The following is a 42,248-nucleotide window of genomic DNA, read 5'->3' as shown; positions in this document are numbered from 1 at the left end:
CCTTTTGGGGGGCGTTGCAGACGTGCCCCTTCAGGGGCGCGGGGAACTGCGCGAGCAACCACGACGCACCCGCAGCCGAACACATCGGCCCGAACACATCGGCGGCCCTACTGCAACGACTCCCCCGCCGGCCCGCTCGCCCCCGTCGGCTCCACGACCGCGCCCTGCCAGGACAGCGCCTTCCAGCCGTCGGCCGGAGAGCCCTCCAGGATCACCACACCGGTGTTGTCGAGGGGGCGGGAGGCCGCGTAGGGGACGTCCACGTTGTCGGCGCGGGCCGCCGTCCACAGGCGGATCACGGCGCCGTGGCTGACCATGGCGACCGTCCCGGCGCCGCTCGCGGCGGCCTCGGCGATCACGGCGTCGTAGCGGCCCAGGGCCTCGTCCCCGGTCTCCCCGCCGGGCATGCGCAGCGCGGTGTTCCCGGCCGCCCACGCGAACACGGTCCGCATGTACTCCTCGCCCCGCTCGGAGTGGCCGGGCAGCAGCTCCAGATCGCCGGCGGAGACCTCCCGGATGCCGTCGCGGACGAGCGGGTCGAGACCGCGGGCCGCGGCCAGCGGGGCGGCGGTGAGCTGGGTGCGGGTGAGGGTGGAGACGTAGAGGGCCTCGATGTCCTCGTCGGCCAGAGCCCCGGGGAGGGCCGCCGCCTGCCGCTCGCCGAGGGCGGTCAGACCGGGACCCGGCACCGCGGTGTCGAGCAGGAAGTCGACGTTGGTCGGGGTCTGCCCGTGACGTATGAGGAGCAGGCGCATTCAGGGTTCCTCTCACTCGGCTCACTCGACCGCACCGCGGGCCGGCAGGAAAGTGCCACTTCAGGGTAACCGCACCCGCATGAGCCCAGACGTCGACCTCACCGTCCCGAAGCCCGGCCGGCACGCGCTGCGCGACCGGCTGCTCGCCCTCGACAGCCGGCTGTTCGAGATCGCCGCCGAGCGGAACTGGCCGCTCGCCGAGCCGGCGCTGCCCCGGCTGAGCCGGAGCGCCGACCACGGGGTCCTGTGGTGCGCGGTAGCGGCCGCGGTGGCCGCGTCCCGCACGCCCCGGGCCCGCCGGGCCGCCGCCCGCGGCCTGGCCTCGCTCGGCCTCGCCTCCCTGACCATCAACACGCTCGGCAAGCGTTCGGTGCGCCGCCCCCGTCCGCTGCTGGACCCGGTGCCCGTGGTGCGGCACCTGAAGCGGCAGCCGATCACCACCTCGTTCCCCTCCGGGCACGCCGCGTCGGCGGCCGCCTTCACGGCCGGGGTCGCCCTGGAGTCACCGGCGTGGGGCGCCGTGGTGGCGCCGGTGGCGTTCTCCGTCGCCGTGTCCCGGGTGTACACGGGCGTGCACTTCCCGAGCGACGTGCTCGCGGGTGCGGTGCTGGGCGCCGGCGCCGCGTTCGCCGTACGCGCGCTGGTGCCGACCCGGGCGCAGACCGGCCCGCCGCCCCGGCCGCGTGCCCAGGCCCCGGCGCTGCCCGGCGGGGCCGGTCTGGTGGTGGTGGCCAACCGGGCCTCTGGCAGCGCCGACCGGACGGGGGTGCTGCGCCACGAGTTGCCGGAGGCGGAGCTGGTGGAGTGCGAACCGGAGGAGGTGCAGGCCGAGTTGGCGAGGGCGGCGGTGCGGGCGCGGGCGCTCGGGGTGTGCGGCGGCGACGGCACCGTGAACGCGGCGGCCCGCATCGCCCTGCGCCACGGGCTGCCGCTCGCCGTGCTGCCCGGCGGCACCCTCAACCACTTCGCCCACGACCTGAGCGTGGAGGACGGCCGGGACCTCGGCCGGGCGGTGCGCGCGGGTGAGGCGGTCCGGGTGGACGTCGGCCGCTTCACCTCCGGCGACCGGGAGGGCGTCTTCCTCAACACGCTGAGTCTGGGCGTCTATCCGGAGCTGGTCCGGGAGCGGGAACGCTGGGCACGCCGCATGGGCGCCTGGCCGGCCGAGGTGCTGGCCGTGCTGCGGGTGCTGCGCACGGACCGGCATCCGCTGCGGGTCGAACTGCGGGGCGAGACCCACCCGTTGTGGCTGCTGTTCGTCGGCAACTGCCTCTACCACCGGCTGGCCCTGACCCCGGGCCGCCGCACCGACCTGGCGGACGGGCAGCTCGACGTACGGGTGGTGCACGGCGGCCGCCATCCCGCTCTGCGGCTGCTCTCGGCCGCCCTCGCGGGTCCTCTCACCCGGTCCCCCGCCCACACCGGGGCGCGGCTGAGCCGACTGCGCCTGACCGGCATCGCGGCCGGTACGCCCGTCGCGTACGACGGCGAAGTCATCGAGGTGGCGGGCGAGATGACGGTGGAGAAGCTGCCGGAGGCACTGACCGCGTACCGGCCGCTGCCCTGACAGCCCGACCCTTCACTGACGGCCCATCAGTCCATATCGTAAAACGCGGGTCTCATCATTCGGCACGCGAGCGTAGCGTTGCGGATACCGCGAGACGGGGTCGTCCGGCCCTGTCCGCCGGTGTGACGCGAAGGGGTCGAGCCATGTCGAAGCCGCAGGAGACAGCCGTCTACACGCACGGGCACCACGAGTCGGTGCTGCGTTCCCACACCTCGCGGACCGCCGCCAACTCGGCCGCCTACCTGCTGGGTTCACTCAAACCCCACATGAAGATCCTGGACATCGGCTGCGGTCCGGGCACCATCACCGCCGACCTGGCCGCGCTGGTGCCCGACGGCCACGTCACCGGCGTGGACCACGCGCCGGGCATCCTGGACCAGGCCCGGGCGACCGCCGCCGGACGCGGACTGACGAACGTGGACTTCGCGGTCGCCGACGTCCACGCGCTGGACTACCCGGACGACACGTTCTGCGTGGTCCACGCCCACCAGGTGCTCCAGCACGTGGGCGACCCGGTGCAGGCGCTGCGCGAGATGCACCGGGTCACCAAGCCCGGCGGCATCATCGCCGCTCGGGACGGGGACTACGCGGCGATGACCTGGTATCCGGCGACGCCGGGGCTGGACGACTGGCTGGAGCTGTACCGGCGGGTGGCCCGCGCCAACGGGGGCGAGCCGGACGCCGGGCGGCGGCTGAGGTCATGGGCGCTGGCGGCGGGGCTCACCGACATCACGGCCACCTCCGGCACCTGGACGTACAGCACGGCCGAGGAGCGGGCCTGGTGGGGCGGGCTGTGGGCGGACCGGACGGTCGCCTCGTCCTACGCCGGGCTGGCCACCGAGGGTGGCCACGCGACCACGGAGCAGCTGGAGGCGATCGCGGCGGCCTGGCGGGCGTGGGCGGGGCAGGAGGACGGCTGGTTCGCCGTACTGCACGGAGAGATTCTCTGCCGAAAGTGAGCCTGATCCGCGGATTTCGGGACACCCGCCGTGCAGGAGGTTCACACCATGGTTCCCATCCTGCTTGTACTGCTTCTGGTCCTGATTCTCTTCGGTGCCGGATTCGCGGTGAAACTGCTCTGGTGGATCGCGCTTGTCGTGCTCGTGCTGTGGCTCCTCGGATTCCTGGTCCGCGGCACGACCGGCGCCGGCGGCAGGGGCCGCTGGTACCGGTGGTGACGCCACCGGCAGCACCGGCCGACGGGGCCGGAATCAGCCGCGCACTGTCGGCCCCGTCGACTCGGTGGTCGGTTCCGTGAAGGAATAGGCCGCCCAGGGCCCGGTGAGTTCCACCCGTATTCCGGGTGCCGTTTCCTTCGTTCGGTCGACCAGTTCCACGAATTCCTCGGAATCCGCGCGCGGCACCAGATAGGCGGCGTCGAGCGGTTTCTGTACGGACGTTCCGAAAAGCCGGGAATCCTCGGCGCGCCCGGAAAGCCGCTCGTGCAGAGCACGGGCCAGCTCCTCGGCGGCTCGCCACTGCTCGGGCGGGTCGGCGTGCACCTGCACACCCCACTCGACGCGCCCTTCCAGCCGGTCGAGGGTCTGCAGGAAGTAGGCCTCGCGGGCCTCCATCATGATCCGTACGCCGCTGTCGTCCGGGAAGACCATGGCCGGCCGGAGCGGCAGCGGCGTGGTGACCGTGGTGAGCGCGTCGATCACGCCCTGGTGGGCACGGGCGGTCGCGGCCAGCCACTCCCGGTCCTCCAGATGGTCCCGCAGCGGCTCGTCGGCGAAGTCCCCCTCCGGGACCGTACTGACGACGGCGACCAGGCCGTGGTGCCTGAGCAGCCCCGGCGGGGCACCGGCCACGCCGGTGAGCTGGGCCTGCAGGGCCGCCGTGAACGGACGGCAGACGGCGTACACGTACCGGAGTCCGCCCCGTGCTGTCATCTGTCCTCCTCCTGGCCCCGGCCCTGCTTCCGGCCGGCCGTGCGTGTCAGCGTACGAGCGCCTCCCCGACCAGCAGCCGCCCGGCCGACGCGATCGCGTCCGCGTCGATCCCGGCGGCGTGCAGCTGCTGGTCGGGCGCGGCCGAACCCGGCATGGTGCGTACGGCGAGCCGGACCAGCCGCGGTACGGGCCTGCCGTCGGTGAAGGCCTCCGTGACCGCGTCGCCGAGCCCGCCCTCCTCGTGGTGGTCCTCGACGGAGAGCAGACAGCCGGTCTCCTCGGCGGCGCTGCGCAGCGTCCGCAGGTCGACGGGCTTGACGGAGTACAGGTCGACGACCCGGATCCGGATGCCCTCCTCGGCGAGCAGGTCGGCGGCCTTCAGTGCCTCGTGCACGGTGACCCCGGCGGCGACCACGGTCAGCCGGTCCTCCTCGGAGGAGCGCAGCACCTTGCTGCCGCCCACCGGGAACTCCTCGTCCGGGCCGTAGATCACCGGGCTCGCGCCGCGCGAGGTGCGCAGATAGCGGATGCCGTCGAGCCCGGCCATCGCCGCGACGAGCTTGGCCGTCTGGTTGGCGTCGCACGGATAGAGCACGGTCGAGCCGTACACCGCGCGGAACATCGCCAGGTCCTCCAGGCCCATCTGGGACGGCCCGTCCTGCCCGATGGCGACGCCCGCGTGCGAGCCGACCAGGTTGATCCCGCTGCCGCTGACGGCGGCCATGCGGACGAAGTCGCAGGCCCGGGTGAGGAAGGCGGCGAAGGTGGCGGCGTACGGCACCCAGCCCCGGGTGGCCATGCCGACGGCGGCGGCCACGAGTTGCTGTTCGGCGATGTAGAACTCGAAGTAGCGGTCGGGGTGTTCCTTGCCGAACAGCTCGGTGCGGGTGGAGTCGCCGACCTCGCCGTCCAGCGCGACGACGTCGTCGCGGGCGTGGCCGAGCGCGACGAGCGCCTTCCCGAAGGCATCGCGGGTGGGGACCTCGTCTCCCTTGTCGTAGCGCGGGAGTTCGATCGGGCCCGTGGGCACGGAGTGCAGCGCGCGGGCCGCCGGCGGCTCCTGCACGTGGACGTACAGGTCCCGCACGCCGCCGAGTTCGGCGATGGCCTCCTCGGGGTGCGGCAGCGGCTTGCCGTGCATCCCCTCGCGGTCCTCGACGGCGGCGACGCCCCGGCCCTTGCGGGTGCGGGCGAGGATCACGGTGGGCTGTCCCGCGGTGGCCTGGGCCTGGTCGCAGGCGCGGTCGACGGCGTCCACGTCGTGCCCGTCGATCTCCACGGTGTGCCAGCCGAAGGCCTGGAAGCGGCGGGCGTAGGCATCGAGGTCGTGGCCGTGCCGGGTGGGTCCGCGCTGGCCGAGCCGGTTGACGTCCACGATCGCGGTGAGGTTGTCGAGGTGCTCGTACCCGGCGTGCTCGACGGCCTCCCACACGGAGCCCTCCGCCAGTTCGCTGTCCCCGCACAGCACCCAGACCCGGTAGCGGCCGTGCTCCAGCCGCTTCCCGGACAGCGCGATGCCGACACCGATCGGCAGGCCCTGGCCGAGGGAACCGGTGGCGGTCTCCACCCACGGCAGCCGGCGCGGGGTGGGGTGGCCCTCCAGATGGCTGCCGAGCTGCCGGAAGGTGAGCAGCTCGGCGTCGTCGATGGCGCCTGCCGCCTTGTACGCGGCGTACAGCAGCGGCGAGGCGTGGCCCTTGGAGAGGACGAAACGGTCGTTGCCGGGGTGGTCGGGCCGCTCGAAGTCGTAGCGCAGATGGCGGGCGAGCAGCACCGCCATCAGATCGGCGGCGGACATCGACGAGGTGGGATGCCCGGACTCGGCCGCGGCGGCCGCCCGCACGCTGTCCACGCGCAACTGCTGGGCGAGTTCGACGAGTTCGGCGGTGTTCATGGGGCTCCTTCCGGGGGACGGCCCGTGCTGGCTCGGGGGGGCACTGGAGTGGCCGGCAGGGTCGGCGCCGCGATCTCGACGCGGTCACGTTCCGGGCTCGACGTGTCACGGTGCGTCTCCGGGGGCACGCCGGGATCCAGGGCCTCCCAGGCAACCGTAGGCTCGACCTCGAAACACCGCGCGTCGAAACACCGCCCACGTAAGCGCGCCCCACAGGGGCGCGGGGCCATATCCGTCTGCGGCTGCCGCCGCGTGGGCGCGACCAGCCTCCCCCACCGGACCCGCGGCACATCGCAGGCCGGAGGAACATGCGGCCTGCAACCAGAGATCGCCGGAGGTGACACCAACCCAGCCCGCGGCAACTAGGCTCGTGGGCATGGAGATTCTGGGCGCCTCCCTGCGCATCTGTGTCGACGACATCGAGACCGCGGTCCCGTTCTACGAACGCCTCTCCGGCGGCAGAGCCCAGCGTTTCGAACGCGGCGGTGTCCAGGTCGCCGCGGTCGGCTCCTTCCTCCTGATGAGCGGGCCGGAGTCGGAGCTGGAGGTGCTGCGCAAGGTGGTCGCCACCATCGCGGTCAAGGACGTCGACGCGGCCCACCGGCTGCTGGACGACCTCGGCGCCCGTATCCTCGCGGGGCCGGTGGCCACGCCCGCCGGCCGCAATCTGCTCGCGATGCACCCGGACGGCTCGCTGTTCGAGTACGTCGACCAGCTCCGGGGCTGATCAGAGGCCCTGCGGCCGCATCCGGAAGTCGTACCGGGCGGGCAGCGGCCCGTCACCGAGCCGCGCCCACAGCCGGCCGATCGCCTCCGACCCTTCCCGCAGGTCGGCGACCTCGAAATCGGTGTCGAACACGGCCCGGGCCGCCGTCCGCCGCCCCCCCGCGAGGAGCAGCTCCGCCTCCAGGAGCCGGAAGCGGCCGCGCTCCCGGGTCGCGGGCAGCAGGGCCTCCCACACGGCGCGGGCGTCCGCGACCCGCCGTACCCGCAGCAGCGCCTCGACGGCCTCGCGGCCGAGCGCCGCGCAGGCCGCGGTCCACGCCTCGCCGTCGTCGCGGCGCTCCCGGCACAGGTCGTCGAAGGCGTCCGCGTACCGCTCGGCGGCCCGCTCGTGGTCCCCGTACTCCTGGTCGGCGACGGCGAGACAGCGCAGCAGCGGCCAGAGGGACGGGGCGAGCGGCAGGGCCCGCTCCCAGCTGCGCACGGCCTGGGCGCGGTCCCCGGCGTGCCACTGGGCGACGCCGAGGTGGTACTCGGTGTGCGGGGTGGCGGGGGCCGTCTCCAGCATGTCCCGCCAGTGCGGGGCGACCAGGGTCGGTCCGGGCGGCCGTACCCGGCGGGGTTCGGGCAGCGTGCCGGTGCGCAGCAGTTCCCGCCAGGGAGCCTGTTCCTCGGTCAGCGTCGGCTCGGCGAACGGCGTACCGGGCAACTTCCAGTCGGCGCGCAGCACTTCGAGGGCGCCCCAGCCGGAGCCGGTGGCGAGGAGTTCGCCGGGTTCGGTGTCGGCGTACGGCTTCCAGGCGGCGTAAGCGGTCTCCAACTCGGCGCGCGGCAGGGCTAGTTCGAGCTGCTCCTCGACGTACTGCGGCGCTGCCCGCAGCGGGCCGAGCGGGCCGTACGCCTCCAGCCAGGAGATCTCGCTCTCCGCGTCGAGGCGGACGTGCTCCAGCTGGGTGCGGGCCAGTCCGGCCTGGATCTCGCGATAGCCGCCCGTGCCGGGGCCGCCGAGCCACTCCTGCCAGCGCCGGCCGCCCGGGCCCGAGCCCCACACGAACTGTTTCCGGCCGCGCAGTTCGTCGGTGGAGGTCTGCACCAGGCCGTGGCCGTCGGCACCGAACGCGGCCATCCAGCGGCGCCGGCCGTCCGGGATGTCGTAGAACCAGTCGACCGGGTAGGGGGGTTGGGCGTCGTACGCCGGAACGGGCACCCGGTGCAGTCGGCGCTCGGGCCCGAACTCCCAGGCCTCCTCGGCCGGGACGACGATCCGGCGGTCCTCCGGTACGGCCGTGTTGGACCACCAGTAGACCGGCGCCGGGTGTTCGTGCGGGTTGCGGACGCGGACGCCGGCGTACAGGAAGTCCGAGCCGTCCGGCAGCCAGAGGTCGACCTGGAAGGGCAGGTCGCGCACCCGTTCCCACTCCCACAGCCGGAGCATCCGGCCGCCGTCGGGGGCGGGGACCCGGGCCGCGTGCAGCGGGGCGCAGGCGAGGGTGGTGTGGCCGGTGGCGCCGATGTTCCACTCGATGCCGCCGGCGTACCAGGCGCCGTTGAGTGCGAGGTTGGCGGGCTGGAACACCGGGTTGCGGTGGAGGAGTTCACGGCCGGTGGGCAGGTGCACGAGGGAGGCGACGCGGCCGCCGAGCCCGGGCAGGACGGTGGCGCGCAGCCGGTCGTTCTCGATCACGAGGGCGTCGAGATCGCGGGGTGTGCGCGTTCTGCCGTAGCCGTCGCGGACCCGTACCGGGAGGAGGCTGCGCAGCGGTTCGTAGCCGAGTTGCCGGGCCATGTCCCGCGGCAGGTCCTCCCGGTCACGTTCGTCGACGCGGTGCAGCTCTTCGAGGGGGCGGAGCGGCGGGAGCGGGTTGTCCGGGCCCAACTCCGCCGCGGGCAGGGTCAGTACCTCACGTCGGATCCTCGTCACGATCACCATGGAACCCGGCACCGGGTGAGCTGACCAGGGGAGCCGCCGGTCAGGATTGCGCAAAGGCCGGGCGGTGCCATGGTCGTGCGGTGCCATGGTCGTGCGGTGCAGAGGCCGAGCGGTGCAAAGGGCGGGCGGTGCAAAGGGCGGGCGGTGCAGGGGTCAGCCGGTGGTCCGCATCTCCGCGGTGATCGCCCAGCGTTCGTGGTCCCGCCAGGCCCCGTCGATGTAGATCATGTTCGGTGAGAAGCCCTCCAGCCGGAACCCTGCACCGCGCGCGAGCGCGATGGACGCGGCGTTGCCGGGCTGCACGTTGATCTCCAGCCGGTGCAGCCGCATCGGCCCGAAGGCGTGGTCCACGACGAGCCCCATCGCCTCCCGCATCAGCCCGCGCCCGGCCGCGTGGGCGAACGCGCCGTAGCCGAGCGCACCGCACTGGAAGCCGCCCTCGACGATGTTGTTGATGTTGATGAACCCGGCGATCGCCCCGTCGCGCTGCCCGTCGCGCCCCCCGGCACGCTCCCCGGTGTCCTTCTCGCAGACCAGGAACCCGGCCTTGCTGCGGTCCTCGATCAGCCGTCCCGCGTAGCCGGCGTAGGCCGCGTCCGTGGTGGGCGGGAACAGCCAGGGCTGGTGGAGGTCCTTGCTCTCCCGGGCCCGGGCGATGAACTCGGCGCCGTCCTCGTAGGTGTAGTGACGGATGCCCACGCGGGGGCCCTCGACGAGGTAGCGGGAAGCGGTGTGCGGCATCCCGTCACCCTACGCGGAGCTACCTCCGGCGTTTCATGAAATACGCCCCGCACAGCGCGCCGATCACCCCGGTGACGAGCAGGGCGATCCACAGGGGCGTGGTGACCACGGGGACCAGGAAGCGGATCTCGGTGGCGTGGGTGTTCTCGAAGACGAAGACCAGGCCGAGGACGCCGAGCAGCAGCACGGCGATCCTGCCGGGGGTCAGCAGCAGGCCGCGCCGGCCTTCGGTCCGGTCCCGCTTCGCCGAGCTCTTCGGGCTCATGCCACCAGGTTGGTCCGGGGGCCGCCGCCCCGCCCGCCGGGCGCGGCCCTCCGGGTGACGGGTGAGCTCAGCGCAGCGCCGGCTCCAGCAGCGTCAGCGTGCCCGCGTCCGCGTCCAGCTCCGCGGCCACCCCGAGCGGGACGGTCAGGGCCGCCTCGCAGTGCCCGAACCCGAACTCCTCCATCACCGGCACGCCGAGCCCGCCGAGCCGGTCGACGAGCATCGCCCGTACCTCCGCGTACGGTCCGCACCGGTCCCAGGAGCCGAGCAGGATCCCGGCGACACCGTCGAGCCAGCCGGACCGCAGCAGCTGGGTGATGCTCCGGTCGAGGCTGTACGGCCGCTCGCCGACGTCCTCCAGGACGAGCAGTCCGCCGCGGGCGCCGGTGTGGGTGAGCGGGGTGCCGAGGCCGGCCGCGAGCAGCCGCAGGCAGCCGCCGACGGTGACGCCCCTGGCCCGGCCGCCCACCAGCGCGGCGCCCCGGGAGGGGATGGTGCGGACCGTCTCCGGGGCGAAGAGGGTGGCCCGCAGGTGGTCCTGCGCCTCGGTGCTCTTGACGAAGTCGGCGCCCGCGGCCACCGGCCCGTACAGGGTGGCGAGCCCGAGCCGGGTCGCGAACGCCTCGTGCAGCACGGTGGCGTCGCTGAAGCCGACGAACACCTTCGGGCCGGCCGCCCGCATCGCCTCCCAGTCGAGCAGGTCGACGAGGCGCTGTGCGCCGTAGCCGCCGCGCGCGCAGAGCACGGCGGAGACGGACGGGTCGCACCAGGCCCGCTGGAGGTCGGCCGCGCGGTCCGCGTCGGAGCCCGCGAGGTAGCCCAGCTCGCCGTCCGTGGCGAGCACATGGGGTGCCACCACCGGGTCGAGGTCCCAGCCGCGCAGGATGTCGAGGCCCGCCTGGAGCCGCTCCTCCACCACCGGCCCGCTCGGCGCCACGACGGCGACCCGCGCTCCGGCCGAGAGCCTCGACGGCCGGGTCAGTTCCGCCACTTCGGTCACTTGCGCCACTTCGGTCACTTCACCAGTTCCAGCTCGGGGATGCCGGGCACGTCCAGCCCGAACACCTGAGCGTAGAGGGCGAGCTCGGACTCCAGCGCGCGGACCAGGGTGTCGGCGCGCCGGAAGCCGTGGCCCTCGCCCGCGAAGGTGAGGTACGCGTGCGGCACCGGGCGGCCGTCGAGCCGGGCGAGGAAGCGCTCGCACTGCGTGGGCGGGCAGATCACGTCGTCCAGGCCCTGGAGCAGCAGGAAGGGCGCGGTGAGCCGGTCCACGTGCTCGCTGGGCGACCGCTCGGCGTACCGTTCGGGGACCTCGGCCAGCGGGCCGATCAGGGACTCCAGGTACTGGGACTCGAAGTCGTGGGTCTCCCCCGCGCCCCAGCTGGTGAGGTCGAGGACGGGGTAGGAGATGGTGCCGCAGGCGTAGACGTCGGTGCCGGTCAGGGAGGCGGCGGCGGTCCAGCCGCCGGCGCTGCCGCCGCGGATCGCGAGCCTGGCGCGGTCGGCGGTGCCCTCCTCGGCGAGGGCGAGCGCGACGGCCGCGCAGTCCTCGACGTCGACCACGCCCCACTGCTCGCGCAGCCGATTCCGGTACTCCCGCCCGTATCCGGTGGAGCCGCCGTAGTTGACCTCGGCGACGCCGATGCCCCGGGAGGTGAAGTAGGCGATCGCAAGATCGAGGACGAGCGGGGTCCTGCCGGTGGGGCCGCCGTGCGCCCAGACGACGAACGGCGGCAGCTCGTCCTCGGGCGCGGTGTGGCCGGGGTGGTGGGGCGGGTGGACGTGGGCGTGCACCTCGCGGCCGCCGGGACCGGCGAAGGTGCGGACCTGCGGCTCGGGGTAGTAGGCGGGGTCCACCGGGTCCCGGTGCGGGGTGCCGACGACCCGGGTGCGGCCGGAGGCGGTGTCGAGTTCCACGACCTCGTGGGCGGTGCGCGGGCCGGCGCCGACCGCGAGCACGCGGGTGCCGTGCACGGCGAGGGTGGCGGAGTACTCGGTCCACGGTCCGGCGGCGTCGGCGATCTCGCCGGTCTCCGGATCGAGTATCCCGAGTGCCAGCGGCCCGCGGCCGTGCAGGACGGCGATCAGCCCGTTGTCCAGCGGCGCGAACCACCTCTGGCCGAGTCGCCACAGCGGCCCCGCGAACTCCTCCTCGCGCGGGCACAGGGGTACGTCGTCGCGGTACAGGTTCCACCAGCCGCTGCGGTCGCTGGTGTACAGCAGCCGGTCGTCCGCGGACCAGTCCACCTGCGCGACGGCCTCCGTGGCACCGCCGGCCACGGTGCGGACCGCGTGCAGGGTTCCGTCGGCGGCGACCTCGCCGACCAGCAGTTCCGTGCCGTCCCACGGCATCCGGGGATGGTCCCAGGCGAGCCAGGCGGCCCGGCGCCCGTCGTGCGTCAGGCGCGGTCCGGTGACGAACCGGTGTCGGCCGTCGGTGAGTTCGCGTACGGCGGCCCGGTCGTCGGCCGCCGACCCGTCCAGCGGCACGGCGGCGAGCACCCGCCGTACGTCGGTGGGCGCGGCCCCGGTGAACTCCTCCAGGACGCACCAGACTTCACCCCGGTCCAGCAGCAACTGCGGGTCGGCCCAGCGGGGTCCGGGCGGGGTCAGCGGCCGGGGTGCCTCACCGGGCCGGTACAGGTACAGCCGCTGGTCGTCGAAGTGGACGAAGACGAGCAGCGGACGACCGTCGCCGTCGGGCACGGCACCGGCCCAGGGTTGTCCGCCGTACTCGATGACCCGGCTGCGCACGTTCCACGGCGCGGGCAGCACGGACTCCCCGGTGCTGCCGCGTACCAGGGTCCGGCGGCCGCCCTCCGCGGGCCGGGGCTCGGTCCACCAGGGCTCGTCGCCGACGAAGCCCACCCACTCGGCGAAGCCGTCGTGCGCCGCGGCCAGGGCCGCGTCGACGGGTGAGGGCCACGAGCCGTACGCCTTTGTCTCCACGTTCTCTCCTCCTCGCCTGAGCCGTGCTACTCGGTGCTGTTCCGTGCTACTCCGTGCTAGGCCGTGCTATGCCGTGCGCAGGAAGTGGTCCAGGACCTGGACGCCGAAGTGCAGGGCCTCGACGGGGACGCGTTCGTCGACGCCGTGGAACAGGGCCTGGTAGTCCAGGTCCTCGGGGAGCTTGAGCGGGGCGAAGCCGTAGCCGGTGATGCCGAGCCGGGAGAACTGCTTGGCGTCGGTGCCGCCCGACATGCAGTACGGCACCACGTGCCCCTCGGGCGCGAACTCCTCGACGGCGGCGCGCATCCGGGCGTACGTCGGTGAGTCCAGCGGTGCCTGGAGGGCGACCTCGCGGTGGTGGAACTCCCAGTCGACGTCGGGGCCGGTGAGGCGGTCGAGGGTGGCGCGGAACTCGTCCTCGGTGCCGTACAGATAGCGTCCGTCGACGAAGGCGACGGCCTCGCCCGGGATGACGTTGACCTTGTAACCGGCGTTCAGCATGGTCGGGTTGGCGCTGTTGCGGACGGTGGCCTCGACCAGCCTGGCGGCCGGGCCGAGCTTGTCGAGGAGCAGGTCGACCTCGGTGAGGTCGGGCTCGACGCCGTAGAGGACGGCGAGTTCGGTGAGGGCGGCGGAGACCGTCGGGGTGAGCCGGAGCGGCCACCCGTGCTCGCCGATGCGGGTGACGGCGGCGGCGAGGCGGGTGACCGCGTTCTCCTTGTTGACCTTGGAGCCGTGTCCGGCCCGGCCGCGCGCGGTGAGCTTGAGCCAGGCGGTGCCGCGCTCCCCGGCGGCGACGGGGTAGAGGTGCCGTCCGGTGCCGTCGTGGAAGGTGAAGGCGCCGGACTCGCCGACGCCCTCGGTGCAGCCCTCGAACAGCTCGGGGTGGTGGTCGGCGAGGAACCCGGAGCCGTCGACCGCGCTGGCCTCCTCGTCGGCGGTGAACGCGACGACGATGTCCCGCCGCGGCCGTACCCCCTCCCGGGCCCAGGCCCGCACCACCGCCAGGATCATCGCGTCCATGTTCTTCATGTCGACGGCGCCCCGCCCCCACACGACCCCGTCGCGGACCTCCCCGGAGAACGGGTCGACGCTCCAGTCGGCGGCCTGTGCGGGGACGACGTCGAGGTGGCCGTGGACGAGGAGCGCGTCGGCGGCGGGGTCGGTGCCCTCGATGCGGGCGACGACGTTGGTGCGCCCCGCGGTGCGCTCGAGGAGGATCGGCTCCAGGTCCGCCTCCGCGAGCCGCTCGGCCGCGTACTCGGCGGCGGGCCGCTCCCGGCAGTCACCGCCGCCGAAGTTGCTGGTGTCGATCCGGATCAGCTCGGAGGTGAACCGGACGACCTCGTCGAGTCCCTGCTGGTCAGCCATACTGCTCCTCCACCGCGGCCGAGACGATCGTGGTGACCGCCTTGAAGGTGCGGATGCCGTCGTACATGGTCCCCTCGGTGTACGCCACCTTCCGCTCGCCGATCTGGTCCACGCCGGGGACGACGGTGGCGGCCAGGGCGAGGTGCTCGGCGTCCATCTCCAAGGCGATGGTGAACGGTCCGCCGGCCACGGGTTCGTGGCGCACCGCGAGCCCGGCGGCGTCCTTGGCGGCGGCGCGGATGTCGGCGGCGGTCCGGGCGGGTGTCCGGCACACGGCCGCGTACCTCGACACATGGTCCTTGACGGCGACCTTGCGGGCCTCGGGGGCGTAGCCGAGGGCGTCCTCGCAGGCCAGGTCGTCGCCGGTGACGAGGACGACCGGGACGCCGTACTCGGCGACGACGTGCGCGTTGAGCAGCCCCTCGCTGGCGCGCACGTCGTTCAGCCAGACGCCGGTGACGGAGTTGGGGAGGTAGGTGTGGGCGAGGACGCCCTCCATGCCGGCGCCGGTGTGGTAGCCGATGAAGGCGACGCCGTCGACGTCGCCGTGCTGGACGCCCTCGACCATGGACAGCGTCTTGTGCCGGCCGGTGATCATCTGGGCGCGGTCGTCGAGCTGCTCCAGGAGCAGGTTGCGCATGCTCCAGTGGGCCTCGTTGATGAGGACCTCGTCGGCGCCGCCGTCGTAGAAGCCGAGGACGGCGGCGTTGACGTCGGAGGTGAACATCGGCCGGCACCGCTCCCACTGCGGCGCACCGGGCAGCACGTCGCCCGGCCAGGTCACCCCGGTGGCGCCCTCCATGTCGGCGCTGATGAGGATCTTCATGCCGCTTCACGTTACGCGTCGGCGAGACAACTTCCTACACGGCAGCGAGGAGGTTGAGCCCTCTGCCGGACCTCGGCACTCAAGCGGCCGTGTCGACCGGTGCATCTCCGGACGGGTGCCGGGCACCCACTCCCCGAGGCCGTGCCGCTTTTGGGTGTCTATATCAAGACATATACCTTGCATTGCTGTTTCGATAAATGGTGGCCAGCGGACGCTCGCAGCGACACCGCACCCGCTCTGACTGGTCCGCGGTGCATCGCGCGAGCCGTTCTCCATCCTCCGCGAAGGGACGTCTCCCTTTCATGCCCACCAACAACAAGACCCGCACTGCGTCGGCGCCGAGGAAATCGGCGTCCTCCCAGGACAAACTGATCGAGTCCTTGAAGCAGTACATCCGCACGCGCGGTCCGGACCTGCTCGCAGACCCCAACGTGTCCTCCGTCGGGATCGGTCACAAGCTCAAGAACGGCACCCGAGGGAAACAGATCGCGCTGCAGTTCACGGTCGACAGGAAGGCCGAGCCGGAGGCCCTCGAGGCGCTGGGCACGACCCGGATCCCGGAGAGCATCACGGTGGACGGGGTGGAGGTGCCGACCGACGTCATCGAACGCAGCTACCAGGCCCACTTCCGCGTGGTCGCGGAGGCGGAGAAGCCTCCGCGGAAGACCCGCCTGAACCCCGTCGTCCCGGGGGCCAGTGTCGGCGGTGTGACGGTCACGGCCGGCACCATCGGCTGCATCGTGTTCGACCGGACCGACGGCACCCCGTACGTGCTCAGCAACTGGCATGTACTGCAGGGCCCGGACGGTCAGCCGGGCGAGGAAGTCGTCCAGCCCGGCCGGTTCGACGACAACCAGATCTCCCGCAACCGCCTCGGCGTCCTGAAGCGGTCCCACCTCGGCCCGGCCGGCGACTGCGCCGTGACCACCATCGAAGAGGGCCGGACCTTCGATCCCAGGATCCTGGGACTTGACGTGGCACCCCAGGAGCTGGGTGAGGCGGCTCTGGGGGACAAGGTCGTCAAGAGCGGACGGACCACGGGTGTCACCCACGGGATCGTCCGCCGCATCCAGACGATGGCCAAGATCGACTACGGTGGCGACATCGGTGAGAAGACCATCGGCTGCTTCGAGATCGGTCCCGACAACGAGCACCCGGCGGCGGACCGGCAGATCAGCAGCGGGGGCGACTCGGGTGCGGTCTGGCTGTTCAAGCAGAACGGCCGGCCGGGCAAGGTCGTCGCCGGACTGCACTTCGGCGGCGAAAGCGCCGGCGACCCCGACGACCACGCACTGGCCTGCCTCTCCAGCTCCGTCTTCGAGAAGCTCGACATCACCCTGCGGCAGCCCTCTCCCGAGGAGGTACAGCCCCTGCAGGGCTACGACCCGGACTTCCTCGGCGTGCAGATCGACATACCGCAGCTGACCGCGGAGATCAGCGGGGACGCCGTACGCCTCAGCGGCTCCGAGGTCATCCCGTACACGCACTACTCGCTGGCCCTCAGCAAGAAGCGGCGTTTCCCCTTCTGGGTGGGCTGGAACATCGACGGCGGGAGCCTCAAGAAGCTCAGCCGGTCGGGCATACCCTTCATCAAGGACCCGCGGCTTCCCGCGAACACGCAGGTCGGGAACGAGCTGTACGAGGCCAACCGGCTCGACCGCGGCCACATCGCCCGCCGTGCGGACCTGATCTGGGGCAGCATGCCCGAGGCTCAGAAGGCGAACACCGATTCGTTCTTCTACACCAACATCACTCCGCAGCTGGACGACTTCAACCAGAGCGCCAAGAACGGTCTGTGGGGCGAGCTGGAGGACGCCGTCTTCGCCGACGTCGACGTCGACGACCTCAAGGTGAGCGTCTTCGGCGGACCGGTCCTCCGGGACGACGACCGCGTCTACCGGGACGAGAAGATCCCCCGTCAGTTCTGGAAGGTCATCGCCTTCGTCGAGCGAGGTGAGTTGAAGGCCAAGGCGTTCTTGCTCACGCAGAACCTGGACCAGCTCGAAGCCCTGGACCTCGACGAGTTCCGCGTCTTTCAGGTCACCCTCGACGAGATCGAGGAACGAGTCCACATCCGCTTCCCCACCGCCCTTCACAAGGGCGACCACCTGCTCGTGCCCGAGGCGGTGGCCGAGCGAAGGCCATTGGACGACCTGGCCGACATCCACTGGGACTGACCGGGCGGCCCGCCGGCGTGTCTCGTCAAGCCACAGCGCTTGAGACACGCCGGCTCCGCACGGTTTTGGTTCGCCACCGACCGTCGAGCCCGGCGATCGACCTCGACACCGGGGCCTGTGAAGCCCCGGTACTCGAGGTGCAGGGGAGCCAAGATGCCCATAATGTGGTAATTGGAGCGTTCCGGAGTGTCTTCCTCTTCGTCGGGGGGTTCGGCGGTGGTTCCCGTCACCGCAAGAATCGCAGCACCGTCAGGAGACATGATGGCCACCCAAAAAGCCGGGCCGCGCGCTGTCTCGGTCTACGCACTCGCCGGCATCCGGCTCTTCAACGGAGTCACCGGACTGCTCGCGCCCGGCCTGCTCATCCGGCGCCTCGACCCCGATCGTGAGCCGCCCAGTCCGGCAGCCGTGTACGCCTTCCGGCTCTTCGGGATCCGTACGATCCTGCTCGGCCTCGATCTGCTGACCAACCGCGACGAGCGACTGCAGGAGGACCTGCGCGACGGCGTCCTGATCCACGGCAGTGACACCGCGACGGCGGCCACGCTGGGCCTGAGCGGCCGGCTTCCCCCGCGTACCGCGGCGCTGACCACCCTCATCTCGGCCGCCAACACGGTGCTGGCCGCCACTTCGCTCGCCAACTCGGTGAAGGGGAAGGGGAAGTGACGGGAGGACCAGGTGCCGATCCCCCGGCCGAGACGGGTTTCGACTACATCGTCGTCGGCGCCGGGGCGGGCGGCGGACCGCTGGCGGCCAACCTCGCCGCCGAGGGCATGCGTACCCTGCTGCTCGACGCGGGCGGCTCCCCGGAGAACGACAACTACCTGGTGCCCGCCTTCCACGCGGACGCCTCCGAGGACCCCGTCCAGTGCTGGAACTACTTCGTCCGGCACTATGCCGACGAGCAGCAGCAACAGCGCGACAGCAAACTGGTCCCGGACCGGGGCATCCTCTACCCGCGTGCCGGAACGGTCGGCGGCTGTACCGCGCATCACGCGCTGATCACCGTCTATCCGTACAACCGCGACTGGGACGCGATAGCGGAGGAGACCGGCGACGCCTCCTGGCAGAGCACGGCCATGCGCCGGTACTTCGAGCGGCTGGAACGCTGCACCTACCGGCCGAGGCCCAAGGAACCGCCCGCCAATCCGCTGCTGGCCGCGCTGCTGAAGGTCCTGCCCTTCACGGGCGCCCGCTACCGCAACGAAGCACGCCACGGATTCGACGGCTGGCTGCCGACCGCCCTCGCCGACCCTGAACTGGCCGTTCAGGACAAGCAGTTGCTGAAGGTCATCCTCGCGGCCGCGGAGGACGCGCTGGCCGACTTCCTCGACCGGCCGCTGTCCCCGCTGGAAGGGTTCGGCTCGTTCGTCGACCCCAACGACTGGCGGGCGCAGACACACGCCCTGCAAGGGCTGTGGCAGATCCCGCTCTCCACGGCGAACGGACGGCGCAGCGCCGTTCGCGAGCGGGTCCAGGCCGTACAGCGAAGCCGTCCGGACGACCTGGTGGTCCGTACGAACGCGCTGGCGGCCCGGGTCGTACTGGACGGGAACGGAGCCGCGGCCGGAGTCGACTATCTGGACGGCGCGCACACCTACCGGGCCGACCCCTTGAGCCGGCCAGGCGCCGGGCCGCCGGGCCCGCGCCGGGTCCTCGCCTCCCGTGAGGTGATCCTGGCCGCGGGTGCCTTCAACACACCCCAGCTGCTGATGCTTTCGGGCATCGGACCGCGTGAGGAGCTGCGGCGGCACGGCATCCCCGTACGGGTCGACCTCCAGGGTGTGGGCGCGAATCTCCAGGACCGGTACGAGGTCGGCGTGGTCAGCCGGATGGACCGCGAGTTCCCGGTCCTCAAGGACTGCGACTTCCGCGCGCCGCGACCCGGGACCGAACCGGATCACTGCTACCGGGCCTGGCAGCACGGCGAAGGTCTTTACACGACCAACGGCGCCGTCGTCGGCGTCACCCGCAAGTCCCGTCCCGAGCTGGACGCACCCGACCTGTTCATCTTCGGCGGCCCCTTCGACTTCCGGGGCTACCGGCCCGGCTACTCGCTCGATCTGACACTCCACAAGGACCGTTTCACCTGGGCCATCCTCAAGAGCCGCACCCACAACACCGGGGGCCGGGTGCGGCTGCGTTCCACCGACCCCCGGGACACCCCGCTGGTGAACTTCCACTACTTCGGCGAGGGCACGGACAAGGACGCCGTGGATCTCGAAGCCATGGCCGGCGCCGTCGAGTTCGTGCGCCAGATGAACCGCAGGGCCGGCTCCGTGATTCTGGAGGAGTTGTGGCCCGGCAAGGACATCGACGGCGACGACGGCGTCCGCCGTTTCGTGCAGGACGAAGCCTGGGGCCACCACGCCTCCTGCACCTGCCGGATGGGACGGGCGGACGACCCTTCGGCGGTCGTCGACAGCGAGTTCCGGGTGCGCGGAGTGGACCGCCTGCGGATCGTCGACGCCTCGGTCTTCCCCCGCATTCCCGGATTCTTCGTCGCCGCCCCCATCTACATGATCAGTGAGAAGGCGAGCGACGTCATCCTCGCGACCGCCCAAAGAGCCACCGCCCAAGGAGTATCGCGATGAGCAGACAACGACACGCCGCGGAAGGTTCCGCAGCCGGATACCGTACGTCACTGCCCTGGCGGATCATCACCGCCGGCGCCGAATACGTGGACCGGCGCATCGGCTGGGACAGACTGCCCGTCATTCCCGGCCTGTTGACGCTCCTCGGACTGCGGGTCAGGCTTCGGCAGAAGAACCTCCACGACACCGGCCTCCTGCCCTCGGTCAATCTGCCCGATCCCGCGCCTCCCTCCGAGACCCACAAGGTGAACCGGACCGCCGACGGCAGCCACAACGACCTCGCCGAGCCTCGCATGGGCATGGCGGGCACCCGCTTCGGCCGGAACATCCCGCTGGACCGGATCGCACCGGCCACACCCGAGGACGTCCTGTCCACGCCGAACCCGCGCGAGGTCAGTCGCGCCGTACTCACCCGCGACGCGCTCATCCCCGCCGAATCGGTCAACTCGCTGGTCGCCGCCTGGCTTCAGTTCATGGTCCGCGACTGGTTCAGCCACGGGACCAGCCCCACGGACCGGCCCTGGGAAGTGCCCCTCATGGACGACGACCCGTGGCCGGAGCACCCCATGCGGATCATGCGGACACCGGACGACCCGACCCGCGACCCGCAGGCGCCGGCCGGAACGCCCGACACCCGCGTCAACGTGTCCTCCCACTGGTGGGACGCGTCGCAGATCTACGGGACGAACGAGACCGAGCAGCGCCTGCTGCGCGCCGGCAAGCTGGGCAAGCTGCATCTGTGGGACGACGAGCAGTCCCCGGTCCCCTCGGACCCCTCCAAGGACCCCTCGCACATCCCCGGCTTCTGGCTGGGCCTCGCCATGATGCACGACCTGTTCGCCCGTGAGCACAACGCGATCTGCGATCACCTGCACGGCGCGTACCCGTCCTGGAACGACGAGGAACTCTTCCAGCGCGCCCGGCTCGTCAACGCCGCGCTCCTCGCCAAGATCCACACCGTGGAGTGGACACCGGCCGTGATCAGCCACCCCACCACCGTCAAGGCACTGCGCGCCAACTGGTGGGGCATCGCGGGCGAGCGCGTCCACGATCTCTTCGGCCGGATCAGCGACAGCGAGGTCGTCAGCGGCATCCCCGGCGGCGAGACGGACCACTACGGCATCCCGTACTCCCTCACCGAGGAGTTCGTGGCCGTCTACCGCATGCACCCGCTCGTCCGCGACGAGTGGCATCTGCGCTCCGCCGCCGACGACACGAGCCTGCGCCACTGCACCCTCCGCGACATCGCGGGCCCCGGGGCGCTGAAGGTCATGGAGACCACCGAGATGGCCGATCTGCTCTACAGCTTCGGCACGCTCCACCCCGGACTGGTCACCCTGCACAACTTCCCCAGGTTCCTGCAGGAGTTCGAGCGCCCCGACGGGCAGCTGCAGGACCTCGCCGCCACCGACATCCTGCGCTCCCGGGAATTCGGTGTCCCCCGGTACAACGAGTTCCGGCGGCTGCTGCGGCTGAAGCCCGCGGCGAACTTCCTGGAGCTGACGGAGAACCGGGCGTGGGCCGAGCAGATCCAGTGGCTCTACGACGGCGACATCGAGAAGGTCGACCTCTCGGTCGGGCTGTACGCCGAGAAGTTGCCGGCCGGATTCGCCTTCAGCGACACGGCGTTCCGCATCTTCATCCTGATGGCCTCACGCCGGCTGAACAGCGACCGCTTCTTCACCGAGTACTACACCCCGGAGGTGTACTCCAAGGCCGGCATGGCCTGGATCGACGACAACAGCATGATCACGGTGCTGCTGCGCCACCACCCGGAGCTGCGTACGGCTCTTTCGGGGCTGACGAACGCCTTCGTGCCGTGGCACACCGCGGGAAGGACGGTGACCTGACATGGCAGCGACGGACAGGTTCCGCGAGGAACGGGAGCGCCAGGTCGCGGCGGCCGCCGCGCGGTACGACGAGACCGGCGACGAGCGGCGGGCGGTCGAGGAGAAGCAGGACGCCGGGGTCGCCTTCCCGGATTCGGAGGAGGCACTCGCGGCGCGCGCCGCCCGGCTGCTCGACCGGCAGGCGGTGCCCGCCGCCATGGTGGTGGAGGCCGTCCGGGCGGAACCGCTGGCCCCGACCGCCGCGTACGAACGCATCCTCGGGGTGTCCAAGGACCTGCAGGCATGGAGTTTCCTGCCGCGCGGTGCCCGCGCGGCACGTACCGTCGCCCGGATCTCGGTGCGGGAGAACGGCCGTGAGCTGCCTCTCGGCACCGGCTTCCTGGTGTCGCCGAGCCTGCTGATGACCAACCATCACGTGCTCAACGACGCGGAAGCCGCCCGGCAGTGCTTCGTGGAGTTCGACGCCCAGGTCACCGTCGACAACACGGCCCAGCCGCCGACGCGGCTGGAACTCGACCCGGACGGGTTCTTCGTCACGGACGAACGCCTCGACTTCGCCCTGGTGCTGGTCGCCCCCGGCCCGGACCTGCGGCCCGCCGGGGACACGTTCGGCTGGAACCGGCTCAGCGCCCAACCGGGAAAGCTCGTGATCGGCGAGCCGGTCAACGTCGTCGGCCATCCGATGGGACGCCTCAAGGAGATCGCCGTACGCGACAACATGCTCCAGGTACGCCTCGACGACTTCCTCCATTACAAGACGGACACCGAGCCGGGCAATTCCGGCTCTCCCGTCTTCAACGACCAGTGGGAGGTCGTCGCGCTCCACCACAGCGGGGTGCCCAGGACCGACGGACAGGGCCGTACCCTGCGCGGTGACGGACAGGTCTGGCAGCCCGGCGACGGCGACGACGCCATCGACTGGGTGTCCAACGAGGGCGTACGCGTCAGCTCCATCCTGAAACACCTCGCCGCCCTGCCCCTCGCCTCACGGCAGCGGGAGCTGCTGGCCGAGATGGGCCCGGAGTCGGGACTGCGCCTCGCGGAGGCCGCCGGTCCGGTTGCGGCTCCGGCTCCCGCCGCCGGCCCGGTGCGGGTCCCGGCGCCCGCGGTCGCGGTGGCGGGCCCGGCCGTCGAGAAGGCCACCGCACGTGCGGGCCTGCGCGCCCGGGACGGAGCGTTCGGCGGCACACGGCATCTGGTCTTCCTGCACGGTCGCTCCCAGGAAGGCAAGGAGCCCGAGAATCTGCGCCGCGAATGGGCGGCCGGACTCAACCAGGGGCTCGTCCGCGCCGGGCTCCCTCCGGTCGACCCGGCGGACGCCTGGTTCCCCTACTACGGGGACCGGTTGGTGCAGGCCCTGACCGCGCACGAGGCCGTCCCCCACCTCACCGAGGCACCGGCCGCCAGGGCGGCGGAGGCGGTCGCACCCGTCACTCCCACCGCCCGCGCGGTGTACGAGGAGATCATCGGCGAGGCGGCCACCAAGTGGGACATGCCGAAGGAGGGCCAGCTGGCCACCGAAAGCATCGGCCTGGACGACCTGGTCGGGACCCTGCACAAGCGGCTGGGCTGGCTGGCCGCCAGGAGCGACCTCGATGCCTGGGCCATCGCCCTGGTCTTCCGTGACGTGGCCGCCTATCTCGACGACCGGCGCATCCGGGACGAGGTCCTGGACTGCGTCCTGGAGACGATGCCTGACGCAGGGGAACTCGTGCTCGTCAGCCACAGCCTCGGCACGGTCGTCGGCCTGGATCTCGTCACCCGGCTGTCCCCCGGAGTGAACTGCGTCCATCTGACCACTGCGGGCAGTCCCCTCGGCCTGGACAGCGTGTACAGCAGGCTGCTCGTCGGCGGGCCGAAGCGTCCGGACATCGTGACGGACTGGCTCAACGCCTGGTGCCCGACCGACGCGGTGGCCATCGGATGCCCGCTGGGTGACGACTGGGCGGACGGACTGTCCGACCTCGCCGTCGTCAACGCCCGCGACCGGGCGCACAGCATCGTCGAGTACCTCGCCCACCCCGAGGTCGCCCGGTCGATCGGCGGCCGCCTCGGCGCCTGAGCCTGCCGGCGCCGGCTTCACGGCTGCCGGTTTCACGGCTTCGAGCCGTCCGGTTCCGGGTCGGAGGGCGGGCGTCCCACGTCCGACAGCGTCTCGCGGGCCCGTTCGTCGACGAAGCGGGTCACGAGATGCTGGGCGGCGCCGAAAATGACGGCCCAGGCCATGATCTGCGGGCTGGAATCCAGATCACTCAGACCCGGAATGAACGCACCCCTGATGAGCAGCACTCCTACGAACGCGGTCAGAGCCCCGGTGGGGAATTTCAACAGGGCTGCCGAAAGCGGCAGCATATAAGGACTGCTCGTCCCCTTGATCCGGCGTAGCGACGCAATGACCGTGAGAGCCGCACCAGCCAGCCCTGCCGCCTCGGTGACGAGCACGTCGACCCGCTGCGCGTAGTCGCTCGGAACGTTTCCCGGCTTCAGGGGAACCTCCCCGGAAGGACATGCGGCGAACGTCTTCCCCCCGGGGAGGAAGCACATGTTCAGCGAATCCGGGCAGTACCAGCCCCAGACTGCGAGCCCGGCCGCGCCGAGGAGAACGAAGAAGGTCGCAACCCGCAGAATGATGCTGAGGCTGCGGACTCTACTGAATTCGGCGTCCAGCGCGTCGTACGAAGCGCTCAACGCGAGGGCGAGGAGCCCGCGGTCGCCCGGCAGCGGTCCTTTCGTCTCCATGCGTTCCGCGACCGCACCCACCTGTATCCGAAGCGGGTCGACCGGGCGAAGATGCTGTTCGACGTGGCTCAGTACGTCGACGCTTCGGCCCGGCAGGTCTTCATCCGCACACAGCGTGATCAGCATCACATCGGTCGCGCGGACATTGGCCCAGGTCCGCTCGAGGGCTGCGGCCCCGGAGAAGAGGCGGCGCGGCGCGGAGATGGCGTACCCAGCCTCCTTCAGTTGCCGCGCGATCCCCTCCAGCGTCTCTTCTCGCCGACATTGCTCAGCCCGGTCCGCTGCCTCCCGGCACCTCTCACGGTCTGCCTGCTGTTCCAGAAAGAGAACGCGCGCGGCAGCTCGCTCGCGCCAGGCTGTTCTATGAGTCCTGAACACCCCCTTGGGCGATTTCGGGAGCTGAGCCACGTTCTTTCGCCGGGTCGGCCCGCAGGGGTGATCGCACTTCGATTTCTCTGGCGTCGGCGTGTGCCTGACCATGAGTGAAGCGATCCACAGGAGTATGAAAACAGCGACGCTCCCTCTGGGCCTTTTCGTGCTTTCTGAACCCGTGAAGGCTTTCCCGTTGGTCATCCCGACCTCCAGTAAAGACTCCCCTCATCAGCGTAGGACTGCTGGCCAACAGGTGCACGTCAAGAAGGGCGAGGTCATGCCTGGGCCACCGTGCGCCCGGCGGGTCGGTCGCCGTCCGGTGCCGCCCCTCAGCTCTCCCGTCCTGCCAGCACCCACTTCGACGGCAGGACGATCGGCTCACCGTCCGGTCCGGACTCGGTCGTGGTCAGGGGCAGGTCGCCGCTCGCGAGGACGGTGAGGCCGGCGTTGCGCAGGTACTCAAGGACCGCGGCGTCCGGGACCTCGCCGGGGGCGATGCCGTGCCGGAAGACCGGGGCGAGTTTGGGCGGCGGTCCCGACGGGCTCTGGGCGAGGCCGCCGAGGACGGGGCGGGCGGCCTCGGAGAGCTCGACGAGGAAGGCCCGGCCGCGGCGGCCGACGAGGGTGGCGACGGCGTCGATCACCGGCTGCCGGTCGTCGGGTTCGCACTGGTGCAGGACGCCCCGCATGTAGACGTTGGCGTCGCCGAGCTCCGCGTGCAGGGCCTCGGCCTCGCTCTTCTCAGCCGCGTCGAGGAGCCGGTAGCCGGCCAGTCCGGCGGGGTCGGCGTGCCGGGCGTGGTCCAGGGCGGCCTCGGCGACGTCGGTGCCGAGGACCCGGGGGAAGCGGCCGGCGAGGAAGCGGGTCTGGGTGCCGTTGCCGCAGCCGAGGTCGACCAGCGGCAGGCCCGGGTCGGCGAGGTGGGGTTCGAAGAGGGCGACGTGGACGGCGGCGGTCACGGCCGGCTCGGCGTCCCAGAACACCGCGCCCGGCTCGTCGGACGCCTCGCGCCAGAAGCCCTCCCAGGCATTGCGGTACCGACTCGTCACGCTCATGGCCCAACTCCCCAGGATGCAGCCGCATATGACCCGTCGTAAGTGACGGGCCAGTACGGTCTACCCTGCGCGGGTTTCGGCCACAAGCACCTGGCGCCTTCCTTCACCACCCGTTCGACGGGCGTGCGCCCCCTGGGCCGACGGCGACCGGATCAGCGGCGCGGTGCGGTGAGTTCGAACCAGACGGTCTTCCCGGCGGCCGTATGGCTGGTGCCCCACTCCCGGGCGAGGGTGGAGACCACCCGCAGTCCGCGTCCCGTCTCGGCGCCGGGGTCGGCACCGAGCAGGGTCGGCAGGGTGTGGTCGTCGTCGTCGACCTCGCAGAGCAGGGTCTCGCCGCGGATCAGCCGGAGCTGGACCGGGCGGCTGTGCGAGTGCCGGATGGCGTTGGTGACGAGCTCGCTGACCATGAGTTCGGCGGGGTCGGCGAGCCGGGCCAGGCCCCAGTCGTGCAGTTGCTCGCGGACGACGGCGCGGGCCCGGCGGACCTCGGCCGGGTCGAGGGCGAGCCGCCACTCGGCGACGTCCTCCGGCTCGATGCCGTTGAGGCGGGCCATCAGCAGGGCGACGTCGTCCTTGCGGCCGCCGCGGGTGTTGAGGGCGCGGATGATGGTGTCGCAGGCGTCGTCCATGGAGGCGGCCGGGTGGGCGGCGGACTCGCAGAGGGTGGCGAGGCCGACGCCGATGTCCTCGCCGCGCATCTCGACCAGTCCGTCGGTGCACATGACCAGCCGGTCGCCGGGGTCGACGCGCACCCGAAGGGACTCGAAGGCGATCCCGCCGACGCCTATGGGCGCGCCGGTGGGCAGGTCGAGGAGTTCGCTGCGCCCGTCGACCGCCCGCACCAGTACCGGCGGGATGTGGCCGGCGTTGGCGAGGTGCAGTTCGCCCTCGATCGGGTCGTAGACGGCGTAGAGGCAGGTGGCGAGGTAGCTGTCGCCGAGGCGCTGTGCCAGGTCGTCGAGGTTGCGCAGGAGTTGGGCGGGCGGCAGGTCCATGGCCGCCATCGTCTGCACGGCGGTCCGCAACTGACCCATCATCGCTGCCGAGTTGAGGCCGTGGCCCATCACGTCGCCGACGACCAGGGCGGTGCGGGCGCCGGGGAGTTTCACGGAGTCGAACCAGTCGCCGCCGACACGGCCGAGCAGGGTGCCCGGCAGGTACCGGGTGGCGATGTCGCAGCCCGCCATGCGCGGCGGGATGTGCGGCAGCATGCTGTCCTGGAGGGTCTCGGCGACGCTCTCCTGGAAGGTGTACATGCGGGCGTTGTCGAGCACCAGCCCGGCGCGGGCGGCGAGTTCGGCGCCGGTGACCCGGTCCATGTCGTTGAACAGCTCGCGCTCGGGGTGGCGCAGCAGGATCATGAAGCCGAGCACGACGTTGCGTGCCTTCAGCGGGACGACCAGCATCGAGCGGCCGGTGATCAGCGGCCGGATGTCGCGCTTCTCGAACTGGGAGGCGATGGCGTGGCCCATCTCCACGCTGATCCGCGGCACCAGCACCGGTTCGCCGGTGGTCATGCACTGGAAGAACGGGGTGTGCGCCGGGAACGGCATGGCCTCGCCGACGGGGATGACGTCGTCCCAGCGGCCGGGTTCGTCGGTGTGCTCGACGGCGACCCGGTGCCACATGGTGGTGGTGTCCGGGACGCCGTCCGGGAACTCCTCGCCGGCGACCACCTGTTCGCGCAGATAGGTGCCGGCGACATCGGTGAAGCGGGGTACGACGGCTCTGCTGACCTCGATGATGGTGCGGGACAGGTCGAGCGAGGTGCCGATCTTCCCGCTGACCTCGTTGAGGAACTCCAGGCGCTCGCGGACGGCCGCGTACTCCAGGTCCTCGCCGTCGTCGTCGGCGAGTTCGGCGGGCACCGGCAGGCCCTGGGCGGCCACCCGGGCGGCCCGCTCGCGGCGGGCCATCCGCTCGGTGCGCCGGGCGACACCCCAGTCGGGGGTCACGGGCACCCGGTCGTTCTGGCTGAACTCCAGGATGGGGTAGCCGAGTTCGAGGACCTGGGCGACGATCCGGGCGCTCTCGTCGACGCTCATGCTGGGCAGGATCTCGGGGAGCCTGCGGGCCAGCTCCTCGGCGCCGGGGAAGTCGGTGTGCAGGGCGAAGCCGGGCGCGATGCGCTCGAAGGCGATGCCCTCGTCGTGTTCGGTCCGGCGCAGGCGCTCGGCGTCGGCGGCGAGCACCAGCAGCCGCTCGTCCCCCGGCCCGACCAGCGGGTAGGACCACCAGAGCACATCGGCGCGGTCGCGGTCGGGCACGGTGAGCCGGGCGCGGCCGGCGGCCGGGAAGTTCAGCCGTCCGTCGAGGGAGGACTCCAGGTCGGGGCCGAGTCCGTCGTACGCCGCGTAGGCGCCGTACGGCGTGATCTCGTCGTCGTCGGGGAGCGCGCCGGAGACGGGCAGCAGGTCGAGGACGGAGCGGCCGATGGCCTCTTCCTTGGCGGCGCCGAAGAGCCGTCGGGCGCCGCTGCTCCAGTGGGAGACCCGGCCGTCACGGTCGACGACGACCACGGCCAGGGGGATGCGGCCCGGAGCGCCCTCCCCAGCACCGAGGCTGGGATGTGCGTCCCGCTCGCTGCCATGGTCCATGGCCCAGGCCCTCTCTCCCCACGGCTCCGCAAAAGATCTGTGCCGCCCGTCACTACCGTACGGTGGCCGCCGGTTGCGATGTGTGGCAATCCTGGAATTGGTTTCACCGGATCACACCGGCGCGCAGGTCCGCGCCCCTGTGCGGCGCGCGAACCGCGTGCACCGCGCCGGAGCCGGCCCCCGCACTCGGTCCGCACTCGGTCCCCGCACTCGGTCCGCCCCCCGCCCTCGCTCAGTCCTCGTGGCCGAGCTGGAGATCGCGTTCGGTGCGGCCGCCGCCCGCGACCTGGAGGACCGTGGCGACCGGCGGGTAACCGGCGGCGATGACCGTGTACTCGCCGGAGGACAGGTCCACGAACCGGAACGTTCCGTCGGCGCCGGTGGTGAGGGTGTCCACGACGTTCCCGGCGGCGTCGAGCAGCGTCACCCGCGCGTCCTCCACGGGGCGGCCTCCCCCGGCCCGGACCGTGCCCTTCAGCACGGCGCCGCCCGCGAGTTCGACGTTCTGCCGGGTCTCCCGGGAGGCCTGGACCGTGACCGGGAGGGCGGCGGGGCGGAAGGCGGGGGCGCTGGCGGCGAGGGTGTACTCGCCGGCCACCAGTTCGCTGATGACATAGCCGCCCTCGCGGCCGCTGCGCACACTGGCGACGACCTCGCCGTGCACGTTGGTGAGGGTGACGGTGGCGTCCCGTACGGGTGTGCCGTCGGCGGTGAGCACGCTGCCCGCGAGCCGTCCGGCGCCGCCGAGGACGACGTCCAGCTCGACGGGCCGCTCGCCGACCGTCACGGTGACGGCCTGCGGCTGGTGGCCGCCGGCAGCGGCGATCAGGACGTACGACCCGGAACCGGGCGTGGCCAGGGCGTACCGGCCGTCCTCGGCACTGGCGCCCCGGCCGACCTGCCGGCCGACGGCGTCGATGAGGGTGAGCGCGGCGCGCGGCACCACGGTCCCGTCGGGATGCTGAACCGTGCCGCAGACGGGGATCCCGGCGCCGGCGTACGGCGACCGGGCCTGCGGGATCGGGGCGTTCACGGCTTCGGACTGCGATTCGGCGGTGGGGTGGGACACCAGCGGTTTCTCCTTGAGGAAGCAGGCGACGAGCAGGCCGAGGAGGAGGACCGGGACCAGGTAGAGGAAGATCCGGGGCATCGCGTCGGCGTAGGCGCGGATGTAGGCGTCGCGCAGCGCCGGGGGCAGCGCGTGCACGAGCTGCGGGGTGAGGGACTCGGGGTCGGGCAGGCGGGCGCCGGCGCGGGCGGGGAGACGCTGGTGCAGGGCGTCGGTGAGCCGGTCGGCGAAGAGGGTGCCGAAGACGGCGGCGCCGACGCTGCCGCCGATCTGCCGGAAGTAGTTGTTGGCGCTGGTGGCGGTGCCGAGGTCGGCGGGCCGTACGGAGTTCTGCACGGCGAGGACGAGCACCGGCATCACCATGCCGATCCCGGCGCCGAGCACGGCCATCCAGATGCTGTACTGCCAGTGCGGGGTGTCGACTTCGAGGCGGGACAGCAGCCACATCCCCACGACGGACAGCCCGCCGCCGAGCACCGGGTGGATGCGGTAGCGACCGGTGTGGCTGATGAGCTGTCCCGAGACGATCGAGGCGCCGACGATCCCGCCCATCATGGGGAGCATCAGCAGCCCGGACTCGGTCGCCGAGGCGCCGTCGACCATCTGCAGGAAGGTCGGCAGATAACTGGCCGCGCCGAACAGGGCGACGCCGACGACCAGTCCGACGAGTCCGCTCACGTTGAAGACGGAGTCCCGGAACAGCCGCAGCGGGATGAGGGGTTCGACCGCGTGGTGCTCGACGACGAGGAACAGCACGGTGGCGGCCACCGCGCCGGCCCCCAGCCCGATGATGGTGCGCGAGCCCCACGCGTACTCCGTGCCGCCCCAACTGGTCAGCAGGACAAGGCAGGTGGAGGTGGTGGCGAGCAACAGCGCGCCCAGCACGTCGAAACGGGCGCGGGCCCGGGGCTTCGGCAGCTTCAGCACGAGGGTGATGACGGCCAGGGTGACCAGCCCGAAGGGCACGTTGACGTAGAAGCACCAGCGCCAGGAGAGGTGGTCGGTGAAGTAGCCGCCGAGCAGCGGCCCGGCGACGGAGGCGAGGCCGAAGGCGGCGCCGATCAGGCCCATGAAGCGGCCGCGCTGCCGGGGCGGCACGATGTCGGCGATGATCGCCTGCACCCCGATCATCAACCCGCCCGCGCCGACACCCTGGACGGCGCGGAAGGCGATCAGCTGGTCCATGCTCTGCGCCCGTCCGGCCAGCGCGGAGCCGACGGCGAAGACCAGGATCGCGAACTGGAAGACGCCCTTGCGGCCGATGAGGTCGCCGAGCTTGCCGTAGACGGGGAGGCCGACGGTGGCGGTGAGCAGGTAGCCGGTGATCGCCCAGGACATCCTGTCGAGGCCGTGCAGCTCGCCGACGATCTTCGGCAGCGCGGTGGCCACGATCATCTGGTCCAGCGCGGCGAGGAGCAGCGCGAGCATCAGCCCGCAGAACACCAACCGGGTACGGCGCGGCCCGAGTCCGGAGGCCGGGGCGGGTTCCGGCACGGGGGCGTCCGCGGGCGCCGCGGCCGGTTCCTCGTACTGCACCAGCGTCGTTCCGCCCACGTACCGCTCCCCTCGTCGCGCCTGCGCACAATTCCCGCCTTATTTCCCGTAGGGCGACAACTGCGAGCAAGCACGACGAGTTACGGCACGCGACCGGCCGGACCGTAGATCCACTCGAACCGGTGAGGGGCCAACAGGCCCGGATCCCCGGGAGGTTACTTCCCGACCTCGGCTTCGAGCTTGTCGAGCACCAGGTCGTAGATCCGGCCGAGGCCCTTGGGCGCGAAGGTCTTCTCGAAGAAGCCGCCGATACCGCCGGCGCCCTGCCAGGTGGTGTGCACGACGACCTTGGACCGGCCCTCGCCGGCCGGGGTGACGCGCCAGGTGGTGACCATGGAGGAGTTGCGGTCCTTCTCGACCAGCTCGCCGTCCGTGGGCTCGCTGACCTCCAGGAGGCAGTCGCGGACGCGCTTGCTGGTGGCCTGGAGCCTCCAGTGGACCAGGGTGCCCTCGCCGTCGCCGCCCTCGCGCACCTCGTACTCGCTGAAGTGCTCGGGCAGCAGCTTCGCGCGCGTGCCGCTGTAGTCGGCGATCGCGTCGAACACCGTCTCCGCGTCCGCGGCGACGACCCGCTCCGTAGTGGCCTCGACCTGCGCCATCGCTTTCCTCCAGCACCTGGGTTCTCGGGATTGCGCCAAGCCAATCACCCCGGCACCCGGCCGCCCAAATCGGGGTGCCGCAAGCGATCGGAAACGCGACCGGAATCGGTGTCCGCGCGGTCTCCACAGATCGTTCGCACGATCATGGGAACAGATGTTCTATTCTCTGGGCAGTGCTACCGAGGAGGTGTCATGCGCTGGGAGAACCTCACCGAGGAGACCGGGCCCGCCCGGGCCGGCACCGCGCTGTTCGGCGCGGACGTGGTCACGACCCGGACCTTCGACACGCCTGAATTCCGGGGGATCACCTTCCACGAGGTGCGGGCGCGGTCGATCATCAACCGCGTGCCCGGCGCCTCGCGGATGCCGTTCGAGTGGACGGTGAACCCGTACCGGGGCTGCACGCACGCGTGCGTGTACTGCTTCGCCCGCAAGACCCACAGCTACCTGGACCTGGACACCGGGCTCGGCTTCGACAGCCAGATCGTGGTCAAGGTGAACGCGCCGGAACTGCTCCGCCGCCAGCTGGGCTCGCGCCGCTGGCTCGGCGACCACATCGCGATGGGCACCAACGTCGACTGCTACCAGCGCGCCGAGGGCCGCTACCGGCTGATGCCGGGGATCCTCTCCGCCCTCACCGAGCACGCGAACCCGTTCTCGATCCTGACCAAGGGCACCCTGATCCTGCGCGACCTCGACCTGCTGCGCCGGGCGGCGGACGTCACGGACGTCGGCATCTCGGTCTCGGTCGGCTTCGTCGACCCCGAGCTGTGGCGCACGGTGGAGCCGGGCACCCCGGCCCCCGAGCGCCGGCTGGACGTCGTACGCGCCCTCGCCGAGGCCGGCATCGGCTGCGGGGTCCTCATGGCGCCGGTGATCCCCTTCCTCGGCGACCACCCGGCCCAGCTCCGGGCCACCGTACGGGCGATCGCGGCGGCCGGGGCCACCTCGGTGACGCCCCTGGTGCTGCATCTGCGGCCCGGCGCCCGCGAGTGGTTCATGAGCTGGCTCGCGGCGCATCACCCGCATCTGGTGCGGCGCTACGAGCGGCTGTACGCGGAGGGCGCCTACGCGCCCAAGTGGTACCAGCGCCGGATCACCCGTCAGGTGCACGAGCTGGCCCAGGAGTACGGCATCGGGCCGAACCGCGCGGACACCCCCCGCCGGATCCCGGTGCCGGCGACGGTCGAGGAGCCCGCACTGCCGGAGCCGACGCAGCTCACGCTGCTCTGAGGGCGTTGGCGACCGGAGGGGGCGTTCGGGCGCACACCTAGGCGCAATTGGGTCATTAATCGTCAGAATGGGTTCTTCCGGGGGCCGTTGCCGGGACGATGCGGCGAGGACCGTGACACGTGCGGTCCGCGACCCTCCGTCCTGGGAGGACCCCATGCGAACACGCGCAGCCGTGCTGTGCGCCGCCGCCGCTGTCGTGGCCGGTTCGGTCACCGCCCTGCCCGCGAGCGCCACCACCCGAGCCCCCGTCCAGGTGTCCCCGGTGACCTGGAAGAAGTGCGGCACCACCGACTACCCGACGCTCCAGTGCGGCTCGGTCAGGGTGCCCCTCGACCACCGGAACCCCCGCGGCAGGCAGATCACCCTCGCCCTCTCCCGCGTCCCGCACACCGCGTCGGCCTCTCAGGGGCCGCTGCTGGTCAACCCGGGCGGCCCCGGCGGCAGCGGGCTGGCCCTCGCGGGCTTCGTGGCGTCCACGCTGCCCAAGAAGGTGGCGGCCCAGTACGACGTCATCGGCTTCGACCCGCGCGGGGTCGGCAGGAGCGGTCCGGCGATCGACTGCGCGCCCGGCTACTTCAAGCCGGTGCGCCCCGACTCGGTCCCGGCCACCCCCGCTCTCGAACAGGCGAACCTCAAGCGGGTGCAGTCGTTCGCGGCGGCCTGCGGCAAGAAGTACGCGAGCGTGCTGCCGTACCTCGACACGGTCAGCGCCGCACAGGACATGGACTCGGTCCGCGAGGCCCTCGGGGCCCGGCAGATCAGCTACTTCGGCTACTCCTACGGCACCTACCTGGGCGCGGTGTACGCGAAGCTGCACCCGGACCGGGTCCGCCGCCTGGTCCTGGACTCGATCGTCGACCCCACGGGCGTCTGGTACGAGGACAACCTGAGCCAGGACCACGCGTTCGACGACCGCCAGCGCGCCCTGATGGCGTGGATCGCCAAGTACGACTCGACGTACAAGCTCGGCACCGACCCGGCGAAGGTGGAGGCCGCGTGGTACGCCATGCGGGCCGCGCTGGCGAAGAAGCCGGCGGGCGGCAAGGTGGGCGCCTCCGAGCTGGAGGACACCTTCATCCCGGGCGGCTACTACAACGGCTACTGGCCCTACCTGGCCGACGCGTTCTCCGCCTACGTCAACGGCAGGAAGACGGCGGCGCTGGTCGAGGCGTACGAGAACTTCGCGGCCGTCGACGCGTCCGGCGACAACGGCTACAGCGTCTACGCGGCCGTCCAGTGCCGGGACTCCTCCTGGCCGCGGGACTGGGACCAGTGGCGCAAGGACAACTGGGCGGCGTACGAGAAGGCACCGTTCATGGTCTGGAACAACGCCTGGTACAACGCGGCGTGCGCGTACTGGCCGACGAAGACGCTGCAGCCGCCGAACATCGCCAACGGCAAGCTGCCGGCGGCCCTCCTCTTCCAGGCGACGGACGACGCGGCCACGCCCTACCAGGGCGGCGTCACGGTCCACCGGCTGCTGGCCGGCTCCGGCCTGGTCGTGGAACAGGGCGGCGGCAACCACGGCATCACCCTCAGCGGCAACACCTGTCTGGACAAGTACCTCGCCACGTACCTGACCGACGGCACGGTCCCGCACGGCGACGGCACCGCCGACGCGGTCTGCCGGAAGACCCCGGACCCGAAGCCCCTCACCGCCAAGGCGGCCTCGACGTCGTCCCGCGGCTCGACCCTGCACGGCCTGCTGGGCTTCCGCGGCTGAACCGGTCCTGCAGGCCCCGGCGGTGGTGACCGGCCGCCGCCGGATCCCGGGCGGGCGGGGCCGTCCCTTCCCCTAGGGTGCCGTCATGAACGACGAGAACCCGCTCCGCGGCCCCGCCCCCGACGCCCCCTCTCTCCAGGTCCGCCCGATGACACTCGACGACTGCGACCGGGTCTCGGAGATACGGGTCCGGGGCTGGCAGTACGCCTACCGGGGCCTCATGCCGCAGCCGTTCCTGGACGGGCTCAGTGTCGAACGGGACGCGGAGCGGCGGCGGGCCCGGTTCCTGGACGGCGGGGACGGGGTGACGGAGCTGGTCGTCGAGCGGGACGGCGCGATCGTGGGGTGGGCCGCGCACGGGCCGTACCGGGAGGGTGAAGTGCGCACCGGGGACGCCGAGTTGTACGCCATCTACGTGGACGCCGCGCACCTGGGCACGGGCGCCGGGCGGGCGCTGCTCACGACGGCCCTCGGCCAGTGCGCCGGGTACGCGCGCGTGTACCTGTGGGTACTGAAGGGCAACGCGCGCGCCCGGCGGTTCTACGAGATCGCGGGCTTCGCGGCGGACGGCGCCGAGGAGCCGTACGTGGTCGACGGGGTGCCGGTGCCCGAGGTGCGCTACGTCATCGAGCCCGGCGTCACCTCGGCCTAGGGATGCGGGCCAGGGCCTGGACCGCCGCTTCGGCGAGGGTGGGGTGGGCCAGGGCCTCGTTCAGGACGCGGCGGGCGCGGGTGTCGCCGAGGCAGCCGAGGCCGTCCACGCAGGCGAGGGCGACCTTGCGATAGGGATCGTGCGGGCGCAGCCGGCGTTCCAGGGTGGTGATCAGGGCGGGGACGGACTCCGGGGCCCGGAGTTCGACCAGGAGGCGGACGGGGTGCAGGGCGTAGGCGACGCGGAGCTCGTTGGTGGCGAGGGCGGCGGCCGCGCGGGCGGTGCGCGGGTCCTGGAGCCGGGAGAGGGCGTAGGCGGCGGAGGCGCAGCGGGGTGGGTCACGGTGGTTGAGCAGGAGGACCAGGGTCTCGAAGGCCCGCCGGTCACCGGCCGTCCCCAGCCGGAACGCCGCCAGCTCCCTGGCCCACAGGGGCTGTCCGGCCGCGGTGAGCACCTCCGCCAGTTCGTCGTGGTCCTCGGTGGTCAGGAGCCGGTCGAAGGCGGCCGTCCCCTGCGACTCCTGCCGCAAACGCTCCGTGAGTGATCGCAACTCTTCGTCCACGAAGCCCAGCGTAGAGGGGTCGCGAGGACAGGGGGACGTACATCACAAAGTCCGGGGGCTGGCGCGCTCGTTACCCGCCGGTTAAGCTCAATCGAGCGAGTCACCCACTCGCAGTAACGCTCACGCCGGTTTGGTGACGCAGCCGCGTGAGTATCAGGTCGGTTCGGTACCTCGGTACCGCAGTACGACTCGGCTTTGGGACAGGGCCGGTCGGAATCCGCCGCTCCCGGGCGTGTGCACGCCCGCGGCAGCAGCACCGGGCGTGTGCGCTCGCAGCCCGGCGACACCCGCATTCACGCAGCTCTCTCCGCACCCGGTGCGCCCCCTCGGCGCACCCGGGCGCGTTTCCAGTCGTCACCCTCATTCCTGGAGTCCCGCGATGGCCACTCCCCAGTCCGACTCTTCTCTGTCCCCGCTCAAGACGATCGCCGTCGTCGGCCTCGGCACGATGGGCACCGGTATCACCGAGGTCCTCGCGAAGGCCGGCCGCGAGGTGATCGGCATCGACGTCAGCGAGGCACAGGCCGCCCGGTCCGTCGCCGCGCTGGAGACCTCCACGGCCCGCGCCGTGGCCCGCGGCAGGCTGACCGAGCAGGAGCGCGCCGACGTCCTCGGCCGGATCCGCACCGGCACCGACCTGACGGCGGCGGCCGACGCCGACCTCGTCATCGAGGTGGTCCCGGAGTCGTACGACATCAAGCACCAGATCTTCCGCGAGCTGGACGCCGTCGTCCGCCCCGGGACGATCCTCGCGACCGGCACCAACGCGCTCTCCGTGACCCGCCTCGCCGCCGACTCGGCCCACCCCGAGCGCGTCCTCGGCCTGCACTTCTTCAACCCGGCCCCGGCGATGAAGCTGGTCGAGGTGGTCTCCTCGGTGCTCACCGCGCCGGGCGCCGTCACCGCCGTCACCGACCTGGCGATCGAGCTGGGCAAGGAGCCGGTCGCGGTCGGCGACCGCCCCGGCTTCGTCGCGGACGGTCTGCTGTTCGGCTACCTCAACCAGGCCGCCGCGATGTACGAGGCGAAGTACGCCTCCCGCGAGGACATCGACGCGGCCATGCGGCTCGGCTGCGGCCTGCCGATGGGCCCCCTCGCCCTGCTCGACCTGATCGGCATCGACACCGCGCGTACGGTCCTGGAGGCCATGTACGCCGAGTCCCGCGACCGCCTGCACGCCCCGGCGCCCATCCTCAAGCAGCTCAGCGAGGCGGGCCTGACCGGCCGCAAGTCCGGGCGTGGCTTCTACACCTACGAGGCCCCCGGCAGCGCCACCGTCGTCCGCGACGCCCTCACCCCGCTGGACGGCGCCGCGCCCACCCCGGGCCGTACGGTCCGCTCGGTCGGTGTCGCCGGCTCCGGCACCATGGCCTCCGGCATCGCCGAGGTCTTCGCCAAGGCCGGGTACGAGGTCGTCCTCGCCGCGCGCAGCGAGGAGAAGGCGCAGGCGGCGAAGGCCAGGATCGGCAAGTCCCTGGACCGCTCCGTCGGCAAGGGCCGGATGACCGCCGAGGCGGCCGCGCAGACCCTGGACCTGATCACCCCGGCGGGTTCGTACGACGCCTTCGCCGACGTCGACCTCGCCGTCGAGGCGGTCGCGGAGGACCTGGAGGTCAAGCGGCAGCTGTTCGCGACCTTCGACAAGGTCTGCAAGCCGGGCGCGGTCCTCGCCACCACCACCTCCTCGCTGCCGGTCGTCGCCTGTGCCCGCGCCACCTCGCGTCCGCAGGACGTGATCGGCATGCACTTCTTCAACCCGGCGCCGGCCATGAAGCTGGTCGAGGTCGTCCGTACCGTGCTGACGGCGGAGGACGTCCACGCCACGGTCCGCGAGGTCTGCGCGAAGATCCGCAAGCACGCGGTCGACTGCGGCGACCGGGCCGGATTCATCGTCAACGCGCTGCTGTTCCCGTATCTCAACAACGCGATCAAGATGGTCGAGGAGCACTACGCGTCCCTCGACGACATCGACGCGGCGATGAAGCTGGGCGGCGGCTACCCGATGGGTCCGTTCGAGCTCCTGGACGTGGTCGGCCTGGACGTGTCGCTCGCCATCGAGAAGGTGCTGCACCGGGAGTTCCGCGACCCTGGCCTCGCGCCCGCGCCGCTCCTGGAGCACCTGGTGGCCGCGGGCTGCCTCGGCCGCAAGACCGGCCGCGGCTTCCGCGAATATGCCCGCCGCTGACGGCGTCGGCGACTGGTTCCGGGACGAGAGGGAGTGGGGCGGGCTGCTCGACCCCACCGCCGGCCCCCCGCCCTTCACGGGCGGGGGAAACCCCGGACCTGCGCATCAAGCTGCGCACATGCAGTACGTTCGGGTCATGCCCCAGCCCGCGAAGTCCTCACGTACCGCCGCCACGCCCGACGCGCCGGAGAGTGCCGCGGGCAGCCGCGCGGCGGCCCAGCGGCTCAAGATGCGCAGGGAACTGGCGGCCGCCGCGATGGAGCTCTTCGCGACGAAGGGGTACGAGGCGACCACCGTCGACGAGATCGCGGCCGCGGCCGGGGTCGCCCGCCGCACCTTCTTCCGCCACTTCCGCTCCAAGGAAGAGGCGATCTTCCCCGACCACGACGACACGCTGATCCGCGCCGAGGCCGTGCTCAACGCGGCGCCGGCCCATGAGCACCCGCTCGACACGGTGTGCCGCGGCATCAAGGAAGTCATGAAGATGTACGCGGCCCGGCCGGAGATCTCGGTCGCCCGCTACAAGCTCACCCGCGAGGTGCCCACCCTCCGCGAGGCCGAGATCGCCTCGGTGGCCCGCTACGAGCGCCTCTTCACCCGCTACCTCCTCGGCCACTTCGACGAGCACGCCCACGCGGACGACGCGAACGACGACCCGCTGCTGGCCGAGGTCGCGGCGTCCGCGGTGGTCACCGCCCACAACCACGTGCTGCGGCGCTGGCTGCGGGCGGGCGGGCAGGGGGACGTGGAGACCCAGCTGGACCACGCCTTCGCGATCGTCCGCAAGACGTTCGGGAACGGGATCGGGGCAGGCAGGGAGGCTGCGCCTCGCCCGGCCGCGGCGGCCTCGGTCGCGTCGCAGGGTGAGGTGCTGGTGACGGTGGCGCGCACGGACGCGCCGCTGGACGAGGTGATGCGCACGATCGAGCAGGCGCTGAAGGAGCGGGCGTAAAGCGACGGTGGTGGCGGGTTGCGGTCACAGCACCGCGGCTCCGCCGCTCGTCCTCAATCGCCGGAGGGGCTGAAATCGCCGGAGGGGCTGAGTCGGTAGCCGCCCCCGGCTGAAAAGTACCCTTTGGCACCTACTTGCCGGTAACTTTGATCGATCATCGCTCATTTGTTACGTAAAGATTTCATCTGAGAGCGATTCCTGGCACTCAGTGCCTTGCCACCTGACACGCGGTGTCATACGTTGATGGTGTCCGGCCTGTCCCGGCGAACCCACCAGTTCGCCCGCCGGACGCCTGCGTCACAGGCAACCTCCCGCGCCACAAAGCGCTGCCGAAGCACCACCCCCGCCGAACCGACGGCACCTTTCCCAAAACCCTCAGCAGCACCGACGTAACCCTCAGCGCCCCTTCCCTCGGGGGCGCGCATCGCCGGAGGCAACACCGTGACCACTCAGGCCATTCTGGACGCGATCCAGTCGCCGGAATCTACGCCGGCCGACTTCGCCGCCCTGCCGCTCCCCGAGTCGTACCGCGCGATCACCGTGCACAAGGACGAGACGGACATGTTCGCGGGCCTGGAGACCCGCGACAAGGACCCGCGCAAGTCGATCCACCTCGACGAGGTCCCCCTGCCCGAGCTGGGCCCGGGCGAGGCCCTGGTCGCCGTCATGGCATCGAGTGTCAACTACAACTCGGTGTGGACCTCGATCTTCGAGCCGCTGTCGACCTTCGGCTTCCTGGAGCGCTACGGCCGCCTCAGCGAGCTGACCAAGCGGCACGACCTGCCGTACCACATCATCGGCTCCGACCTCGCGGGCGTCGTCCTGCGCACCGGCCCGGGCGTCAACGCCTGGAAGCCCGGCGACGAGGTCGTCGCGCACTGCCTGAGCGTCGAGCTGGAGTCCAGCGACGGGCACAACGACACGATGCTCGACCCCGAGCAGCGCATCTGGGGCTTCGAGACCAACTTCGGCGGCCTCGCCGAGATCGCGCTGGTCAAGTCCAACCAGCTGATGCCGAAGCCGGACCACCTCAGCTGGGAGGAGGCCGCCGCCCCGGGCCTGGTCAACTCGACCGCCTACCGGCAGCTGGTCTCCCGCAACGGCGCCGGCATGAAGCAGGGCGACAACGTGCTGATCTGGGGCGCGAGCGGCGGGCTCGGCTCGTACGCCACCCAGTTCGCGCTGGCCGGCGGCGCCAACCCGATCTGTGTCGTGTCCTCGCCGCAGAAGGCGGAGATCTGCCGGGCCATGGGCGCCGAGGCGATCATCGACCGCAACGCCGAGGGCTACAGGTTCTGGAAGGACGAGCACGAGCAGGACCCGCGCGAGTGGAAGCGCTTCGGCAAGCGCATCCGTGAGCTCACCGGCGGCGAGGACGTCGACATCGTCTTCGAGCACCCCGGCCGCGAGACCTTCGGCGCCTCGGTCTACGTGACCCGCAAGGGCGGCACGATCGTCACCTGCGCCTCCACCTCGGGCTACAACCACGAGTACGACAACCGCTACCTGTGGATGTCCCTGAAGCGGATCATCGGCTCGCACTTCGCCAACTACCGCGAGGCCTGGGAGGCCAACCGGCTGATCGCGAAGGGCAAGATCCACCCCACCCTGTCGAAGGTCTACTCCCTGGAGGAGACCGGCCAGGCCGCCTACGACGTGCACCGCAACCTCCACCAGGGCAAGGTCGGCGTGCTCTGCCTCGCCCCCGAGGAGGGCCTCGGCGTGCGCGACGGGGAGATGCGTGCCAAGCACCTCGACGCCATCAACCGCTTCCGCAACATCTGAGACACCCGAGGTCATAGATGACTGAGCGTCAGATCGCCCAAGGTGCGCGGGAGAAGGACCGCCCGTGGCTCATGCGCACGTACGCCGGACACTCCACGGCCGAGGCGTCCAACGAGCTGTACCGGCGCAACCTCGCCAAGGGCCAGACCGGCCTGTCGGTGGCGTTCGACCTGCCGACGCAGACCGGCTACGACCCCGACCACATCCTCGCCCGCGGCGAGGTCGGCCGGGTGGGCGTGCCCGTCTCGCACCTCGGTGACATGCGCCGGCTGTTCCAGGACATCCCCCTGGAGCAGATGAACACCTCGATGACGATCAACGCCACCGCCATGTGGCTGCTGGCGCTCTACCAGGTCGTCGCGGAGGAGCAGGGCGCGGACATCACCAAGCTCCAGGGCACGACCCAGAACGACATCGTCAAGGAGTACCTGTCCCGGGGGACGCACGTCTTCCCGCCGGGGCCGAGCCTCCGGCTGACGACGGACATGATCGCGTACACGGTCTCCCACATGCCGAAGTGGAACCCGATCAACATCTGCAGCTACCACCTGCAGGAGGCGGGCGCCACGCCGGTCCAGGAGATCGCGTACGCGATGTCCACCGCGATCGCCGTCCTCGACGCGGTGCGCGACAGCGGCCAGGTGCCGCAGGAGCGCATGGGTGACGTCGTCGCCCGTATCTCCTTCTTCGTGAACGCGGGCGTCCGGTTCGTCGAGGAGATGTGCAAGATGCGGGCGTTCGGCCGCATCTGGGACCAGATCACCCGCGAGCGGTACGGCATCGAGGACGCCAAACAGCGGCGGTTCCGGTACGGCGTCCAGGTCAACTCCCTGGGTCTGACCGAGGCGCAGCCGGAGAACAACGTCCAGCGGATCGTCCTCGAGATGCTCGCGGTGACGCTGTCGAAGGACGCACGCGCGCGTGCCGTCCAGCTCCCGGCCTGGAACGAGGCGCTCGGGCTGCCGACGCCCTGGGACCAGCAGTGGTCGCTGCGGATCCAGCAGGTGCTCGCCCATGAGAGCGATCTGCTGGAGTACGAGGACATCTTCGAGGGCTCGCACGTCATCGAGAAGAAGGTCGCCCAGCTGGTCGGGGACTCCCTCGCGGAGATCGACCGGATCCAGGAGATGGGCGGCGCGATGGCCGCCGTCGAGTCGGGCTATCTGAAGTCGCAGCTGGTCTCGTCCCACGCGGAGCGGCGGGCCCGGATCGAGTCCGGCCAGGAGAAGATCGTCGGCGTCAACATCTTCGAGACGACCGAGCCGAACCCGCTCACCGCCGACCTGGACACCGCGATCCAGACGGTCGACCCGGCGGTCGAGGCGAGGGTGGTGGCGGCGATCGGGCACTGGCGCGACACGCGCTACCAGCCGCCGTTCAACCACCCGCGGCCCTGCAAGGCCCTGGAGCGGCTGAAGGAGGCCGCCAAGGGCACCGGCAACCTCATGGAGGCCACCCTGGAGTGCGCCCGCGCGGGCGTGACGACCGGTGAGTGGGCAGGGGCCCTGCGGGAGGTGTTCGGCGAGTTCCGGGCGCCCACCGGGGTGTCCTCCGCTCCCGTCGCCGTCCCCGTCGAGGCGGGCTCGGCGCTCGCCGAGGTGCGGGCCAAGGTGGACGCGACCGCCCGCGACCTG

32 protein-coding genes (1 of these 32 running past the window's edge) are annotated in these 42,248 nt (G+C 71.7%); 16 read left to right on the top strand and 16 right to left on the bottom strand.

Annotated elements, in window-relative coordinates; all coding sequences use genetic code 11:
- Window positions 1-107: 107 nt before the first annotated feature.
- Entirely contained in the window at window positions 108-755 is a 648-nt protein-coding gene (locus ACFWPQ_RS27075) for a histidine phosphatase family protein (protein ID WP_384039857.1), read from the bottom strand.
- A 79-nt stretch (window positions 756-834) separates the two neighbouring features.
- On the opposite strand from ACFWPQ_RS27075, the gene ACFWPQ_RS27070 reads away from it, so the two are divergent.
- The 3 genes from ACFWPQ_RS27070 to ACFWPQ_RS27060 all read left to right on the top strand — a co-directional run bounded on the left by ACFWPQ_RS27070 (window position 835) and on the right by ACFWPQ_RS27060 (window position 3,500).
- Window positions 835-2,322 carry a bifunctional phosphatase PAP2/diacylglycerol kinase family protein gene (locus ACFWPQ_RS27070; protein WP_384039854.1) on the top strand — a complete coding sequence of 496 codons (1,488 nt, stop codon included), beginning with the start codon at window positions 835-837 and terminating at the stop codon, window positions 2,320-2,322.
- A 143-nt stretch (window positions 2,323-2,465) separates the two neighbouring features.
- Window positions 2,466-3,281, top strand: coding sequence for a class I SAM-dependent methyltransferase (locus tag ACFWPQ_RS27065; protein WP_384039851.1), 816 nt, complete (start codon window positions 2,466-2,468; stop codon window positions 3,279-3,281).
- Between the two features lie 48 nt (window positions 3,282-3,329).
- Window positions 3,330-3,500, top strand: a complete 171-nt coding sequence (locus tag ACFWPQ_RS27060; RefSeq protein WP_123972490.1) for a hydrophobic protein — start codon at window positions 3,330-3,332, stop codon at window positions 3,498-3,500.
- A 33-nt stretch (window positions 3,501-3,533) separates the two neighbouring features.
- On the opposite strand, the gene ACFWPQ_RS27055 is transcribed toward ACFWPQ_RS27060, so the two are convergent.
- Together ACFWPQ_RS27055 and ACFWPQ_RS27050 are read right to left on the bottom strand one after the other, a co-directional pair.
- The gene (locus tag ACFWPQ_RS27055; protein WP_384039848.1) at window positions 3,534-4,214 is read right to left on the bottom strand and encodes a GvpL/GvpF family gas vesicle protein; all 681 of its coding nucleotides are present in this window, start codon (window positions 4,212-4,214) and stop codon (window positions 3,534-3,536) included.
- Window positions 4,215-4,260: 46 nt separating this feature from the next.
- Window positions 4,261-6,108 (bottom strand): transketolase, encoded by a 1,848-nt coding sequence (locus ACFWPQ_RS27050; protein ID WP_384039845.1) that lies wholly within the window; start codon window positions 6,106-6,108, stop codon window positions 4,261-4,263.
- Window positions 6,109-6,484: 376 nt separating this feature from the next.
- On the opposite strand from ACFWPQ_RS27050, the gene ACFWPQ_RS27045 reads away from it, so the two are divergent.
- On the top strand, window positions 6,485-6,835 hold the full coding sequence (locus ACFWPQ_RS27045) for a VOC family protein (RefSeq protein WP_384039842.1): 351 nt from the start codon (window positions 6,485-6,487) through the stop codon (window positions 6,833-6,835).
- Here the strand turns inward: ACFWPQ_RS27045 and ACFWPQ_RS27040 are convergent, their stop codons facing one another.
- From ACFWPQ_RS27040 to ACFWPQ_RS27010, 7 genes are all read right to left on the bottom strand, one after another.
- Complete coding sequence (locus ACFWPQ_RS27040; protein ID WP_384039839.1) at window positions 6,836-8,761, bottom strand: DUF5107 domain-containing protein; 1,926 nt, start codon at window positions 8,759-8,761, stop codon at window positions 6,836-6,838. It lies immediately after the preceding gene.
- A 153-nt stretch (window positions 8,762-8,914) separates the two neighbouring features.
- A complete protein-coding gene (locus ACFWPQ_RS27035) occupies window positions 8,915-9,502 on the bottom strand; it encodes a GNAT family N-acetyltransferase (protein ID WP_384039836.1) in 588 nt (195 codons plus the stop codon).
- Between the two features lie 19 nt (window positions 9,503-9,521).
- Window positions 9,522-9,767 (bottom strand): LapA family protein, encoded by a 246-nt coding sequence (locus tag ACFWPQ_RS27030; RefSeq protein ID WP_384039833.1) that lies wholly within the window; start codon window positions 9,765-9,767, stop codon window positions 9,522-9,524.
- A 67-nt stretch (window positions 9,768-9,834) separates the two neighbouring features.
- Complete coding sequence (locus tag ACFWPQ_RS27025) at window positions 9,835-10,758, bottom strand: LD-carboxypeptidase (RefSeq protein WP_384039887.1); 924 nt, start codon at window positions 10,756-10,758, stop codon at window positions 9,835-9,837.
- 23 nt (window positions 10,759-10,781) lie between these two features.
- Window positions 10,782-12,716: an LpqB family beta-propeller domain-containing protein gene (locus tag ACFWPQ_RS27020; protein WP_384039831.1), complete on the bottom strand. Its 1,935-nt coding sequence runs from the start codon at window positions 12,714-12,716 to the stop codon at window positions 10,782-10,784.
- Between the two features lie 66 nt (window positions 12,717-12,782).
- Window positions 12,783-14,087 carry a M20/M25/M40 family metallo-hydrolase gene (locus ACFWPQ_RS27015; protein WP_384039828.1) on the bottom strand — a complete coding sequence of 435 codons (1,305 nt, stop codon included), beginning with the start codon at window positions 14,085-14,087 and terminating at the stop codon, window positions 12,783-12,785.
- Window positions 14,080-14,913 carry a M55 family metallopeptidase gene (locus tag ACFWPQ_RS27010; protein ID WP_384039825.1) on the bottom strand — a complete coding sequence of 278 codons (834 nt, stop codon included), beginning with the start codon at window positions 14,911-14,913 and terminating at the stop codon, window positions 14,080-14,082. The genes ACFWPQ_RS27015 and ACFWPQ_RS27010 overlap by 8 nt, the downstream gene beginning before the upstream one ends.
- Before the next feature lie 302 nt (window positions 14,914-15,215).
- On the opposite strand from ACFWPQ_RS27010, the gene ACFWPQ_RS27005 reads away from it, so the two are divergent.
- The 5 genes from ACFWPQ_RS27005 to ACFWPQ_RS26985 all read left to right on the top strand — a co-directional run bounded on the left by ACFWPQ_RS27005 (window position 15,216) and on the right by ACFWPQ_RS26985 (window position 23,596).
- Window positions 15,216-17,090 carry a DNA/RNA non-specific endonuclease gene (locus ACFWPQ_RS27005; protein WP_384039822.1) on the top strand — a complete coding sequence of 625 codons (1,875 nt, stop codon included), beginning with the start codon at window positions 15,216-15,218 and terminating at the stop codon, window positions 17,088-17,090.
- Between the two features lie 261 nt (window positions 17,091-17,351).
- Window positions 17,352-17,756 carry a hypothetical protein gene (locus ACFWPQ_RS27000; RefSeq protein ID WP_384039819.1) on the top strand — a complete coding sequence of 135 codons (405 nt, stop codon included), beginning with the start codon at window positions 17,352-17,354 and terminating at the stop codon, window positions 17,754-17,756.
- The gene (locus ACFWPQ_RS26995; RefSeq protein WP_384039816.1) at window positions 17,753-19,684 is read left to right on the top strand and encodes a GMC family oxidoreductase; all 1,932 of its coding nucleotides are present in this window, start codon (window positions 17,753-17,755) and stop codon (window positions 19,682-19,684) included. The genes ACFWPQ_RS27000 and ACFWPQ_RS26995 overlap by 4 nt, the downstream gene beginning before the upstream one ends.
- The gene (locus ACFWPQ_RS26990) at window positions 19,681-21,534 is read left to right on the top strand and encodes a peroxidase family protein (protein ID WP_384039813.1); all 1,854 of its coding nucleotides are present in this window, start codon (window positions 19,681-19,683) and stop codon (window positions 21,532-21,534) included. Before ACFWPQ_RS26995 ends, ACFWPQ_RS26990 begins: the two co-directional genes overlap by 4 nt.
- A 1-nt stretch (window position 21,535) precedes the next feature.
- Window positions 21,536-23,596, top strand: a complete 2,061-nt coding sequence (locus ACFWPQ_RS26985; protein WP_384039810.1) for a trypsin-like serine peptidase — start codon at window positions 21,536-21,538, stop codon at window positions 23,594-23,596.
- Between the two features lie 32 nt (window positions 23,597-23,628).
- On the opposite strand, the gene ACFWPQ_RS26980 is transcribed toward ACFWPQ_RS26985, so the two are convergent.
- From ACFWPQ_RS26980 to ACFWPQ_RS26960, 5 genes are all read right to left on the bottom strand, one after another.
- Entirely contained in the window at window positions 23,629-24,753 is a 1,125-nt protein-coding gene (locus tag ACFWPQ_RS26980) for a hypothetical protein (RefSeq protein WP_384039807.1), read from the bottom strand.
- Window positions 24,754-24,974: 221 nt separating this feature from the next.
- Window positions 24,975-25,700, bottom strand: a complete 726-nt coding sequence (locus ACFWPQ_RS26975) for a class I SAM-dependent methyltransferase (protein WP_384039806.1) — start codon at window positions 25,698-25,700, stop codon at window positions 24,975-24,977.
- 152 nt (window positions 25,701-25,852) lie between these two features.
- Window positions 25,853-28,300: a SpoIIE family protein phosphatase gene (locus ACFWPQ_RS26970; RefSeq protein ID WP_384039804.1), complete on the bottom strand. Its 2,448-nt coding sequence runs from the start codon at window positions 28,298-28,300 to the stop codon at window positions 25,853-25,855.
- 232 nt (window positions 28,301-28,532) lie between these two features.
- A complete protein-coding gene (locus ACFWPQ_RS26965) occupies window positions 28,533-30,923 on the bottom strand; it encodes an MFS transporter (protein ID WP_384039801.1) in 2,391 nt (796 codons plus the stop codon).
- Between the two features lie 155 nt (window positions 30,924-31,078).
- Window positions 31,079-31,522 (bottom strand): SRPBCC family protein, encoded by a 444-nt coding sequence (locus tag ACFWPQ_RS26960; RefSeq protein ID WP_384039798.1) that lies wholly within the window; start codon window positions 31,520-31,522, stop codon window positions 31,079-31,081.
- Between the two features lie 192 nt (window positions 31,523-31,714).
- On the opposite strand from ACFWPQ_RS26960, the gene ACFWPQ_RS26955 reads away from it, so the two are divergent.
- The 3 genes from ACFWPQ_RS26955 to ACFWPQ_RS26945 all read left to right on the top strand — a co-directional run bounded on the left by ACFWPQ_RS26955 (window position 31,715) and on the right by ACFWPQ_RS26945 (window position 35,130).
- Window positions 31,715-32,755 (top strand): Rv2578c family radical SAM protein, encoded by a 1,041-nt coding sequence (locus ACFWPQ_RS26955; protein ID WP_384039795.1) that lies wholly within the window; start codon window positions 31,715-31,717, stop codon window positions 32,753-32,755.
- Between the two features lie 154 nt (window positions 32,756-32,909).
- The gene (locus tag ACFWPQ_RS26950; RefSeq protein ID WP_384039792.1) at window positions 32,910-34,478 is read left to right on the top strand and encodes an alpha/beta hydrolase; all 1,569 of its coding nucleotides are present in this window, start codon (window positions 32,910-32,912) and stop codon (window positions 34,476-34,478) included.
- An 85-nt stretch (window positions 34,479-34,563) separates the two neighbouring features.
- Complete coding sequence (locus tag ACFWPQ_RS26945) at window positions 34,564-35,130, top strand: GNAT family N-acetyltransferase (RefSeq protein ID WP_384039789.1); 567 nt, start codon at window positions 34,564-34,566, stop codon at window positions 35,128-35,130.
- Here ACFWPQ_RS26945 and ACFWPQ_RS26940 read toward each other — a convergent pair.
- A complete protein-coding gene (locus ACFWPQ_RS26940; protein WP_384039786.1) occupies window positions 35,117-35,692 on the bottom strand; it encodes an adenylosuccinate lyase in 576 nt (191 codons plus the stop codon). The two genes, ACFWPQ_RS26945 and ACFWPQ_RS26940, sit on opposite strands and share 14 nt — an antisense overlap.
- Before the next feature lie 379 nt (window positions 35,693-36,071).
- On the opposite strand from ACFWPQ_RS26940, the gene ACFWPQ_RS26935 reads away from it, so the two are divergent.
- The 4 genes from ACFWPQ_RS26935 to ACFWPQ_RS26920 all read left to right on the top strand — a co-directional run.
- Complete coding sequence (locus tag ACFWPQ_RS26935; RefSeq protein WP_384039783.1) at window positions 36,072-37,877, top strand: 3-hydroxyacyl-CoA dehydrogenase family protein; 1,806 nt, start codon at window positions 36,072-36,074, stop codon at window positions 37,875-37,877.
- A gap of 136 nt (window positions 37,878-38,013) precedes the next feature.
- On the top strand, window positions 38,014-38,829 hold the full coding sequence (locus ACFWPQ_RS26930; RefSeq protein ID WP_384039780.1) for a TetR family transcriptional regulator: 816 nt from the start codon (window positions 38,014-38,016) through the stop codon (window positions 38,827-38,829).
- 441 nt (window positions 38,830-39,270) lie between these two features.
- A complete protein-coding gene (ccrA, locus tag ACFWPQ_RS26925) occupies window positions 39,271-40,614 on the top strand; it encodes a crotonyl-CoA carboxylase/reductase (protein WP_384039777.1) in 1,344 nt (447 codons plus the stop codon).
- Window positions 40,615-40,631: 17 nt separating this feature from the next.
- A protein-coding gene (locus tag ACFWPQ_RS26920; RefSeq protein ID WP_384039774.1) for a protein meaA crosses the window boundary here: on the top strand, window positions 40,632-42,248 show its 5' portion. Its footprint extends 432 nt past the window's final position; 1,617 of the gene's 2,049 nt are visible here — the first part of the coding sequence; the start codon lies at window positions 40,632-40,634; its stop codon lies off the right edge, out of view.

It is taken from the genome of Streptomyces sp. NPDC058464 (assembly GCF_042721035.1).
Lineage (GTDB): Bacteria > Actinomycetota > Actinomycetes > Streptomycetales > Streptomycetaceae > Streptomyces.
This window is presented reverse-complemented; position numbering and strand designations above follow the sequence as displayed.

What these genes read in the sequence shown, in the direction of transcription:
- ACFWPQ_RS26980 (WP_384039807.1), bottom strand. Translation starts at nt 24,753, where the DNA reads ATGGTCAGGCACACGCCGACGCCAGAGAAATCGAAGTGCGATCACCCC.
- ACFWPQ_RS26970 (WP_384039804.1), bottom strand. Translation starts at nt 28,300, where the DNA reads ATGGACCATGGCAGCGAGCGGGACGCACATCCCAGCCTCGGTGCTGGG.
- ACFWPQ_RS27005 (WP_384039822.1), top strand. Translation starts at nt 15,216, where the DNA reads ATGCCCACCAACAACAAGACCCGCACTGCGTCGGCGCCGAGGAAATCG.
- ACFWPQ_RS27045 (WP_384039842.1), top strand. Translation starts at nt 6,485, where the DNA reads ATGGAGATTCTGGGCGCCTCCCTGCGCATCTGTGTCGACGACATCGAG.
- ACFWPQ_RS27040 (WP_384039839.1), bottom strand. Translation starts at nt 8,761, where the DNA reads ATGGTGATCGTGACGAGGATCCGACGTGAGGTACTGACCCTGCCCGCG.
- ACFWPQ_RS26935 (WP_384039783.1), top strand. Translation starts at nt 36,072, where the DNA reads ATGGCCACTCCCCAGTCCGACTCTTCTCTGTCCCCGCTCAAGACGATC.
- ACFWPQ_RS27050 (WP_384039845.1), bottom strand. Translation starts at nt 6,108, where the DNA reads ATGAACACCGCCGAACTCGTCGAACTCGCCCAGCAGTTGCGCGTGGAC.
- ACFWPQ_RS26930 (WP_384039780.1), top strand. Translation starts at nt 38,014, where the DNA reads ATGCCCCAGCCCGCGAAGTCCTCACGTACCGCCGCCACGCCCGACGCG.
- ACFWPQ_RS27065 (WP_384039851.1), top strand. Translation starts at nt 2,466, where the DNA reads ATGTCGAAGCCGCAGGAGACAGCCGTCTACACGCACGGGCACCACGAG.
- ACFWPQ_RS26960 (WP_384039798.1), bottom strand. Translation starts at nt 31,522, where the DNA reads ATGGCGCAGGTCGAGGCCACTACGGAGCGGGTCGTCGCCGCGGACGCG.
- ACFWPQ_RS27060 (WP_123972490.1), top strand. Translation starts at nt 3,330, where the DNA reads ATGGTTCCCATCCTGCTTGTACTGCTTCTGGTCCTGATTCTCTTCGGT.
- ACFWPQ_RS27010 (WP_384039825.1), bottom strand. Translation starts at nt 14,913, where the DNA reads ATGAAGATCCTCATCAGCGCCGACATGGAGGGCGCCACCGGGGTGACC.
- ACFWPQ_RS26990 (WP_384039813.1), top strand. Translation starts at nt 19,681, where the DNA reads ATGAGCAGACAACGACACGCCGCGGAAGGTTCCGCAGCCGGATACCGT.
- ACFWPQ_RS26945 (WP_384039789.1), top strand. Translation starts at nt 34,564, where the DNA reads ATGAACGACGAGAACCCGCTCCGCGGCCCCGCCCCCGACGCCCCCTCT.
- ACFWPQ_RS26975 (WP_384039806.1), bottom strand. Translation starts at nt 25,700, where the DNA reads ATGAGCGTGACGAGTCGGTACCGCAATGCCTGGGAGGGCTTCTGGCGC.
- ACFWPQ_RS27070 (WP_384039854.1), top strand. Translation starts at nt 835, where the DNA reads ATGAGCCCAGACGTCGACCTCACCGTCCCGAAGCCCGGCCGGCACGCG.
- ACFWPQ_RS26985 (WP_384039810.1), top strand. Translation starts at nt 21,536, where the DNA reads ATGGCAGCGACGGACAGGTTCCGCGAGGAACGGGAGCGCCAGGTCGCG.
- ACFWPQ_RS27000 (WP_384039819.1), top strand. Translation starts at nt 17,352, where the DNA reads ATGGCCACCCAAAAAGCCGGGCCGCGCGCTGTCTCGGTCTACGCACTC.
- ACFWPQ_RS26950 (WP_384039792.1), top strand. Translation starts at nt 32,910, where the DNA reads ATGCGAACACGCGCAGCCGTGCTGTGCGCCGCCGCCGCTGTCGTGGCC.
- ACFWPQ_RS26955 (WP_384039795.1), top strand. Translation starts at nt 31,715, where the DNA reads ATGCGCTGGGAGAACCTCACCGAGGAGACCGGGCCCGCCCGGGCCGGC.
- ACFWPQ_RS27075 (WP_384039857.1), bottom strand. Translation starts at nt 755, where the DNA reads ATGCGCCTGCTCCTCATACGTCACGGGCAGACCCCGACCAACGTCGAC.
- ACFWPQ_RS27015 (WP_384039828.1), bottom strand. Translation starts at nt 14,087, where the DNA reads ATGGCTGACCAGCAGGGACTCGACGAGGTCGTCCGGTTCACCTCCGAG.
- ACFWPQ_RS27035 (WP_384039836.1), bottom strand. Translation starts at nt 9,502, where the DNA reads ATGCCGCACACCGCTTCCCGCTACCTCGTCGAGGGCCCCCGCGTGGGC.
- ACFWPQ_RS27055 (WP_384039848.1), bottom strand. Translation starts at nt 4,214, where the DNA reads ATGACAGCACGGGGCGGACTCCGGTACGTGTACGCCGTCTGCCGTCCG.
- ACFWPQ_RS27030 (WP_384039833.1), bottom strand. Translation starts at nt 9,767, where the DNA reads ATGAGCCCGAAGAGCTCGGCGAAGCGGGACCGGACCGAAGGCCGGCGC.